The following is a 55,884-nucleotide window of genomic DNA, read 5'->3' on the forward strand; positions in this document are numbered from 1 at the left end:
CCTGGAACACCACTACGACGAGGCGCTGGCGTCGATAGACGCCGTGGCGCAGGAGCAGACGGCATGAGCCTGGGCCCCGACTACCTGCAGTACCCGCGCCGCCGCCACGGCATGGACCACGACCGCTACGCGTGGTCGATGCTGGCCGAGCGCGCGCCGGTGGCCTGGCCGGACGGCAAGCCGCTGGCGCTGTGGCTGAATCTCAGCCTGGAGCACTTCCCGCTGAACCCGGCCGGCGAGGGCTTCAAGGCGCCGGGCAGCATGACCATGCCCTACCCGGACCTGCGCCATTACACCCTGCGCGACTACGGCAACCGGGTCGGCGTGTTCCGCGTGCTGGATGCGCTCAAACAGCACAACCTGACCGCCAGCGTCGCGGTCAATGGCGAGCTGGCCGAGCGCTACCCCGCGCTGCTGCGGCGCGTGCAGGCGACCGGTTTCGAGCTGCTCGGCCACGGCTGGAACATGGACTGCGTGCACTACGGCGGCCTGGACGAGACGCGCGAGCGCGAGTGGATCCAGCGCAGCGTCGCCGCGCTGCAACCCTACGCCGCGCAACCGATCCGCGGCTGGCTGTCGCCGGCACGCTCGCAGTCCCACCGCACGCCGGACCTGCTGCGCGAGGCCGGCATCGGGTGGTGCGCGGACTGGGTCAACGACGAGCTGCCCTACGCCTTCAATACCGACCACGGCCCGCTGTCCATCCTGCCGCTGTCGCTGGAGCTGGAGGACCGCTTCATCGTCGGCGACAACCTGCACAGCGAATCCCAGTACGCCGACCAGGCGATCGACGCGTGCGAGTTCCTGCTCGCCGAGGCCCGCGAGACGGGCCACGGCCGGATGCTCGCGCTCAACATCCACCCCTGGGTGATGGGCCAGCCGCACCGGATCAAGCACTTGGAACGCGTGTTCGCGCACCTGGCCTCGCGCGCGGATTCGATCTGGAACGCGGCGCCGTCGGCGATCCTGGCCGCCGCGGCGCCCAACGCGACCGAGGCGGCGAACGCGAGTCACGCAAGCTAGCGTTTCGCGTCTTCAGCTGCGGCGCGGGATAATGGCTGGCATCCCGCCGCTGCAAAGACGTTCCCAGCCACTCCTGCATGCGCTCCACGGCGCATCAACAGCAATGGAACCGCCATGACCCCGGAAGACCTGAACGCCACCTACGGCCCCCGCGAATCGATGGAGTACGACATCGTCGTGGTCGGCGCCGGCCCGGCCGGACTGGCCACCGCGATCCACCTGCGCCAGCTCGCCGCCAGCAAGGGCAGCGAGGTCTCGGTGTGCGTGCTGGAGAAGGGCTCCGAGCCGGGCGCGCACATCCTCTCCGGCGCGATCATGGACACCCGCGCGCTGGACGAGCTGCTCCCGGACTGGAAGGAGCGCGGCGCGCCCCTGCGCCAGCCGGTGACCCGCGACGAGTTCCTGTTCCTCAGCGAGACCGGTGCCAGGGCGACCCCGGCCGCGTTCCTGCCCGAGTGCTTCGACAACCACGGCAACTACGTGATCAGCCTGGGCGAGTTCACCCGCTGGCTGGCCGGCCAGGCGGAAGAACTCGGGGTGGAGATCTTCCCCGGCTTCGCGGCTGACGAAGTGCTCTATAACGACGCCGGCGCAGTGATCGGCGTGGCCACCGGCGACATGGGCCTGGACAAGAACCGCGAGCCCGGCCCGCAGTTCCAGCGCGGCATGGAACTGCACGCCAAATACACCGTGTTCGCCGAAGGCTCGCGCGGCCACCTGGGTCGCCGCTTGATCGAGCGCTTCCAGCTCGACCGGGACTCCGACCCGCAGAGCTTCGGACTGGGCATCAAGGAATTGTGGGAGGTCGATCCGGCCAAGCACGAACCCGGCCTGGTGGTGCACACCGCCGGCTGGCCCCTGGATTCGGACACCTACGGCGGCTCGTTCGTCTATCACGCCGATGACAACAAGGTCGTTATCGGCTTCGTGGTCGGGCTGGACTACACCAACCCCTGGCTGAGCCCGTTCCAGGAGTTCCAGCGCTTCAAGACCCACCCCTCCATCCGCAAGCACCTGGAAGGCGGCAAGCGCATCTCTTACGGCGCCCGCACCATCACCGCCGGCGGGCTGATGTCGTTGCCGAAAACCGTGTTCCCCGGTGGCGTGTTGGTCGGCTGCGAGGCGGGCTACCTCAACGCGAGCCGGATCAAGGGCAGCCACGCCGCGATCAAGACCGGCATGCAGGCCGCGCAGGCCGCCTTCGATGCCCTGGCCGCCGGCCGCTCCCATGACGAGCTGACCGCCTACCCGGCCGCGTTCGAGGCCAGCTGGCTGCACGACGAGCTCAAGCAGTCCAAGAACTTCAAGCAGTGGTTCAAGAAGGGCCGCACCATCGCGACCCTGATGACCGGCATCGAGCAGTGGCTGCTGCCCAAACTGGGCATCCGCAATCCGCCGTGGACGCTGCGTCACTCCAAGGCCGACCACGAGTGCCTGGATGCAGCCGGCCAGCGCGAGAAGATCGACTACCCCAAGCCCGACGGCGTGCTTACCTTCGACAAGCTCAGCTCGGTGTTCCTCAGCAGCACCCACCACGACGAGAGCCAGCCGGCGCATCTGACGCTGAAGGATCCGGCCGTGCCGGTGACCATCAACCTGGCCGAATACGCCGGCCCCGAGGCGCGCTACTGCCCCGCCGGCGTGTATGAATTCGTCGGCGAGCCGGGCGCGGAGAAGCTGCAGATCAACTTCGCCAACTGCGTGCACTGCAAGACCTGCGACATCAAGGACCCGACCCAGAACATCGTCTGGGTCGCCCCGCTCGGCGGCGACGGTCCCAATTACGCCAAAATGTAAGCGCGCGGCCACGCGCCGCCCCATCCACCGACATCGAGAGCCCCATGACCGCAAGCACCAGCCCCGGCGCCCGTTTCCGCCAAGCCCTCAGCGAAGAGAAGCCGCTGCAGATCGTCGGCACCATCAACGCCAACCACGCGCTGCTGGCCAGGCGCGCGGGCTATCGCGCCATCTATCTGTCCGGCGGCGGTGTCGCAGCTGGCTCCTTGGGCCTGCCCGACCTGGGCATCAACACCCTGGATGACGTGCTGACCGACGTGCGCCGGATCACCGATGTCTGCGATCTGCCGCTGATGGTCGACATCGATACCGGCTTCGGCCCCAGCGCGTTCAACATCGCGCGCACGGTGAAGTCGCTGATCAAGGCCGGCGGCGCCGCCTGCCACATCGAGGACCAGGTCGGCGCCAAGCGCTGCGGCCACCGCCCGGGCAAGGAAATCGTCTCCAAGGGCGAGATGGTCGACCGCATCAAGGCGGCGGTTGATGCCAAAACCGACCCGGACTTTTTCCTGATCGCGCGCACCGACGCGATCGCCTCGCACGGCGTGGATGACGCCATCGAGCGCGCGATCGCGTTCGTGGAGGCCGGCGCGGACGGCATCTTCGCCGAGGCCGCCTACGACCTGCCGACCTACCAGCGCTTCGTGGATGCGGTGAAGGCGCCGGTGCTGGCCAACATCACCGAGTTCGGCCAGACCCCGCTGTTCACCCGCGACGAGCTGGCGTCGGTCGGCGTGGCGATGCAGCTGTTCCCGCTGTCAGCGTTCCGGGCGATGAACAAGGCCGCCGAGGCCGTCTATACCGCCATCCGCAGGGACGGCCACCAGAAGAACGTGGTCGACACCATGCAGACCCGCGAGGAGCTGTACGACCGGATTGGCTACCACGAGTTCGAGCAGAGCCTGGACAAGGTCTTCAGCGACGCCAAGTAGGCAAGCGCGGCCAGCAGCGCTCAGCCAACCACCGGCGCCATCGGCGGGAGCACTGTGCCGGTGGATTCCGGCTCGTAGCCGCGCATTTCCAGCGACGCCAGGAAGCGCCAGACAAACAGCAGGGTCACCAGCAGCAGGCCCGGATAGCCGATGCTGGCCAGCAGGTACGGGAGCGTCGCATTGCCTGCCTGCACCACCGAAAGATTGAAGCTCAGCAGGCCGAAGGTGATGACCGCACCAAACAGCCACATCGCCAGCAGCCACATGCCAGCCTCGAAACCGGTCAGGTAGCGGCCCCAGCCGGCGACCGGCGGAGCACGCCGCCCGGTGCGGTGCAGCTCGGCTACCGGGGCGGCGTGGCGGTGCCCCAGCGTCAGCAGGTCGTAGACCAGCGTGACCGTTCCGATGCTGAAGATCACCCCGAACACCGGCACCAGGATCTTGAACAGGTTCATCGCCGGGAACACATCGCCGCCGAACCAGTCCAGCCCCAGCGTGCGGTACACGAAGACCTGCACGGTGCCCCCGAGCGCAAAGGCGAACGCCATGCCGAGCATGCCCACGAACAGCAGCCAGAACGACAGCTTGCCCCAGCGCTGGTCGTAGTCGGCCAGCCCGCGCATCAACGGCACCGCGTAATACGCCGCGCCGATGCCGAGCATGCCGAAGGTGCCGAACAAGGCCAAGTGCGCGTGCGCCGGGGTCACCCAGGTGCCGTGCGACCAGACGTTGGTGAGGGCAAAGGTCATCGTGAAACCCAAGATGCCGGCACCCACCTGCTCCAGCACCACCGAGCCGAGGATGAAGTAGAACGCCGGCGCGTTCTTCAGCGGCCTGCGGTCGTGATGCGCGTCCAGGTACACGTGCCAGAAGCAGAAGATCAGCGGCAACGGCTCCAGCGCACTGAACAGAGACCCCCAGAACTGCCAGAACTCCGGTGTGCCGACCCAGAAGTAGTGGTGCGCGTTGCCCAGTAGGCCCGACAGCCACACCAGCACGACGCCCCAGAACACCGCGTAGCCAACGCTCTTCACCTTGGCATCGAACATCAACACCAGCAGGAAACCGACCAGGGCGATGTGGATGACCTCCCACACGCCTTCGACCCAGTAATGGACCACGTACCAGCGGAAGTACTCCTGCAGGTCGAGGCGCTCGATGAAGAAGAAGCCGAACAGCCAGACCAGCGTCAGCGCGATCACACCAATGCCGAGCGCCCAGTGGATCTCGTTCCAGTCGCGCCGCGGCGGAAACGTCCTCAGCACCACGTAGCACAGGATGCAGAAGCCGATCAGGATCACGATGTCGGCGATGCGACCGGCCTCCAGGTACTCCAGCCCTTCCTGCAGCATCGGTTGTCCGAGCCACCAGCCTGCCACGCCGGTCTGGGCCAGATACTGGGTGCCCACATTCCACAACGTGACCGCCACCACGGCGTAGAACAGGAACTTGATCAGCCACGGCGCGGCCAGCTCCCTATGCGACAGCAGCGGGCCCACGAACAGGATCGTGCCGATGAACCCGCAGAGGATCCAGATGATCCCCAGGTTGAGATGCTCGGCCCGGATCACGTTGAAGTTGAGGTTGCCGGCCAGCAGCGTCGGATCGATCTGCTGCAGTGCCAGGACCATGCCGAAACCCGCCTGGAACACGAACAGCACCAGCATCAGCATGAAGAACCGCAGGCTCAGGCGTTGGGTCTGGTACTCGATCTTGATCATTGCCCCGGCTCCTGCAAACTGCGGATGTAGGCCGTCATCGCCAGGACCTCGTCGTCGGTCAACATGCTGGCGTAATCGGGCATCGTGCCGGCGGAGTAGCCGGCCACGATCTGGCTGTTGGGGTTGCGGATCGCTTCGCCCAGATAGGCGTCATCGGCCACCACCGTGCTGCCATCGGCGAGGCTCACGTTGGATCCGTACAGGCCGCCCCAGCCCGGACCCACCAGCTTCTGCTGGTCAGGGGAATGGCACGCGGTGCAGGCGTAGTCCTTCACCAGCTGCGCGCCGTGGGTGGCAGGATCCTGCAATGCCTCGACGGTGGCGGTCGCGGCGGCGACCACGCCCGGGACTGCGGTGGTCGACACCACGTTGTAGCCTGGCGATGCGTACTTGAAGGTCAACCCGTCGACCTTCGGTTTGGGCGGCCAGCCCTCGGTGTTCATCGCCGAGGTGTACTTGAGATAGGCGATCAGGTTCGCCACCTCCTCGGCTTTCAGCGGCAGGTCGGGCATCAGCGAGGCATGGCCGCCGCGACGCTGCACGCGCTCGGCGGCACCGGGGTACTTCTTGAGGTAGTCGTCCAGCGAGGCCGACCCACTGTCGGCGGCCAGTGCCGCCCCCTGCAGCTGGATTCTCACGGCGGTGCTGGTCGGCCAAGTGCCGGACGAGGGCAGGAACGCGGCGAGCCAGGCGGCTCCGGTGCGCTCGTAGGTGTTGGTCAGGTCAGGTCCCAGATACGCGCCGTTGCCCACCATGGTGTGGCAACCCATGCAGTTGTAGGCCTGGAACACGCGCTTGCCAGCGACGGCTTCATGCGAGTTGAAACTCACCGTATCCGGCGTCACCTGGCCGCGCGAGTCGATGAAGGAAACCGACGACAGGCCCAGGAAGATCAACAGCATGAAAAACAGCACGCCCAGGGCGGTCCGCCGGTGTAACGCTTCCCGGCACGGTTTGCCCTCCCCGCAGCTCACGACCGGCCCCCGGTATCGCGCTTGGCATCTGCACCGGATTCATTGCGAGCCGCAGCGGCGGCAGTGTCAGTCCGGTCCAGCGCGTCGTGTTCGAACAGGGTGCGCGTGATCCGCAGCAGGACGTAGAAAACGTACACCGCCAGCAGGAAGCCGACGACGAAGTACACCATCCACATCGCGTGCGACTCGGCCCAGTACTCGAAATCGCGGAAGTACGGCCAGGACAGCAGGAAGGACACGATGCTGGCCAGGATCGCGATCGTCAGGTCAATCAGTCGCTGCGCCACGTCAAGCACCTCCCCAAGAGATGTTGCCGGCAATGTGCCTGCGCGGTTTCCCCCAGAATCAACGGCGCAGACACTCTTGACTGAATCATGAACCACTGGTTCAGGTTAGTCATTGACGCGGGTCAAGAGACGTGATTGGAATCGGTGCTATTGTTGTCGATTGACGCTGCGGGCGCGCGCCCGGAGAGCGTCAGTGCGACTTCTCCGCCGCACGCTGCGGAATCACCACGATCAGCAGCACGATGGCCACCAGCAGCAGGCCTGAAGCGGTGTAACGGCTGAACTCGAGTCCGCCGCTCGTGGTGGGCTTGTCGAGATAGTCGCCGACCACCGCGCCCAGCGGTCGGGTCAGCACGAATGCGGCCCAGAACAGGACGGTGTGCGAGATCCTGGAGAAGAAATAGGCAAGGGCGACCACCGCCAGCAGTCCGGAAAAGATCAGCGCCGCGCCGGTATAGCCCAGCCCCGCGCTGTCGGCGGTCCAGTCGCCCAGCGCGGTGCCGAGCGTTTACGAGAACATGATCGTCAGCCAGTAGAACCCCTCGGCCTCGGGCGTGTGCACCGAGCCGACATCGATGGACCCCAGGGATCTGTACCAGGCAAAAAGGGAGGCGACCAGCAACGCGACCAGCATGATCGTGCCGCCCGGATAGCCGATGCCCAGGGAACGATCGACGAAATCCGCCAGCGTCGTGCCGACCGTGGTCGACGCAATGATGGTGACCCAGTACACGAAGGGGTGGAACTTTTTGGCGGAGATCTGCATCAACACCGCCGCCACAAAAATGCCCATGAAGATCGCGGTACTCACCAGGTAGCCGAGGTTCATCGACATCGACACCGCGTCGCCGCCGGTTTCGCCCAGGGTGGTGGCGAGGATCTTGATCAGCCAGAAGCCAAACGTCACCTCAGGCACTTTGCTGAGCGAATCTCTGACGGCAGTGTTCATGATTACCTCATGCTGACTGCGATGATGTTACTGGCAACGCTCACCCGACCGCTCCAAACAGCGAGCCGACCGCGGTGGTCAGGCCCATCGCCAGCGCGCCCCAGAAGGCGACGCGCAACACCGATGGCAGCGCCGGTGCCCCGCCCGCCCGTGCAGCGACCAGGCCCAAACCGGCCAGAAAAACCAGCGAGCAGCCGGCGACACCCCACATCAGCGCGGTCTCCGGTATCAGCAGCGCGGCCAGCAATGGCAACGCCGCGCCGGCGGCAAAGGTCGCCGCGGAGGCGAACGCGGCCTGGACCGGTTTGGCGGTGAGCGTCTCGGAGATGCCCAGCTCGTCGCGGGCGTGTGCGCCCAGCGCGTCGTGCGCCATCAGCTGGGTGGCCACACTGGTCGCCAGCGGCCGGTCCAGTCCGCGCTTGATGTAGATCGAGACCAGCTCCTCATGTTCCTGGTCGATGTTGGCGGCCAGTTCCTTGCTCTCGCGCGCAAGGTCTGCCCGCTCGGTGTCGGCCTGCGAACTGACCGAGACATACTCGCCCGCCGCCATCGACATCGCGCCGGATACCAGTCCGGCGACACCCGCGACGAGGATGGCCTTGGTGCCTGCACCCGCCGCCGCCACGCCCAGCACCAGGCTGGCCGTCGAGACGATGCCGTCGTTGGCCCCCAGTACGGCGGCGCGCAGCCACCCGGTCCGATGCGTTCTGTGGCGTTCACTGTGTCGCATGGATCCCTCTCCTTCTGTCGAAATGCTGTTGAGACACTAGAGATGGTCGTGGCCGGCAACCGCACGCAGGACCGCCTTGCGCGCGATCCTCGAGATGATCACGATCGCAATGACGCCCACCACCAGTCCACCGGCCAGGACCAGATCCTGCCCCTGCCGGAATCGCGAACCGGCCTGGGTCGCCTCCACCAGGTGCTCGCCCGCGTGGCCCAGGTACACCTCCAGACCGACATGCGGCAGCAGTCCGAGGCAAGCGAGCATGAACGCGGAAAAGCGCACGCCGGTGGCGCCCAATACGTAACTGATGGAGGCGGGATTGATCGGGGTCAGCCGCACCAGAAACTGCAGCCACAATTGATCCTTCATCACTGCCCGCTGGATCGACAGGAACGACGGCCGGCGGTCGACGGCGCGCTGGACCCGCTGGCGGAACAACCAACGCGAGAGCGCATACTGAAACGCTGCGGCAACAAGGTTGGCAGCGACCGCGATCACCATGCCCCAGACCAGGCCGAACAGGACGCCTGCCGCGACCCCGAACACCGACTCGGGCATCAGCACCGATGTGCCCAAAATCAGCAACACAGCAAACACGATCACGCCCCACGGACCCAGCCCGCCGATCCATGTCTGGAGCGCACCGATATGGACCTTGATCTGATCGCCAAGAACGACGCCGGCGACGATCAACAGCACGATGGCCACCACGATCGCGATCAGCATGCCGGCATCGGTTCGCTTGAGCAGCCGCATCGCACGGCCGGTGGTGGTCAATTGGCTGGCAGGCCGTTTCATGGCGGGAATGCCTCGTCGGGCCCATCGTCCAACCCGAGTATGCGCCCGTACCTTGCTGCGCCCGCGCTTAGCCGGTCCTACCAGCAGCAGACCCAGATCGAACTGTTGACCCGCCTGGTCGCAGAACGCGGACTGGCTGGACCGGAAATGCCGAACTAGGCCGGGTTCGTCCGCCAGTAATTGTTCGCAGCCGCGACGGTCTGGAAGTTGATCGCAATAACCTGCGACGCAGCGGTAAGCCCGTCTGCCGAGTTCGCGTACTCGGGCCGCAGCTCATTGAGCTTGGCCATGTCCGGTTGGGTGTACTTAACCCCGCGACGGCTGAGCGCGATCGCCAGCTCGAAGCCTTCCTGCGGGGTCGCGGTGATCATTGTCGGCAGCCATGTATCGGTCACGTCGAACTCCTGCGTGGTCAAAGTCGAAGATAGCGGCTTCACCGATGCGCATGGCGTGCCGCTGCGGATGGTTCAGGGGGCGCTGCCGCGGATGATTGCCACGAGCGCAGCGATCAGCAAACCGAGAATGGGGAGCATCGAGAGCGCAAAGCCGATGCCGCGGCTGGCGGGGGCGGCGGTGTAGCTGCGCCAATAGACCAGCCGGCCGACCAGGTAGACCGCGCCGGCCGCCGCGACGTAGGTCTGCGGGAAGTATTTAGCCGCGAGGTACAGCGCCGGCAGAAACGCCACCATCAACTCCAGGGTGTTCATCTGGACCCGGTAGGCACGCTCGAACATCTCGTGCCCCGACGTCGCCGGTGCCTTCACGCTGTACAGGCCACGGGCGCGGCCCACCAGGACGGCAAAGAACACCAGTTGCAGGATCGCCAATACGGCGACCAGATCGAGGTAGTTCATCGGCGGGCCCGGCTGATCACCGCAACAATCGCCACCCCGATGCCGAATCCGATGAAGGCGTACAGCAGGCCCTTGCCTTCACTGGAACCCATCGCAAGCCCAACGCCGAAACCGGCCAACCCGAGGCCGAGCGCCTGCCACCACGGTTTGACCGGTTTGGGCTGGAGTCGCTCGCGCTGGCGCGCCTGCTCAACGATGGCCTCCGACATCACCACCCGGGATGCCACGCTCGCTTGCTTCTTGTCCAAGGCCAATCTCAGCCGCGCCAGTAGTTGTTGGCCGCCGACACCGTCTGGAAATTGATGGCGATGACCTGGGAGGCGGCCGTCAGTCCGTCGGCGGAGTTCGCGTATTCCGGCCGCAGTTCCTGCAGCGTTTCCATGTCGGGCTGGGTGTACTTGACGCCGCGGCGACTCAGCGCGATCGCGAGCTCAAATCCTTCCTGCGGCGTGGCGGTGATCAGGGTCGGCAGCCATGTGTCAGTCATTGTCGAACTCCATTGCGGGAACCGGAAACAGCATATCGGAAGCGCGTTTCCGCGGGCGCATCAGCGCGGGATGACCGAGACGAGCTTGAACCCCAGCCAGACCGCGGCGATGCCAAACACCACACTGCAACCCACATACAACGCGGCCCATGCGAGCTCGCCTCGACGCAGCAGGTGGGACGCCTCCAGACCGAACGCCGAGAACGTGGTGAACCCCCCCAGCAAGCCGGTGAACAGGAACAGTCGGGCCTCGGTTCCGAACACCTGGTAGCGCTCGCCAACCCCGGCGAGCACGCCCACCGCCAGACAACCCAGCATATTTACGGCCAGCGTGCCCAGCGGGAAGCGGTCCTGTCCGCCCATGGGCAGGATCAGCAGGCCGAGCGAATAACGCGCGATCGCGCCGAGGAATCCACCGCATCCAACAAGGAGCAGGCTATGCATGGTCGCCAGCCCTTCTGCCCAGACAGGTCACTGGTGCGCTCGTCGGGGCGTCGCGCTCAACCGCGCGAGCGCCGCTGCACGATCATGATCACGCCGATGGCGATCAGCAGCACCGGCCACCACTCCGAAACGAGCGGGCGGATGTTGGGCAGCCAACCCTGCTTCTGGAGCAGGAAATAGGTGCCCACGGCGATCAATACATAGGCGCCTGTCAGTGAGTTGGATCGCATTACTTAGTCCTGTCGAAGCTTGGGCGCAGTGACAGCGCAGGGTCGATCCTGCTCGTCCTGCGGATGGAATGAATGGTGGCGCCTAGGGTACCCCGACCCGGGATTGCTCCCGCATCCTCGCCAGCAGCTTTGCCGAGACCAGCAGGTTCTTTGCCGGCACGATCAGGCCGGACTCGAACGGCGTCAGGAATACCGTCATCAGGATCATCGGCACCAGGCCGATGCTTCTTGCCATTGGGTCAATGGCGCGGCAGGTCCTGTGGACACGCGCTGCGTAGACAATCACCGGCGGCACGGTGATCAGCGCGAGCCAGATCGATGTCGTCGCAACCGCCCGGGAGGCGTGGAAAATCGCCGTGAGGACCATCGCAAGGAACCAGAGCACGTGGACGACGTAGCTCACCAATAGTCGCCGCCGCTGCTTGCGCAGCCTGGCGACGAGCGGGTGGTCCATGTGCAGACTGCAGTGGGTATCAGAAAGCTCTGGAACCACATCCGATGGAAGTACTTGAGCCATTCGGGAAAGTATGTCGAAGCGCCGACTCCCGTCCAGCTTCGGCCTGCCTCGACAACCGGCGCGGGAGACTTTCAATAACCTCACACAACAAAGCCCGATGCAGTTGCTCACTGCACCGGGCGTGGTTTCAAGCTCGAATCAGGGGTTGGCGGGAAACCACCAGGGATCGTCGACCCCGGAGTTCACGAGTACCGCCTGGGAGCGCAGGAAGCGCCGGATTGAGACACTGCCCATGCGCGAGCCGCCCAGCCCGGACTGCTTGAAGCTTTGCTTCTCCGCGGTGTGGATCATGCCGGTCAGGCAGGCGTCGTTGATGCTGACGCCGCCGGCGTGCAGGCGCGCGCCGACGCGCACGGCGTGCTCGGTATCGCCGCTGAAGACCGCCGCGGACAGGCCGAATATCGAATCGTTGGCGCGCGCGATCGCTTCCTCCTCGTTGGCCACGACCATGACCGGCAGGATCGTGGCGAAACTCTCCTCGCGGGCGATGGGCATGCTTTCATCCACGTCGACGAGCACAGTCGGCGGGCACCAGGTGCCGCCGTGTTCGACCAGTTCGCCACCAGCGAGCGCACGCGCGCCGCGAGCCTTCGCATCGGCCAGTTGCTCACGGACGATGGCGATCTGCGCATCGGAAATGATCGGGCCGATCTGGCCTTCGCGCGGGTCGGGATGGGTCAGTTTCAGCGCTTTTGCCTGCTCGACCAGAGCGGCGATGAAGGGCTCGGCGATCTTGGCGTCGACGTAGACACGCTCGATCGACATGCAGCTCTGGCCGCCGTTGACGAAGCCACCCCACGCAATGGCGCGTGCGCTGCGAACCGGATCGGCGTCGGCCAGCACCAGCGCGGGGTCCTTGCCTCCCAACTCCAGCGAGCAGGGAATGAACCGCGCCGCGCAGGCCTCGCCGACACGGCGACCGGTACGCACGCTGCCGGTAAAGCAGATGGTGTCGACCGCGCCGATCACCGCCTCGCCGGTGCGCCCGTCGCCGGTGACGACGGCGAACACCGGCTGCAGCGCCGGCACCTGCGCCATCACCTCATCGAGCACGCTGGCGAAGCGCGAGGTCACCTCGCTGGGCTTGCACAGCACCGCGCAACCCGCGGCGAGCGCGGGTATGGCATCGATCAGGCTCAGCAGCAGCGGGAAGTTCCACGGACTGATCACGCCGACCAGCGGGTAGGGAACCAGATTTTGCCGGCTGTGCAGGAAGCCGATGCTGCTGGCCACCGGCTCTGGTGCCTGCAGCAACGCCGGGGCATCGGCGGCCCAGCGGCGCAGTGCACCCACGGTGCTGTCGACTTCGATCAGAGACTCCTGCCAACGCCCCGTGTCGCGCAGCAGCGCTTCGACCATCGGCTCGCGATGGCGCTCGAGTGCATCGGCCATGTCGAGCAGGGCCTGGCAGCGCTCGCCGACATCGCGGGCGGCCCAGTCGGTTTGCGCCGCGCGCAGGCGCTGGGCGATCCCGGCGACTTCCTCCTTTGTCACGACCACCAACTGCCCGTCGCACTCGCCGGTGCTGGGGTCGCGCAGCGGTATCGTCTCGACGGCGGACGCGGTAACGCCGGTGGAATCAACCATTGCCAATTACCCCTGCGGTCTTCAGTGACTCAATGGTGGCGCGCTGGCGCTGTCCAAACTCGGCGCGCTCGGGAATGCGCAGCTCGCCGCCGGGCATCAGCGCATTGGGTTGCAGTGGCGCGGGGGCCAGGCCCTGCGCGATCGCGTCCTGCGGCAGGCGCGAGAGGATGTGCGCCATCCCCGGGCGCTCGCGACGACGTCGCAGCGCAGCGATGTCGATTTCGGCAAACGCGACCATCGATTCACCGTCCCCGGCCTCCACCATGACCCGGCCCTGGTCGTCGACGATCTTGGACATGCCGTCGGTGCTCTGCGCCGGGATATCGACATCGACGATGCCGGCGGTGTTGGCCGAGACCACGTAGGCCATGTTCTCGAACGCCCGGGCGCGCTTGGCGATGTCCTTGGGGGTCAGTGCCGGACTGCCCACTTCACTGGTGGAGTGCAGGAATACCTCGGCGCCGCGCAGCGCGAGCGAGCGGGAGATCTCCGGATACAGGATCTCCTCGGAAGCCACGCAAGCCAGTCTGCCCAGCGGGGTCTGCGCGACCGGGAACACGCCGTCGATGCCGTAGATGTCCAGGTACCTGTCCCAGACGTCATATGGGGTGGGCGCGAACAGCGACACCATCCGCCGGTAGCGCAGCACGGTGTTGCCGGCATCGTCGAACAGCACGCTGGCCTGGAAATACAGGCCGGGAAAGTTGGGGTCGGTCTCGTAGGCGTTGCTGGCCAGGTAGACCTTGTTGTCCTGGGCGACCTTGGCCAGCGCGTCGTACTCGGGGCCGTCCATCGCGAAGGCGGCCTTGTCCGCCCAGCCCGGGATGGTGTCGCCCAGCGGGTAGCCGGTGGCGAAGTATTCGGGCAGCACGACCAGACGCAGGTCCTGGCCTATGAACGCCTTGCTGCCGCGCACCTGGCGGTCGATGCGGGCGATGTTCTCGGCGATCTTGCTGCGCGCGGCGGCCACATCGGGGGCGGCGTTGACGGCGCGGCAGGTCGTCTGCAGTGCCAGGGCGCGGTAAACCTCGGTCATGTATTCGGTCCTGTGGATGCGATGGGGCTCACTGGAAATCCGGTTTGCGCTTGGCCAGGAACGCGGCCGCGCCTTCGGCGAAATCGGCGCTGGCGAAGGCGTCGTTGAATGCGGCGGTGGCGGCGGCGTGGCCGGCCTCGGCGTCGCCGCCCAGGTACGCCAGCACCTGCTTGATGCCGGCGCGTGCACTGGCGGAGCCGGCATCAAGTTCCGCCAGCAGGGTGGCCAGCGCGGCATCCACGCCGTCATCGCCGGCGATGCGGTTCAGCAGGCCCCACTCCAGGGCAGTCGCGGCAAACAGCAGGCGTCCGGTCAGCAGCATCTCGCGCGCCCGGGCCAGACCCACGGTGTTGACCAGCCGGCGGCTGTCCTCGGGGCTGTAGACCAGGCCGAGCTTGGCCGGAGAGAGCCCGAACCGGCTGCGGGTGCTGCCGAGGCGGAAATCGCAGGCCAGCGCCAGCCCCAGCCCACCGCCGACGCAGACACCGTCGATCACGGCGATGGTGGTCAACGGCGAGCGCTGCAACGCCAACTGGGTGCGCTGCACCTGGGCGTTGCTGGCTACGAAGCCGGACGGATGAGCGAGCAGTTCGGCCAGCTCATCGATGTCGGCGCCGGCACTGAACGCGCCCGGCACGCCTTCCAGCACGAGCACGCGCGCATCGCTGGCATGGATCTCGGCGAGGCAGCGCTCGATGGCCGCCCAATGTACGCTTGCCAAGGCATTGCGCTTCGCGGGGCGGTCGATCCGCAGGCGGGCTACCTTGTCGTCCAGCTGCCAACCGACCACGTCATTGCTCGCTTGCATACCGTTCCTTTTGCAGCGCACTTATGATCTATAGTTATAGCATTAAGGCAAGGATGGAAGCGCGCGATGGCAGGTCAGGTAGTTCACTCGTTGCAGTCCCCCGATCTCAGACAACTGCTGCGCCCTGACCTGCCGCTGCCGCTGTACCACCAGATCTTCAACATCCTGCGTGAGCGCGTGCTGGCCGGCGACCCGCCCCATGGAGCGCAACTGCCGACCGAATTCGGCCTTGCCGAGACCTTTGGCGTCTCGCGCATCACCGCCAAGCGCGCCCTGGACGAGCTGGCCAACGCCGGACTGGTGGAGCGCCAGCGCGGTCGCGGCACCCACGTCATCCATCGCGCCAGTCCCAAGCCCGTACGCGGGCCGCTGATCGGCCTGCTGGAGAACCTGCATATCCTGGGCGAGGAAACCCAGGCGACGGTGGTCGAGTTCGGCCGTGTCGCGCCGCCGCCGCGGGTGCGCGAGCTGTTCGGGATTGAGCCTGGCGAGCCGTTGGCGCGCGCGGTGCGGGTGCGCAGCCGGGCCGGCACGCCCTTTGGCCACTACACCAGCTGGACCCTCACCGGCCACGGCGAATTCAACGAGCACAACCTGGCGACGACCTCGCGGCTGAAGCTGTTCGAACGCATCGGCATCCAGATCAGGCAGGTGCAGCAGACCCTGTCGGCAGTCAACGCCGACGCGGTGGTCGCGATGCATCTGGGAATGGATCCCGGCAGCGCCCTGCTGGCGCTGGAGCGCCACTCCTTCGACGAGTCCGGCCGTCTGGTCGACCTGCTCAACATCCTCTATCGCCCCGACCAGTTCAGCTACCAGATGACGCTGGACCTGGACGAGCCGTCCGGCGCCAGTTGAACGGCGGCGCGGTACTCCCTCCCCCGTCTTTGAGGACTCCTCAATGCTGTCAGAAGTGAAGCTGGTGACCCTCGGGGTCAGCGACCTCGACAACGCCTGCGCGTTCTACTCCTCGGCGCTGCAGTACCAGGTCAAGGAATCGGGACCGATCTCGCCCGAGCTGGCGGCGCTGTGGCGCTTCGATACCGCCCTGACCGGCCGCTACGCAATCATCGCCGCAGACGACTCGGGCCTGGGCCGCATCCGCCTGCTGTCCTTCGACGCGCCCGGCGAGCGGATCTGGAACAAGGACAACCTGTACAACGGCTCGGGCTTCTACGCGCTCAACTTCCGCAGCCGCGATGCCCTGGACACGATGAACGCGGTCAAGGCCGCCGGTGGCAGCTCGGGCAAGGAGCCGAGCGCCTGGGAGGTCAGCGAGCACGTCTCTGTGCGCGACTCGATCAACGACGATCCCGATGGCATTCGCCTGGACGTGTTTTCCTACGATCGCGGCGGCGAGCTGCGCGGCCCGCTGGAGACCGAAGTCAGCGTGCTGCAGACGGTTGCGATTGCCACCCGCGACGTGGAGCGCTCGGCCGCCTTCTACCGCGCGCTGGGGTACCAGACGCTGTTCGACCAGACTCTGGACTTTCCCGAGCTGCAGGACCTGCTGGGCACCGACAAGCCGGTGCGCATCCACAACATCAACCTGCTCAAGGACGGCACCATCATTCCCGGACGGGTGGAGATGTTCGCCTACCTGGACATGGATCACCTGCCCGACGCACCGCTGCGCGACAAGGCGGTGCCGCCCAACATCGGCATCCTGTCGGCCAGCTTCGAAAGCACGGACGTGGACGCCGACCTGGAGCACCTGCAGACGCTGGGCGCCGACCCGGTAGCGCGTGCACAGCTCGCCCTTCCAGGTTTCGGTGCCTGCGATGTCGCGACCCTTTTCGGCCCCGACGGAGAGCTGCTGGAGATCTACCGGCGCGCCTGAAGCGCGGCAATTGATCCAGATCAAACTGACTTTCCGCTGAAGTTGCTATATAGATAGCTCATTAGGTCTTTTGATGGGCTGCCGATGCAACGACGCCGATTCCTGCAGATGCTGGCTGCCGCCAGTGCCACGCCCCTGCTTCTTCAGGGCTGCGGCTGGGGTGGGACGGGCGCAGGTCCGTCCACTGGCGACGCCGGAACGGCGGAGGCAATCGACGCGGATATCCTCGTCCTCGGCGCCGGCATTGCCGGTCTCCACGCCGCAATGTTGCTGGAAGAACAGAACCCGGGCCGCAGGGTCGTGGTGCTTGAGTCCGCCCAGCGCGTCGGCGGGCGCATGCACACGGTGGAAGCCGGCGGTCAGCGCTTCGACGTCGGCGCCACGGATATCGGCGGCAACTACTGGGTGACCCGTGGCCTGGCGCCACGCGTCGGCGTCAGCATCCTGGATCCCACGCCCGAGGCGATGGCTGCCCGCTTCGGCGGCCCGTCCGCGGTCGGTGTCAGCGGCACGCTGATCAACGCCAGGGACTGGGCTGGCAGCGCGCTCAACCCCTTCAGCGGGCGCGAGCGCGCCATTCCGCCGCCCGCGCTGCTGTCGGCGGCCACCGGCGGTGAAGCCAATCCGGTCACCAACATCAACGAATGGCTGGCGCCCGCGCTGGCCGCCCACGACATCCCGCTGCGCGACTGGCTGGCCGCGCGCGACTGGTCGACCGCTGCAATCGACACCATGGACGTTGGGGCCACGTACAACGGCCTTGACCAGGTCAGCGCGCTGGACGTGCTGCGCCGCAACGCCATGCTGCGTCGCGGACCGCAGTCGGTCGGCTCGATGGCGGACGGGACGCAGGCGCTGCCCGAAGCGGTCGCCGCCCGCCTCAAGCAGCCGGTCGAGTTCGGTGCCCAGGTCAGCGAGATCGTTCAACACGATGACAACGTGGTCGTCGTCGCCGCCGATGGCCGCCGCTGGCGGGCGCCGCGGGTCGTCGTCGCCCTGCCGCCGGGCCCGCTGGGCAAGGTCCGCTTCTCGCCGGAACCGCCGGCGGAGCAGCGCAAGGCGTGGGCCGAACGCGCGCTCACCGCGGTCACCGCCATCCACCTCAAGCCGCTGAAGCCCTTCTGGGAGGCCGACGGTCTGCCGCTGAACATGTGGCTGGACGGCTCCATCGAGCGCGTGTTCGGTGTGCCCGATGCCAACAACCGCATCGAGCGCCTGCTGGTCTGGGTCAATGGCCGCGGCGCGCAAGCCATCGACCAGATGGACGACGGCGAGATCGGCCGCTGGGCCCAGCGCGAACTGGCGGGGTGGCGTCCTGCCGCGGACGGCGCCACCGAGGTGTTGGCCGTTCGCAGTTGGGGCCGCGATCCCTACGCGATGGGCGCGTTCGCCGAGATCGCTCCGGGCCGCTGTGCCGATACCGCGCAGTGGACCGCACAAGCGCTGGGGCGGGTCCATTTCGCCGGCGAGCACACCTCCTTCGACCAGCCCGGCATCGAGGCCGCCCTGGCGTCCGGCCTGCGCGCGGCGGTGGAGATTGCCGCGGCCGAGAAGGACGCCGCCCGCACTGACGCGTCGGCATGACCCCGCTGCGCATGACCCCGCTGCGCCGGCGCCCGCGCCACCTTTTTTCCTGCTTGCGCCTGCGCTGCCTGCGCTCGCGCTGATCCACCGTCACAAGGAGTTCCCATGGCCCGGCCGCACACCGAGTTCCTGCAAAACCAGTCCCTGCCCTGGGAGCCCGAGGAACTGTTGCCGGGCGCCTGGACCCGGACCCTGAGCGTGGATGACGAGACCGGCGCCTGCACGCTGCTGTCAAAGATGGACCCGGGACTGCATTTCGGGCAGGGCAGCCGCATCGCCGCCGACGAGGAGTTCTACGTCCTCTCGGGCAGCTATTACCTCAACGGCTTCGAGTACGCCGAAGGCTGCTACGGCTTCTACCCGGCCGGCCACCCGCGCGCCGGCGCCTACTCGCCCGATGGCGCGGTGGTCCTGCGCTTCTTCGACAGCCGTCCACGCCTGATGTCCAGCGACGAGCCTGCGCCGGAGGACCGCACCCCGCCGGTGTCCTTCGTCGATACCTACCGCATGGTGTGGGACCGCAGCGTGCTGGACTACCGGCTCAACCACCTTGCCTGCGGCCGCAAGATCCTGCGCATCGATCCGGTCACCCAGCAGAAGACCTTCCTGTTCATGACCGCGCCGCAGACCCACCCGACCAACTGGCGCGGGCCGAAGGAACACCACCCCACGCCGGAAGAGGCGTTCCTGATCGCCGGTGACTTGACCGGGGAATACGGGACCATGCGGCCGGGCTCGTACTTCTGGCGGCCGCCGGGCATCCCGCACGGGCCCTACGGCTCGCGCGGCGGCTCGCTGATCCTGATCCGGTTTGTGGGTGGGGCGCACGTCAACCACTGGAGCAGCGACCAGCACCACTTCGACTACAAGCAGGCCTACCAGCCGGTGCTGCCACCGGAACTGGAGGAGATCGCCCAGCCGCCGGCGCCGCTGGAAGCGCCGTACTGAGGTCCGCCCTCCGCCGCACGACCGCAAGACCCGCCATCCAGCCACGCCAGCCATTCCACCCCGGGAGACCGCCGCATGTTCCACACCATCATCCTGCTCAAATGGGCCCATATCCTCGCCATGGTCTATTGGCTGGGCGGCGAATGGGGCGTGTTCCAGTCCAGCTACCAGGTGATCAACCGGTCGCTGCCGCTGGCCGAACGCCGCCGCCACATGGAGACCGCCTACCGCATCGATATCCTGGCGCGTACCGGCATCATCCTGCTGCTGCCGCTGGGCCTGCACATGGGCACGCTGTGGGGCGTGAATCCGCTCAATGGCGGCTGGCTGGTGCTGTTCTGGATCCTCGGCCTGTCCTGGCTGGGCCTGTGCTGGGCGGCGTTCTTCAAGCGCGACACCGACGCGGGCATCCGCCTGACCCGGATCGACGAGGCGGTGCGGTTCGTGCTGATCCCGTTGCTGGCGATCTGCGCGATCTCCTCGCTGATGGGCCATGGCCCCTTCAGCGGTGGCGAGGATGGCCCCAACTGGTACGCGACCAAGGTCCTGATCTATTCGGGCCTGCTGGTGATCGGCCTGAAGCTGCGTTTCATCATGCGCGAGTGGACGGTGATGTTCCGCAAGCTCGATCAGGCGCCCGACGCCGCCATCGAGGCCACGCTGGAGCGCTCGATCAGGATCGGCCGCGGCCTGGCCTACTTCTACTGGATCGGCATCTCCACGGTCTGCCTGATCGGCGCCGCCAAGGCATTCTGAGGACGCTGCATTGATGAATCTCGGTTTGTGGAGCGCCGCGCACATCCTGGTGATCGGCTATTGGCTGGGCACCGACCTGGCCGTGTATTACCTGAGCGGCTTCATCGTCGACCCGAAGACCCCGACACCGGTGCGGATGTTCGCCACCAAGGCCATGCTGATCCTGGACATGGTGCCGCGCACGGCGCTGGTACTGACGGCGGCGATCGGCCTCACCCTCACCACCGGCATCGGTCTGATGCCGTCGCTGGAGCGATGGTTGCCGCTGGCGTGGGTGCTGAGCCTGGCATGGCTGGCGCTGACGTGGACCGTGCATCAGCTGGGCAACAGCGCGTGGGGCCGCCGGCTGGGCCGGATCGACTTCGTGTTCCGGGTTCTGGTCGTGGCCGCCGGCGTCTGGCTCGCGGTCGATGCCACCCGCGCCGGTGGCCTGATCACCCCGGCGCCGTGGCTGGGCATCAAGATCGCGATGATGGCGCTGTCGATCGCGATGGGACTGCTGATCCGCGTCCAGCTCAAGCCGTTCGGTCCGATGCTGGCCAAGGTGGCCGACGGCAGCGCGACGCCCGCTGACGACGTGGCGCTGCAGCGTCTGATGGCGAGGGTGAAGGTTCCCGTGTGGGTGATCTGGATCGCGCTGGTGATCGCGGCCGTGCTGGGCAGTACGAAAGGGGTTTTCTAGCAGCTGGCGGCGGCGAGCGCTCCTGCGCGGTGGTGCCGCCTCCAACCCGACGACCGTTTCGCGCGCCCGACTGACTTTACCGTGGCGGGCGGCGTGCTGTGCCGATCCGGCTCCTGTCCAATGGTTGCGGGACAGCCGTTGCAAATTGTCCGGACATTTATTGACCCGGTAAACCTATTGATATATCGATAGGTTCAATCCAGTGGTTCAACGTCAATGAGTGTGGAGGTGTTGGTGAGCGAACGACTTTATCGGTGCGCGCTGGCAGTGGCAGTCGCCGCGGCCTTGGGCAGCATGCCCGTCCACGCCCAGCAGGCGACGGCGGAAGACGCCAGCAGCCAGGCTGTCCAGCTGGACAGCGTCAGCGTCACGGCCCAGCGCCGCGAGGAGCAGGTCCAGGACACGCCGGTGGTGATCACCGTGCTCAACGCCGAGGAGCTCAAGCGCAAGCAGGTCTCCCGGGTCGATGACCTGAAGTTCCACGTGCCCAACATCACCATCGACCAGAACACCTCGACCAGTTCGGGCGCGAAGATCTTCCTGCGCGGCGTGGGCCAGGACGAGTCGATCTTCACCGCCGACCCGGCGGTGGCGATCTACATCGACGATGTCTACATCCCGCGTCAGAACGGCTCGATGTTCGACCTCTACGACGTGGAGCGCATCGAGGTTCTGCGTGGCCCCCAGGGCACCCTGTACGGCCGCAACGCCACCGGCGGCGCGATCCGTTACATCACCCGCAAGCCCAAGGGCGACGAGCGGCTTGAGGTCGACGCCACGGTCGGCAACTACGGCCGCGCCGACATGCGGGTCATGTACAACACCCGCCTGGGCGAGACCGTCGACTTCTCCGCCGCGGCGCTGACCCGCAACCGTGACGGCTTCATCCGCGAGCAGGTCAGCGGCAAGGACGTCAACGACAGCAAGGTCAACGCCGCGCGCATCGGCTTCTCGATGCCGGTAGCGGAAAACTCCTACGCTTCGCTCAACATCGACCGTCTGCGCGAGCGCTCCACTCCCAGCTACGCGGTGCCGGTAGCCATGGTGGATGGGAAGACCGTGCCGCGCCTGGAGAACCTGTACACCACCCGCAGCGACCTGGTGGGCGGCATCAACGATCTGGACCAGTTCGGCGCCGCGTTCACCTTCGAGACCTATTTCGACAACGTCCTGTGGCGTCATATCGCCCACTACCGCAGCATGGACAACCAGATCTACGTCGACGTGGACGGCACCGACCGCCTGCTCTACCACCTGATGCAGGACCAGGAGCAGAGCCAGCGGGGTTATGAAACCCAACTGGTCTCCACCGGCGATGGGCCGTTGACCTGGGTCGCTGGCGTTTTCGCTTTCCGCGAGAAGAACGACCAGCCGACCCGCAACGACATCTTCGGCATCGGCGGGGTCTACGACATCGCCCAGGACACCACCGCGCTGGCAGCCTACGCCCAGGCGACCTACGCGGTGAACGACCGTTTCAACCTCACCGCCGGTGGCCGCTTCAGCCACGAGAAGAAGGACCTGTCGGTGCTGGGACGCGATCGCGCGGGTAACGAGACCTTCCAGGTCAACCGCCACGGCCGCTGGTCCAAGCCGGACTGGAAGGTGATGGCCGACTACGACCTCACCGACAACGTGATGGGCTTCCTCACCGTGTCGACCGGCTTCAAGAGTGGCGGTTTCAACGGACGCGGCACGACACCGGCAACGATCACACCGTTTGACGAGGAGACCGTGCGCTCCTACGAGGCCGGCATCAAGAGCACGCTGTGGGACAACCGCGTGCGCCTGAACGCGACCTACTACCGCAACGACTACGGCGGCCTGCAGCTGTCGGCGATCGACCCCAACGGCGTGTACGTCACCACCAACGCCACCGGCGCGCTGATCCAGGGCATCGAGCTGGAGGCCCAGGCCCAGCTGACCAAAAACTGGAACCTGAGTGCCAGCATCGGCACGATCGACGCCGAGTACCGCGACTACGCGGAGATCAACAAGGACAAATTCGAGGGCCGCGACCTGAAGCAGGCGCCGGAGATGCAGTGGCAGATCGGCACCACCTACGTGCAGCCACTGGCCGCCGCGCAACTGGTATTCAACGCCCAGGTCGCGCGCACCGACATGTTCTATCAGAACCAGGACCTGTCGGAGCTGATCAAGACCCCTGCCAACACCCAGGCGAGCGCACGGATCGGCTATGAACCCACCGATGCAAACTGGTCGGTCGCCGTGTGGGGTCGCAACCTCACCAACACCCGGGTGTCCGCCGGTGGCTTTGATATTCCCGGGCTGGGCGTTGGCGTGATCTACCCCACCCTGCCGCGCACCTACGGCATCGATTTCAACTACAAGTTCTGGTAGCAGACGCGCGAACCAGACCGGGAGGCCTGCCATTGCAGGCCTTTTTGGTATATAGATATAACATTAGGACTTGAATAGCGGAGTGGACACGCGTGGCAGCAACTTTGGCCGAAAAGATCATCGCCCACGCCTGTCAGCGCGACAGCGTGAGCCCCGGGCAGATCGTCACCGCATCGCTGGACCTGCTGATGATGCATGACTCCGGCGGCCCGCGGCGGGTGGCCTCGCGACTGGAGCAGCTCGGCGCGAAGGTGTGGGATCCCGACAAGGTGGTGGTGGTCAGCGACCACTTCGTTCCCGCCACCGACCTGGAAAGTGCGGAGATCCTGGCGCTCACCCGGCGCTGGGCGCAGCAGGCCGGGGTGCGCCACTACGACATGCTCGGCATCTGCCACGTGGTGCTGCAGGAAGGCGGCCATGTGCAGCCGGGCATGTTCTGCGTCGGCGGCGATTCGCACTCCCCCAGTGGCGGTGCCTACGGGGCATTCATGATGGGCGTCGGCGCGACCGACATCACCGGCGCACTGGTCACCGGCGAGTTGTGGCTGAAGGTGCCGCAGACGGTACGCGTGAACTGGGACGGCGCGCTGGCCGCCGGCGTCAGCGCCAAGGACATCATGCTGTACCTGTGTACCACGCTGGGCATGGGCAACGAGAACCAGGCCTTCGAGTACGACGGCGCGGCGGTACGCGCGATGTCGATGTCCGAGCGCATGGTGTTGTGCAACATGTCGGCCGAACTGGGCGCGGAAACCGGCATGGTCGCCGCAGACGAGAAGACACTGGCCTCGCTGGTCGAAGCCGGCCGGCCGTTCACGGGCGACATCGCGCGCTGGCAAAGCGATCCCGATGCAGCGTGCCTGGCCGAACATAACTACGACGCCGGCACGCTGGCACCGCAGATCGCCGCGCCGCACAGTCCCGCCAACAGCCGCGCGGTGACCGAGTACGAGCCGATCCACATCGACCAGGGCTATATCGGCGCCTGCACCGGCGCCAAGCTGTCCGACCTGCACATGGCCGCCGAGGTGCTCAAGGGCCGCAGGATCGCCAGCAACACCCGGCTGCTGATCGCCCCGGCGTCGGTGGCGATGACCCGCGCGGCTGCCGCCGATGGCACCCTGGAGATCCTGACCGAAGCCGGCGCGATCATGCTGCCGACGGGCTGCGGCGCGTGCGCCGGCATGGGCGCAGGCATGTACTCGGCCGGCGAAGTCGGACTGTCCACCACCGCCCGCAACTTCAAGGGCCGCATGGGCTCGGCGCAGGCGCAGGTCTACCTGGGCTCGCCCTACAGCGTGGCGGCCGGCGCGGTGAAGGGCTACATCTGCGACCCGCGCGAACTGCTGGCGGAACCGGCGTGATGGCCGCAGATGCGAAAACCCCGCCCCACGGAGCACGCCATGACCGCTGACACGACACCCGACGAGCCGATCGATATCCGGACCGCGGACCTCCCTCGCGGCGGCGCCAGCGCCCTGAGCCGGCGTGGCCGCGCGTTCGTGTTCGGCGACAACATCGACACCGACCTGCTGGCCCCGGGCCCGTACATGCGCGAGTCCCCCGAAGTGCTGGCCAGCCACTGCCTGGAAGCGATCGATCCGGAGTTTGCCAGCGAGGTGCAGCGCGGCGACATCGTGGTGGGCGGCAAGTCCTTCGGCATCGGTTCCTCGCGCGAGCAGGCGGTGCAATCGCTGGTGGTGCTGGGCGTCGGCGCGATCGTCGCCACCTCGTTTGCGCGGATCTTCTACCGCAACGCGCTGAATTTCGGCCTGCCCGCCCTCACCTGCCCCGACCTTCAGGCCGAGCGCGGTGACGATGTGGAAGTGCGGCCGCAGGAAGGCCTGGTGATCAACCACACCAGCGGCAAGCAGTACCGGTGCGAGAGCATTCCGCCCGAGCTGATGGAGATCGTCAACGTCGGCGGACTGATGCCGTGGCTGGCCCGCAAGCTTGCGGCGGACGCCGAGACGGCGTCGGGTACCGATGCGTCATCCGGTGATCCTGCGTGAGCGCAGCCGCGTCGCCCGGACCGACATTCCGACGTGAGGGCATCCTCCACGTAACGCTGATTGCGCCGGATCTGGACGCGGTATGCGCCGCCTATCGCGAACAGCTGGGCCTGGCCGTCGCCGCGCGCGACCCGCTGGACAGCGAGCTTGCCCAGGTCCTGGGCCTGGCCGACCTTGCCGGTGCGCCGGTGGCCTGGCTCGCCAACCCGGCCGGCGAAGCCGTCGTGCGAATGGTGGAAGACCCGCAGGCGCGCCAGCTGGAACCGATGTTCCGCCATGGCTGGCTGTCGCTGGAGGTCCTCGTCGCCGACGTCGATGCATTGGTCGCCGATCTGCGCCCGCCCTTCCGCGTGCTGCGCCCGCCGGCCGACCTGGAACTGAGCCCCGCGATCCGCGCCAGCCAGGTGCTCGGTCCCTGCGGGGAAATGCTCTACCTGACCAGCATCAAGGCCGCCGTGCCGCCCTTCGACCTTCCGATGAGCGATGAACGGTTTTCCCACAGCTTCATCGGCGTGATGTCCACGCCCGACCGCGACGCCTCGCAGGCCGCGTGGGCGGCGCTGGCCGGCCACCCCGGCTGGGCGTTCGAGACCAAGATCACCGTGCTCAACGACGCGTTCGGGAAGGATCTCGGCGATCGCTACCCCGTTGCGGTCGTCGCGCTGCCGGGACAGTGCATGGTGGAGATCGACGAGGTGAAACTGCCTGACGATTCCGGTCTGGAGGCGGCGCGTGAAGCGATCGCGGACATCGACGTACTTTCTTTCGATTCAATGGATGCGAAGCGCCGGTTTGCCGGCCAACACAGCATCGCCCTTCGACTGGCCGCACTGCCCGAAGGCCTTGCCTCGGCCGGCTGGAACTTGATCGGCGATGTCCAACTCGGCGTTGCGCGCCATGTAGGACTCGTCGGCCCGGCAGGCGAGCACGTGCAGTTGATTGTGGACTGCTGACGCGCCGCGGCGGATCGCCACACTCCAGCTACACGGGTTAGCCGGGCCTTTTGTTCGCCAGCATCGCGAGAAACGGGGTGGCGATCGCAACGCCGACCCCAACCCCCAGACCGACGCTGTGAAAAACGGCGCCAATCACGACACCGATCCCGCCGCCCAGAGAAAGCGCGAGCGCCAGCGCCTGCGGATGACTCAACTTTGTCTTGTTTTGCATAGCCCACCTCTCCCTGTGGCGTCAGACACGAATATCCACGGCTTGGATGGACGGTGCAAACACGGACGGTGCGCAGCACAAGGAGCGATCAGTCGTTCTCGTCTGAGACCTTCCCGGCCGCCGAAAGACCAACCACACCGGCACTGCCCAGCGCCGCCAACTCGGTAGCATCCAACCCAAGCAGCTCGCCCAGGACGGTGCCGGTGTGCTCGCCCAGTCCGGGAGCGGCGTGGCCGTAGGCGATCGGTGTGGCCGAAAACCGCACCGGATTGGCGACGCCGGGCACGTGGCCGGCGGTCGGGTGCGGAAGCTCGATGCGCAGTCCGCGCGCCTGCACCTGCGGATCGTCGAAGACCTGGTCGATGCGGTTGACCGGCGCGCAGGGGACGGTGGCTGCTTCCAAGCCGGCCAGCCAGTGGGCGCTGGGGCGGGTCGCCAGGCGCTGCTCCAGATACGGCACCAGGCGGTCGCGGTTGGCGACGCGGGCGGCGTTGGTGGCGTAGCGCGGATCGGTCGCCAGTTCCGGATCACCGAGGACCTCGCAGAAGCGGGCGAACTGGCCGTCATTGCCGACGGCGAGCATGAAGTAGCCGTCCGCGGTCGGCATCACCTGGTAGGGGACGATGTTGGGGTGGGCGCTGCCCTGGCGCTGCGGCACCTCGCCGCCGACCAGGTAGTTGGACGCCTGGTTGGCCAGCCACGCGACCTGCGTATCGAGCAGGGCCAGGTCGATGTGCTGGCCTTCGCCGTGGCGCTCGGCGTGGCGCAGCGCGGCCAGGATCGCCGACACCGCGTACATGCCGGTCATCAGGTCGGTCGCGGCGACGCCGACTTTCTGCGGCACGCCGCCGGGCGAACCTTCAGGCTCGCCGGTGATACTCATCAGGCCGCCGATCGCCTGGATCGCGGCGTCGTAGCCGGCGCGCTTGGCATACGGACCGGTCTGGCCGAAACCGGTGATCGAGCAGTACACCAGCCGGGGGTTGATCGCCTTCAAACTGGCGTAGTCGAGGCCGTATTTGGCCAGTCCGCCGACCTTGTAGTTTTCCACCAGGATATCGCAATGCCGGGCCATCTCGCGGATCAGGCGCTGGCCTTCCTGGCCGGTGAAGTCGATCGCCACCGAGCGCTTGCCGCGGTTGGCACACAGGTAATAGGCCGACTCCGCGGTGGGCTGCCCATTGGCGTCGTGAAGCCACGGCGGCCCCCAACCACGGGTGTCGTCGCCGCCTTCGGGGCGCTCGACCTTGATCACGTCGGCGCCGAAATCGGCCAGCACCTGGGTGGCCCACGGCCCGGCGAGGATGCGGGAGAGATCGAGGACGCGCACGCCATCCAGGGGTTTCATCGCGGCCACCAGTCGTTGCAGGCTTGCGGAAGCGAGGGTTGCCAGCCGACCGCCTGCTGGAAGGATTCGGCCAGCGCGATCAGGGACCACTCGTCGCCGATGTCGCCGACCAGCTGCAGGCCCAGCGGCAGTTCGCCTTCGGCTACCGCCAGCGGCACCGACAGCGCGGGATTGCCGGCGAAGTTCGCGTAGGCGGTCAGGTCCGCCTGGTTGGCAGGTGTCGGCGTGTCAAAGGCAAAAGCGCGCTGCGGCGTGGTCGGCATCACCAGCACGTCGCACTGCGCCAGCCACTGCTGCAGCTGCACCTGTGCCTGGTCGAGCACGCGCGCCGCGGCCACCAGTTCACTGGCCGACTTGCGCTCGGCGTAGGCCATCAACTTCTGCAGCAGCGGCGAGAACCGCTCGCGTTGGTGCTCCCAATCGTCGGCGTGCTCGATCAGCATTTCCGCCTCGCACACCAGCAGGCCGGCACGGCGCGAATGGCCGGGCGAGACGTCGGGCGCGGGCAGGTCCACGCGCTGGTGGCCCAGACGGAGCAGCGTCTGCATTCCGTCCTCGAAGGCCTCGGCAATGCCGGGATCCCACTCCACGGTGTCGCCGAAATCCACCACCCCCAGCCGCAGCGGACCGGTGGATGCTGGCGCGAAACGGATCGCCCGCGACTGCGCGCTGGCCGGGTCGAAGCCCGCCAGCACCGGCAGCAGCAACCGCAGGTCGCGTGCCGAGCGGGCCAGTGGGCCGATATGGTCGAGCCGATGGCTGAGCGCCACCGTACCGCGGGTGCTGATCGCGCCCCAGCTGGGTTTGAGACCGACCACGCCGCAATAGCTGGCCGGGATGCGCACCGAGCCCATGCTGTCGGTGCCCAGCGCGGCGCTGCACAAACCCGCCGCCACGGCCGCACCGCTGCCGCCGCTGGAACCGCCCGGGGTGAAGCCGGGACGGTGCGGGTTGTGGCAGGCGCCGAAGTGCGGGTTGTTGTTGTCCGCACCCAGTGCCGCCTCGTGCATGTTGAGCTTGCCGACGATGACCGCGCCGGCGTCGCGCAAGCGCGCTACGGCCGGACTGTCGACGTCGGCCGGGGCGTTGTCGCGACGGGTCGCCATGCCGGCGGTGGTGACGAAGCCGGCCGCATCGATGTTGTCCTTGACCGCCACCGGCACGCCTTCCAGCGCACGCGCGGTGCCGGCCTTGCGGCGGCCATCGGCATCATCGGCTCCACGACGGGCCGCATCGGCGTCCACCGCCAGGTAGCTGTTGAGCACCCGCTGGCTGGCATCGATCGCCGCCAGCTGCTGCTCCAGCAGGTCACGGCAGCTGAGCTCGCCGCGCCCCAGCCGGGCCAGCTGCGATGTCATGTCCTCGCCCAGCAGGGCGGCGTCGATGCGGCTCATGGCGTCGGACTCTTACTCGAAGCGCTTGTCGATCAGGCGGATGGGTTTCTGCCGCGTTTCCATGCCGGTCAGTGGCGCCAGCGAGCCCGGCTCGGCCAGCACGATGCTGACATCCACGCCCAGGCGCATGCGCAGCAGCGCGGCAAACGCGGCGGCCAGCGCTGCGTCCGTCGTATCGCCCTTGACCTCGATGTGCACCGCCAGGTCGTCGCGGCCGGCGGCATCGCGGGTGGTCACGCAGATGAACTCGCCGGCAAACCCGGCGTGTTCCTCCAGGATCGGCGCCATCGCCTGGGGGAACACGTTGATGCCGCGCACCTTGACCATGTTGTCGCTGCGGCCGAGGAAGCCCTCGATGCGGCGCAGGTTGATGCCCAGCGAGGACGGCGTGGTCAGCACGCGAGTCACGTCGTGGGTGTTGAAGCGGATGATCGGGTAGATGTCGTCCTTGTACAGGCAGGTCACGACCATGTCGCCGGTCTCGCCGTCGGCCACCGGCTTGCCATCGTCCACGCCAAGGACCTCGACGTACTGGGCGTCCTCCATCAGGTACAGGCCGTCCTGGTCCGGGCCCTGGCCGGCGATCGCACCGGTGTCGCCCACGCCGTACCAGTCGTACAGCTGCGCCCCGCCCCAGGCCTTGGACAGCGACTCGCGCGACTCGCGGCCCAGGTGGCCGGAGATCATCCGGATCTGGATGTCCCTGCCCGGCTCCAGGCCTTGCTCGCGGGCGACGTCGGCCAGCTTCTTGATGTAGTCGGCAAAGCCGACGATCACGGTCGCGCCCATGTCGCGCATCAGGTTGACCTGTTGCACCGAGCGCATCTCGATGCCGGTACCGGCCGAACAGAACAGCGCCTGGGTGAAGTGGTTCACGGCCTCGCGGATGTAGTGGCCGCCATTGATCATGCCGTGGCCGTAGACCGAATGGACGACGTCGCCGGCCTGCATGCCCTGCCAGCGGTACAGGCGCGCCAGCAGCAGGTTCTGCACCTCGCGGCTGTGCGGGCTGAACAACAGCGGCTGCGGCCGGCCGGTGGTGCCACTGGTGGTGTGGAACACCAGCGGCGTGTCGCCGGCGGCGGTGCCGTCGCGCCAGCCGTGGAAATCGCCCAGCGGCGGCTTGGATTCCACCGAGGCCATGATCTCGTGCTTGCCATAGACCGGCAGTTTGGTGATGTCGGCCAGACCGGTGATGTCGCCCGGCTCCAGACCCGCATCGCCCCACAGGCGCTGGTAGAACGGGATCTGCCAGGCGCGCGCGACGCAGCGCCGGAAGCGCGCGTCCTGCTCGGCGAACAGCTCGTCGCGGCTGATGCTGCTGAAGCGATCGGTGAAGGCTTTGTCCAGCGGGTACTCGGCCAGCAGTTTGTTGACGTCGAAGGATTCGAAATAGGTCGCGTTGGTGGTCATGGGGCCTCAACAATCAGTAGGTCGACCAGGCGACGCACGTCATCGAGCGCCTCCAGCCGGTCGAGAACGGTGAGCAGGTCCGCGCGGCGGGCGGGGTCGAAGGGCCGGGCCGCGTGGTCCAGGCAATGGTGGAATTTCTCGAGCTGCTGGGCACGGTCCAGCGGGCGCTCGGGGGAGCCGAGTGCGGCATCGCGGTGGTTGTGCAGCTCGCGCCCGTCGGTGGTGGTGACCACCAGGCTCTGCGGCACCAGCGCGTTGGGATCGTCGCAGTCGTTGGGCTCGACCTGCAGGCGGCTGGCGAACTCCGCGCGCACCCGATCGGCCAGAGCTTCGGTGGAATAGGCGTCCAGCCCGACCCGGCCGTCGATCAGCATCGTGCCGGTCAGGTAGGGCAGGCACAGGCGGGCGTAACTGGTTTCCATGCCGACCTTGTAGGGCCGCGACACCAGCCGGCGTACCAGCGGCGGCGCGCGCAGGACGATGCGCTCGATGTCACCGATCCGCAGGCCCTCGCGCTCACGCAACTCGCGCAGCATGTCCAGGCAGGCATGCGCGGCGCCCCCGGTGGGAAAGACCTTGTGGCTGACCTGCTCGATCTGCGCATCACCGGCGGCCAGTGCGGCCAGCGCCGGGCGGGTGTCGAACGCGCCCTCGATCAGCGGCAGGTAACCGAACGGCCCCTCCAGCCAGTCGTGCGGGGCGGGGAAGCCGTGGTTTGCGAGGGTCCAGGCAGTGATCGCGGCGCGCGCATTGAAGGCGATCTGCAGCGCCAGCGTGGGCGAGCCCTCGACGTGCGCCTGCATCGTCCCTGACAGGTGACTGTAGGTCAGGCCCAGCGCGCGGTGCAGGGTGGCCTCGTCAGCCTGGTGCAGGTGCGCGATGCCAGCCACCGCGCCCAGTGCGCCGCACATGGCCGGGCGGAAGAAGCGCATCGGCGCCCGGCCGCTGATACCGATCAGGGTCGCCACGTCGACCGCGATCGCGACGGCGGCGATCAGGCGCTTGCCGTCCACACCGCCGCGCTGCTCGGCCGCGGTGACCAGGCTGGATAGCACGACCGCCATCGGATGCACGACCGCGGGCATGTGCACACAGTCGAACTCCTGGTTGTGGATCTGGAAGCCGTTGACCATCGCCGCGCTGGAGGCGTGCAGGCGCTCGCCGGTGACCCAGACGCGGGCGTCGTTGCCGCTGCCGCTGCCCAGGGTCTGGGCGGCATCGCGCACGGTCTGGTTGAGCGGCACCTGAGGGCCGGAGCCGGCGATCCCGACCGATACGCCGTCCATGATGAAGGTCTTGACCGCGGCGACGGCTTTGGGCGAGAGGTCCTCGTAGCGCAGGTCGGCCGCATGGGCGACCAGCGCCTCGGTCAGACGGGGCATGGGTTCGCTCATGCGTCCAGCCCGGCCAACGCGGCCTGCAGCGGTTGCAGCGAGAGCGCGGTGGGCAACTCACGGACGGCATCGAATACGCGGGTCGCCGCCGGCTTGCTCACTCCGCCCCACTCGGCCAAGGCCAGCGCCTTGGACGCGATCGCGGCGTCGGGCATCGGGCATTCCGGGTCGCCCCAGGCATCCACGCGGGCCGCGTGCAGGCGGCGACCGTCGGCCAATGCCACGGTCACGGAGGCGCCGTAGTGGTCGGGGAAGCGGGCGCTGGCCGCCTCGTCCTCGCTCACGATGACACGCTCGCGCATGGCGGCCACGACCGGATCCTCGATGGTCGCAGGCAGGTAGTGCGCCAGCTCGGGCCGACCCAGGCAGGCGATCGCGGCAACCGCGTGCTGCAGGCTGAATTTGGCTTCCAGCTCGGTGGTCGGCTCCGGCCGGTCGCAGAAGCGCAGCGCCTCGGCATAAGTGGCCACGTGGATGCTGACAAAAGCCTCGACTGGCAGGCCACCGGCCTGGCGCAGGGCGTCGCGCATCGCGTCGATCGCCGGATGGGCGTGGCGGCAGGCCGGCCAGGGTTTCAGGCTGGTGGTGTGGATCAGCCAGTCCGGCGCGTCGGCAAGCACCAGATCCGGTTGGGCGTCAGGCGCAGTGGCGGCGAACAGGCCCTGCTCGCCCTCGAGGATCCGGCGCGGGCCGCGCAGGCCGGCAGCCGCCAGTTGCGCCGCAAGCAAGCCGCTGCGGGCGGCTTCGGCGTTGTGGATCGACTTGGTTGAAACGGGCTCGTGGCGCATCTGCCACAGGCCGCCGGTGCGGCTGCCGGCGGTACCGAGCGCATCGGCCAGTGCATCGGCGTCCAGGCCAAGGATGGAAGCGGCGGCGGTCGCGGCGCCAAACGCACCGGCGGTCGAAGTCGGGTGCCAGTAGCGGTAATGCCCGCGCCCCAGCGCGCGGCCGATGCGGATGGTCGCCTCGTAGCCGCGCACCACCGCATCAAGCAATTGTTGCGGCGTAGCGTCGGCGCTTTCCGCCGCTGCCAGTGCGACCGGAATCACCACCGGACCGGCGTGCAGGATCGCTCCGCGGTGAACGTCGTCCATCTCCAGCACGTTGCCCAGCGCCGCGTTGATCAGCAGGGCGGATGCCGGGTCTCGGCGGCCGGCGCCCAACGCCGTCGCCTCACCGCCGGGCAGCGCGGCCACCAGCGCTGCCAGTTGGGCGGCCAGTGGCGAGCGCAAGCCGCCCAGCGCGCAGCCCAACCAGTCCGCCACCAGTGCGGCGGCGCGTTGGCGCGCGGAAGCGTCGACCGGACGCAACAGGTGCGTGCCCAGGGCTTCGGTCAGGCTCGGGGCCTGTGCTGTCATGCCGCGTCTACCAAGTGGCACCTCGCTGGATCGTGGACTTTCCGACTCAGGGTATCGGACTTTGTCCGGACATATCATATGATCAGCATTCCGCAGATCGCAAACCCGCTCCCAGCCGGGTCTGCCACCGCTGTTTCCCCGGACCGGAGTCCCCGTGCCTGCCCAGCTCGACGCCAGTTCCTTCCTCGATCATCTCCGTCACGGTACGGAGGTCTATGCACCCGGTTGCGCTGGCCATTCGCTGCTGTTCGAGTCGTGGCTGCAGCAGGCGCCGGAGCGCTGTGACGGCGTCCGCTTCACCGGCGTGCACATCCCCACGGTCAACCTGTTCGACTTTGCCAGCCTGCACCCGGGCGCGCGGCAACGCACCATCTTTCTCAGCGCCGAGCTGCGCGAGTCGTGGCTGGCCGGTCGGGTCGACTACCTGCCGATGAGCTACTCGGCCACCTGGCAGTGGCTGAGCCAGGAGGCGCAGTTCGACGTTGCCCTGGTGCAGGTCGCACCGCCCGATGACAACGGCCAGTGCTCGCTGGGCGTGGCTGCCGACTTCACCCCTGCGGCCTGGCCGCGGGCGGCGAAGGTGCTGGCCCACGTCAATCCGCGCATGCCGCGTACCCACGGGCCGTCGATCCCCTGGTCGCGCATCCACGCCGCCATCGAGCACGACGGACCGCTGCTGGAAGCACCGGACCCCGCACCTGACCCGGCCATGGAAGCGGTGGCGGCGCAGGTCGCCACGCTGGTGCCGGACCGTGCCACCCTGCAACTGGGCCTGGGGCGCCTGCAGTCGGCGGTGCTGCGCGCGCTGCGCGGACGGCGCGACCTGCGCATCCACTCGGGCATGGTGTCGGACGGACTGCTGGGCCTGATCGAGGATGGCGCACTGGCACCGGCGCCGGATGCCGTCGTCGCCGGCGTCGCCCTGGGCAGCCAGGCGCTGTATGAAGCTGTCGCCGCGCGGGTGCAGTTCCGCGAGGTCGGCTACACCCATGACCACGGCGTTTTGCGCGCCATTGCGCGCCTGACCGCGATCAACAGCGCGCTGTCGGTGGACCTGCTGGGCCAGGTCAACGGCGATTGCCTGGGCGGTCGGCAGCTCAGTGGCATCGGGGGCTTGCCGGACTTCCTGCGCGGCGCGCGACAGGCACCCGAGGGCCGCGCCATCATCGCCCTGCCCGCCGCCACAGCGAAAGGGCAGACCCGAATTGTGCCAATGTTGCCGGCTGGTCCGGTCAGCGTGGCACGGATCGACGCCGATTGCGTGGTCACCGAGCATGGCGTTGCCCAGCTGCGACACCTGGACGTGCACGAGCGTGCGCGCGCGCTCATCGCGATCGCCGACCCGGCCCATCGAGAATCGCTGGAGCGGGACTGGCATGAAATCACCCAAAGGCTTTGACATGGCACATTTGAAAGGACTCCCGGCATGACCGCCAAGCAGCGCAGCAAACCCCGTTACGCCGAGCTGGGCGACCTGCTCCAGGCCGGCATCGAACGTGGCGACTACCCGGTGGGCAGCCTGCTGCCGACCGAGCTGGAACTGTGCGAGCGCCACCAGGTCAGCCGGCACACCGCGCGCGCCGCCCTTGCCCAGTTGATCACCGCCGGACTGGTCCAGCGCCGTCCCGGATCGGGCACGCGGGTCATCGCCCAGCGCGAGGCGATGCGCTACGAGCACGGCATCGACAGCCTCGACCTGCTGATGCAATACGGCAACACCACCCGCCTGCAGGTGCTCGAAACCCGCTCGGAGAAAGCCAGCGGCGAGATGGCCCGGGAGCTTGAGGTGGCCGCCGGCAAGGAGTACCTGGTCCTCAACGGCGTGCGGATGGAGGAACCCAACCGCGAACCCATTGCGGTGACCGAGATGTTCGTACCGGTGCGCGCGGGCACACCGAGCGCCGAGCTGCTCGAGCTGTCCAGCTCGGCGCGCACGGTCGCCGGCTTCCTGGATGCCGCACGGCTGTCGCGGGTGGAGCAGGTGTTCGATGCCGCCTCGCTGACGCCGGCCGAGGCCAGCTTGCTGGGGGTGGAGAGCACCGAACCGGCCATGCGCGTGCGCCGGCACTACCGTGACGCCGCCGGTCGGCTGCTGATGCTGGCCATCAGCAAGCATCCGCCCGGTCGCTTCGCCTACTCCATGGTGCTTTCGCGCAAGCGGCGCTGAGGGCGCCGGCGCGCGCAGCCGGCCCGGATGCGCGCGAGGTTCGCTCAGCGCTTGAACAGCAGTTTCAGCACCGATGGCCGCAGCGCCATGCGCATCATCTGGCGGAACTCCGCCGGGGTCAGGCTGGTGGTGCACGGGAGCACGCCGGCGACGCCCTTCATCACCAGCAGACCGTCCTCGCTGACCACGTCGTTGATGCGCACGTCCAGCTTCATTGCGGGGGTGACGACCTTCATGCCGGGACCTCCCGGGCGCTGATCTCGTTCGCGTGGGTTCCGCCGGCATCCACCCAGTCTTCCAGCGCCACCAGGCCCTTGCCGGCGGCGCGTCCGGAAATCATCGCCTCGGTCAGGTAGGAACCGTTCTGGTAGAGGTCGGAGAACATCGAGCCCAGTTCGCCGGCCTCAAACAGGCGCGGGATCGGCTTGAGGTCGTGATCGAGCACCTCCGAATGGATGTTGCGCCGCGCGCCACCGCCGGTGCAGACGATCACCGGATCGACCTTGATCGCGTAGAACGGGCCCTGCTCGATCGGGTACAGCGTGTCGGGGTTGCGCTCGAAGTCTGCGTCGCTCTTGCCCGCGCAGGCCGCGTTGTAGCGGTCCACCGTCGCCCGCAGCTTGGCCGGGTCGCGGCCGATCTTCGCCGCCAACTCCTCGATAGTGTCGGCCTGCTCGATCCAGCCCTTGGCGATCTCGGCGCTGTTGTCGTCGCTCCACCGGTAGCCGGTCACCACCGGCGCCCAGGTCATCACCTCGACCACGAGCTTGTTGTACTGGCAGGTGACGGCATCAAAGATCATGTGCACCGGCCCGGCACGATGGTGCGGGGTGTCCACCCAATGGCCGTGCTTCTTTTCCTTGTAATGGGTCAGCTGCAGCTCGGCGGTCTCGTTGTAGAAGCGCTCGCTGAGCGCATCGACCTCGATCCAGCTGAAGCTCTGCCAGAAGAAGGTGCGCAGGAACGCAGTCTCGAAACCCGGCGGGCGGAAGCCCGGCCAGATCCCGCCGGACTGCCCCTGGTTGCGCAGGTGCCACAGGTCGGCGCCGGCCTTCTGCAGGATCTTGATGCCGTCGCCGGTGTTGTGTGGCGTGCCCAACGGGTGCGCCTCCGACAGGCCGAAGTAATTGCGCTGCATGTCCATGTTGGCCTCGAAGCCGCCCACGGCCATCACCACGCCGCGGTTGGCGCGGATCGCCTGCGGCTGGCCGTTGACCTCGGCGATCACGCCGAAGACCTCCAGCGTGTCCGGATCCTGGATCAGGTCCCTGAGCGGGGTCTCGTAGGCGATCTGGATGCCCGGGCGCTGACGCACGTTCTCGCGGAAGGCCAGGTACACGCCGCTGGGGATCGGCAGGATGGTCGCGGTGCAGTAGACCGCCTCGCGCGCACCGAACTCGGGGAACTCCAGCACCGTGTCGCGCTCGCTGAAACCGGTGCCGTGGATGTACTGGGCGCCAGCCTGCTCGGCGCGCGCCTGGATCCACGGCTCCAGCGCCACCATCGCCTCCGACCACGGCACCAGCATGTCCTCGGGGATCGGGTTGGCCGCGCTCATCTTGCGCTGGTACTCGGCCAGCACCTCGGCATTCTTCGAAATCAGCAGGGACTGCCCGGCCACCCGGCTGTTGCCGCCGGTCTCGGCCTCGGGCGCCTTCTCGATGATCAGGATGCGCAGCTCGGGGTTGAGGTCATAGGCCTCGATCGCGGCGCACATGCCCGCCAGGCCGGCGCCGGCGATGACGATGTCGTGGGTCTGGTCCCAGCGGGACACGGAAGAGAGACTGGCCATGGAGAACCTCCTTGCAGGGTTGGCGCCATCGTGGGCACCGCGGCCGGTGAATGCCAACCAATTCGAGGTCCGTCAACAACCGCAGGTTGTATTGGCCTACCCTGCCGGCATGGATATCCGTCAACTGCGCTACTTCCTGGCCGTCGTCGAGCATGGCAGTTTCACCCGCGCGGCCGCGATGACCGGCCGCACCCAGCAGGCGCTGAGCAAGGGCATCGCCGCACTGGAGCAGCAACTGGGTGCGCGCCTGTTCGAGCGCGGCTCGCGCGGGGCGCGACCGACCGCCGTCGGACGATTGCTGCTGGACCACGCGCGTACCGCCGACGACACCCTGCGCACCTTCGAGCAGCGCCTGCAGGAGTTGCAGACCGGCACCGAAGGCGAGATGCGCATCGGCACCGGCCCGACCGCTGCCGGCTCGGTCGTGGCACCGGCGGTGCTGGCCTTGCGCGCGGCGTGGCCGCGGCTGGGCGTGCGCGTCACCGGCGGCGTCCTGCCGGAACTGCTGCCCGCGCTGCTGGCCCGGGAGCTGGATGTGGTGATCGCCCTGGACACGATGCTGCAGACCGATCCGCGCCTGCATCGCGACCTGCTGGTGAATGACGAGTACCGGATCATGGCGAGCGCGTCGCATCCTCTCGCCGGGGGCGCCGGACTGACCGCGGCCGATCTGCTGGACCATCCGTGGGTCATGGGGCGTCGTCTGGGCGAGGTCCAGACCCAGTTCCGCCAGCGCTTCACCGATGCCGGACTGAGCCCCCCGGCGCAATCGCTGGAATCCTCATCGCTGGACTTCGTTCGTACCCTGGTGCGTGACGGCGCTTACCTCACCCTGCTGCCAACACGTCTGGTCCACGTCGAGCTGGCGTCGCGGCAATGGACGCGGCTGGCGGTGCCGGGCTTTTCCTGGGAGCGTCCGCTGGTCGTTTACACCCGCCTGGGCGAGCCGCAGTCGGATCCTCAGGCCCGGCTCCTGCAAGCGCTGCGCAATGCGGCGGAACAGGCGGGCTAGCGGTCCAGCGGGCTGACCACACCCGAGCCGCCGCGATTGAGCACATGCGTGTAGATCATCGTCGTGGAAACGTCGGAGTGGCCAAGCAGCTCCTGGATCGTGCGGATGTCCGACCCGGACTCGAGCAGATGCGTGGCGAAGCTGTGGCGCAGCGTGTGGCAGGTGGCGTGTTTCGCGATTCCCGCCGCCTGCGCGGCGATCCGCACCGCCCGCTGCAAATTCTTCTCGTCAACGTGATGCCGGCGCTCTACACCCGACCGCGGGTCAATGCTGCGCAACCGCGAGGGGAAGACGTACTGCCAGATCCATTCGCGATCCGCGGCGGGGTACTTCCGTGCCAGCGCCCCCGGGAGCCAGACCGCGCCGTGGCCCACCGCAAGGTCCCGCTCATGCAACACCCTGGTTTGCGTCAGGTGCAATTGGAGTGCCGGGACCGTTCTGGCGGGCAGCATCGTCCGCCGGTCTTTGCCGCCCTTGCCCCGTCGCACCAGAATTTCGCTGCGCACGAAGTCGATGTCCTGCACACGCAGGCGCACACACTCCATCAGCCGGATGCCTGAGCCGTAGAGGAGACTGGCCATCAGGTGATGGACGCCACTCATCTGAACAAGCAGGCGCGACACCTCCTCAACCGTGAGCACCACCGGCAGTCGCTCGGGCCGTTTGGCACGCCGGATGTTTTCCATCCAGGGCAGATCCTGACCCAGCACCTCCCGATACAGAAACAGCAGCGCGGAGAGCGCCTGGTTCTGCGTTGACGCCGCAACCTTTCCCTGCACGGCCAGCCGGGTAAGAAACCACTCGACCTCCCGCTCGCCCATCTCGTCGGGGTGTCGCTTCCCATTCGCAAGAATGAAGCGGCGAATCCAACTCACGTAGGCGTCCTCGGTCCGAATAGCCAGTCCGCGTCGGCGAATCCGCGCCCGAACCGTAAGCTTCCCCGTCAAGTAGACACTTCAAAAGTAGAGTTTCCAGCTTGGCGTTGGCGGTACTCCGCCGGCGTCAAATCGCCGAGGGAATCGTGGGGGCGTTCTTCGTTGTACTCGAGCATCCACCAGTACGCCGCCTCGCGAACATCGTCGAGGCGGGCGAAGAGGTGCTGGTCCAGAACCTCTTCGCGGAGGGTCCGGTTGAAGCGTTCGATGTAGGCATTCTGGTTGGGCTTGCCGGGCTGGATATACCGGATGGCCATGCCGTTGGCCTTTGCCCACTGGATGAACGTCTCGCCCAGGAACTCGGGGCCGTTGTCGGTGCGCAGCACCTGCGGCAGGCCGTGGTCGCGCTTGAGCTGCTCGAAGATGCGCACCAGGCGGGCGGAGTTGATCGATGTGTCGACTTCAATGTGCAGCGCCTCGCGGTTGAAATCGTCGACCACGTTGAAGGTGCGGAATCGCCGACCGCACGCCAGTGCGTCAGACATGAAGTCCGCCGACCAGACCATATCTGGCAGCCGTGGCACGTACAGCGGCACCCGCTGGCGTTTGGGCAGGCGGCGCTTCACGGGCCGTCGCAGGTTGAGTTTCATGGCCTTGTACACCCGATAGATTCGCTTGTGGTTCCACTCCGGCCGGCGACGGTGCAGCAGCTTGCGGCACTTCCAGAAACCGCGGGCCGGGCGCTCCTCGACCAGTTCCGCCAGCGCGGCGATCACTTCGGCATCGCGCACCGTCCAGTCCAGCGGCGGGCGGTACCAAGCCGCACGCGACAGGCCCACGCATGCACAGGACCGGCGCAGTGGCCGCGCGTGCACCTCGACCAGGTACCGCACCGCCTCGCGCTTCTGCTCCGGCCCTACAGTTTTTTTGCAATCAGATCCTTCATCGCCGCGTTGTCCAGCGCCAGCTCCGCATACATGCGTTTGAGCCTGCTGTTCTCGGCCTCCAGATCCTTTACCCGCCGCAGCTCCGACGCCTCAAGGCCGCCGTACTTCGACTTCCAGTTGTAGTACGTCGGCGTGCTGATGCCGGCCTGCCGGCAGATGTCCTTGACGGGCAAGCCGGCATCGGCCTGCTTGAGGATCGAGACGATCTGGGACTCGGTGAAACGGGACTTCTTCATGGAACCTCCTGGCTGAGGGGAAGATGCCAGAAAGCTCTACTTATGGGTTGTCTACTGAATGGGGAAGCTTACGGCTCCTGCAGGCACCGCCCAGTGCCTACAAGTTGTTGTAGTGTTCGGCTCAGGGGTTGGGTTGTCCGGCACGGGTGCCACGCATCAGCGGCCTAACGAGTCGTTCAAGCCGAAGCCGCTTCGTTACGCGGTCCAGGCGGCAGGTAAAGCTTGCCACCTGGCCCGCTCCACTACGCGTCTCAGCTTAACTCTGGTGTTAGGCCTGCATGGAGATCCACGAGTGCTCGGTTGGGAAGTCATCGTGTACCGCCCGGTCACGCCGGACATCTTCATTGCTCGCTGGAAGACCGGCGTGTTCGGCTTAAAGTGGCTTGACCAACTGGCCAATGGCAACAAAGCAATTGACCTTGGTGGATACGGCTATCCAAACAAGTACGTGGTTACGGCCGGGGTTCTCCTGCCAATAATCAAGGCCGGACTGCCCGCAAACGACAGTCCGCTGGTCATCGGCGACGACTACGTGCTTCCGGAAGGTTGGAGCAGTGAGGTCAATTGGAATCAGCAAGAGGTTCTGGCCTGCCATGGCAGTGACCAGTTAATAGTTGAGGCCTGGGATCAAAGTTGACGGTCTGCAGGCCTAACAATTCATTCAAGCCGAAGCCGCTTCGCGGCTCGGCTTAATTCAGGCGTTATGCGCCAAGGGAGTTGTAATGGATTTCGTAGTGATAGACGTCGAGACAGCCAATCCCAACTTAGCGAGCATCTGCCAAGTGGGAATTGCTGTCTTTTCGGGCGGCTGTTTGGAAGAATCCTGGAGTTCCTTGGTAAACCCAGACGACTACTTTGATTCTTACAATGTCGCCGTTCACGGCATTGAAGAGAGCCAAGTGGTTAACGCACCGCGCTGGGCCGAAGTCCACGACCGTCTGAGTAAAAGCTATTCCAACCAGATCCTAGCTAGTCACACGCCGTTTGACCGCACGGCAGTTCAAAGAGCGTGCCAAAAGGCCGGTACAACGCCATTTGAGTGCCGGTGGTTGGATACTGCACGTGTAGTCCGGCGCACGTGGCCGGAATTCTCTAAGTCAGGCTACGGACTGGCTAATGTTGCATCGCACCTCGGGATCAACTTCAAGCATCACGATGCAGAAGAAGATGCCCGTGCCGCGGGAGAAATCCTCCTAAGAGCAATTCAAGAAAGCGGTTCAACTGTGGACGAGTGGTGCAGCTTGTCCCTCAAGTCCAACTCACTTACGGCTTCCACGGAAGCCCGTGATGGAAACCCGGATGGACCGCTTTTTGGAAACATTGTAGTGTTCACTGGCGCACTATCTGTACCGCGCAGGGAAGCTGCAAATGCCGCGGCCGCCGCCGGCTGTGAAGTGGGAACCGGGGTTACAAAGCACACGACAATCCTCGTTGTAGGGGACCAAGACATTCGCAAGCTCGCTGGTTCAGACAAGAGTTCCAAACACAAAAAGGCCGAGACGCTTATGGCTAAGGGTCAGTTGATTCGCGTCGTAGGCGAAAGTGACTTTGGGCAACTCATCAATTCATAGCACCAGCTCACAGGCTGGCGCACAACAAGTCATTCAAGCCGAACCCGCGAAGTCCCATTTGCAGGCAGACTCGTAGTTCGACTTCCATCAGCACCCCGGCCACGCGTTGCGGGTCGGCTTAATTCCGGTGTTAGGCCGCTGGGGAGTTCATGGCCAGTCCAACCAACAAGCTTCTGGTACTTGGCGCCGCCCTTAGCGGGCTCGCCGCGCTGATGCATCTTGCGTGTCTGGCAGTAGGTGCTCCGCTCTTTCGGCTCTTGGGCGCCGGAGAGCAGATGGCGCAGCTGTACTTGGCCGGCCACTGGTATCCCACCGTCGTTACCCTGGTCATTGCCGGCGTTCTTGCTGCTTGGAGCGCTTACGCCTTGTCCGGAGCCGGCGTGATTCGCAAGCTGCCGTTGCGCCGTACCGCCCTCTGCGCAATCACCGCCATCTACATTGTCCGGGGCGTCGCGTACGCGCCGGTCATGGCGTACTTCCCGGGAAACAGCATGACGTTCTGGGTCGTAAGCTCTTCAATCTGCCTGCTGATCGGCATCGTCCACCTTGTGGGGCTTCGGCAGTCTTGGGGCAGGCTGTCGGGCGGCGCGGCCTAACAGTGCGTTCAAGCCGAAGCCGCTTCGTTCCGCAAAGCACATGGCAGGTACAGCTTGCCATGTGCTTCGCTCCACTACGCGTCTCGGCTTAACTTAGGTGTTAGACGTGCTTTGAGCCCTTCACTACTCACAATCATTAGAAAATCTGATCCCGTGCTGTGGGGTCTCGGACTGCTTATTGTTGCGTTGTCCGTTCATAAGCACGGAGCCGCGCAAGGGCTCCAGATCTCCGCGTCCATTGCCTACTTGATTGCCTTGCTGCGCCTTTGCGTTTCAATTTCCATGGCGTTCCTGTTGCGGCGGCCCATCATCGGCAAATCGGAGCGGCTGTTGCTAGCACTTGTCGCAGCTTACGCAGTCGCCTCTTTAGCCTTCAGCTGGTCCTCTCTGCTTTTCTTAAGCATCATTGGTGGTGTGGGCGGTTTTTTTGTCGGCACTGTTTGTGCAATTGCCTCGCCGTACCACCGGTGGCGTTAGCTCCCACGGCGGCACGTCTAACAATTCGTTCAAGCCGAACTTGCTTCGCTACACCAACAACATGGCAGGAAAAGCTTGCCATGTTGTCGCCTCCGCTACGCAAGTCGGCTTAACTCAGGTGTTAGGTCGCAGCAAAAGCATCATCGGCGTCCGCGCGGTGTCGTAGCGACTGCTTGAATCGCTTCACCGTAATTTCTGGTCCCGCAACACCTGATTGGAGCGCTCCGCCGGGGTCAGCGGATACATCCGCAGGCCTGCGCCGTTGGGTTCTCGCTCGGGCACAACGCGGCGACCGTGCACATCCGCGCAGTCCAGTTCAACGGGAGCAGTCACGGTCTCTGGCGCTGCGCCCAGCAGGGTCTTTCACCGCTGACTTTTCTCGGCTACCTTTGCAACCTAACTGGCAGTTCAAGCCGAACGCCCGAAGTCCCATTTCCAGGCAGACGCGTTACTCAATTTCAGTCAACCTCCGGTGTACGCGTCGGGCGTCGGCTTAACTACGGTGTTAGGCCGCTCTCACGGCATCGCGTTATCCGGGGGCGTGGCAGGCCCGCTGCATTCCGCTCGTCCGGAGCAACCATCGGGCACCTCGCGCGCGCGGTGAGCGGCATCGGCAAGTAGGCCTGTCGCACCTCGGCTTCGGCCAGGCGCGACCCCCGCAAGAGTCGACCTGACGGCTCGGCTTCGGACGCTGCGCCGTGAGAGTTCTCGGCCGCGCGGGCCGTGCCCCGGGCTTCGCTCATGCCGGGCACCGCCAGCGTCCGCAAGTTGTTGTAGTGTTCGGCTCAGGGGTTGGTCGCAGAGCGGGCGCCATGCCAGGTCTCGGCGGCCTAACGATTCATTCAAGCCGACGCTGCTTCGCAGCGCGGCTTAATTCTGGTGTTAGGGCCCATGATGACCATCTTTCGTACGTCCATAGTTCTTCTATTGGCGCTGTGCTCTGGGCAGGCATTTGCATGTATGCCAGCATTTCCCAGCGATGAATTGGCTCGCGAAGGGCGCAATATCCTCATCGGTACGGTCGAGAGCTATAGTCTTGTGAAGCGCCCGGAAGGGGCAACAGTTCCAGCCCTCTCTAGCACCAACAGCCGATCGCTCGCCGCCCCCGAACTCTTGGTGAAGGTCAAGAAGATCGAGACTCTCCAGGGTACGGCTCCGGCCACTGTTACCGCAGTCTCTCCCTGCCATCTTCCTTTGCGGGCTGGTGACAGGGTCGTCGTTGCTACCTATGCGGGGCGCAGGGTCGCCTTCCCTGCTGAAATGTACGAGGATTCGTATCGGGGTGTGTGGGGCTCTGGGCCCTAACAATGCGTTCAAGCCGACACCGCATCGGGTCGCAAACCACATGGCAAGAAGAGCTTGCCATGTGCTTCACGCCCCGCTGCGGCGCGGCTTAACTTAAGTGTTAGGCCTTGTTTCCCGCAGTGTCGTAGCCGGGTTCTAGGTGCCTTGCAGCATCTCGCTCATCTGCGGCATTTGCACTTCGCACGCGCGGGAGCTGCATCGGCAGTCACCCGTGGTGCGCCTCGGCTTCGGACAGGCGCGACTTTGGCGCAAGTACGATCATCCTGATTCGGCTTCGTGAGGGTTAGCGGTGCGAGTTCTCGGCCGCGCGCCAGGGCAATCCGGCTCCGTCCGCAGCAAGCTCAAGCCCGAGCTGCCGGGCCAGACTTGTTGTACTGTTTGGCCAGGGGTTGGGTCGCGGTGCTGGGCATCGGCGGCCTAACAAGTCATTCAAGCCGATGCCGCTTCGCGGCACGGCTTAATTCCGGCGTTAGGCGTGAAGCCCTGCGCCGAGTAGATGGAGAGCACCATGAACAATCGATTCTTTGGGCTTTCCAACATCTATCTGAAAGTCGGCTTCTTGCTAGTAGTCGCCGCCTTGGTGCTGTTGGGCGCAGTCGTAGCCATCCCATCGTTCGGAGGACTCGCGATCAACCAAGCGTTCGGCTTCCTGCTTTTCTCGGGTGCAATCTTGTACGTTATCGGCCGGGTAGTTCAGGTCCGACGCTCACGTGCGCGGGCCTAACGAGTCATTCAAGCCGATGCCGCTTCGCGGCACGGCTTAATTCCGGTGTTAGGCGCCACTGCAGATGACTCTAGCAATCCGACAAATGCATGACGCAACCTTGGTGGCCATTCGGTTTGACTGGGCCACCCGGACTTGCACTCTTGAGTTCGCTGGCGCTCCCGACCTGCTTGAACCATTTGCTGTCGTATTCTCAGATGTGACTGAACTTGTGGTGCCTGCTCATCAGGCCTGGGGATCTTCGGTCTCCGTGTTGGAAGTTGTAGAGCAAGGGCCGGGGCGCTACGACTTCGCCATGCAATCCGGTGACACCATCACGGTGGTGGCGTCTAACAATTCATTCAAGCCGACGCCGCTTCGCGGCACGGCTTAATTCTAGTGTTAGGCATAAGAGGGGGCAACTTGGGAGCTATTGGAAAGGCATTGCTTCTTGCCGCTTGGTGATGGTCGCTAGCTGCGCCTCGGTGTCGCCCCGAGAGCCCACCGCAGGTCAGCTTCCTGCAGAGATATCCGCAGTGCGTGGAGACGAATTCGTCTGGAGAGGCCGCAACTACTCGGTAGATCGTATGGGAGACGCCATCCGGGCGGCCAAGCATTCGGAGGGCATCACTTCAGTAGTGCTGCTCTACGATCAGGAAGCGACAGTCCAAAACATTATTGACGTAGCGCAGATTGCACGTGCAGCAAGTCTCCCGGCGTTCTACCAACAGGATGACAGACTCAATCACATAAAGATTACCCGGTGATGGGTGAAATCACGCTACAAGCGAGAGACGCGGGTGAATTCACACTACAAGTGCGACACGTGCCTAACAGGTCGTTCAAGCCGAACCCCCGAAGTCCCATTTTCGGGCAGAGTCATCGCTCTGTTTCCGCCAACGTCCGGCGTACGTGTCGGGGGTCGGCTTAACTACGGTGTTAGATGCCCAGGGGGCAACATGCACAGAGTCTTCGCGTTTTGGCTATTACTTCTTGGGGTTCCACCGTGCTTCGCTGGAGACATCAAAGAGGTGGATACTTATGTGACCGGCGTAACCCCTGACGCGTATATTGGGGAGGAGTTTCGCGTCGACGTAACGCGTGCGATTTTGGCTGCGCAACGCGGAAACGACCGAGCTGCTTGGGAGGCGTTGTCTTCCGTTCTAGCGTTCTGCGACGAGCAACGAGGGAGTGATGAAAAGCCAGTCTTCAGTGTCACCAACGACGCGGAAGCGAAGGAATACTTGGCTGAGGCCAGACCGCAAGCGAGGCCGAGGTTCATAGATCATGCTTGCCCTGCGGCGTACAAGACCGCTGCATTCCTCTCGGTTAGGGCTAAGGAGTCGAACGCGGCATTTGATTACCTCGACCGAGCGCAGAAGCTTGCCCCCCACTGGGCGGAGCCTCTGGCTGAACGTGCGTATCTTATCGGTAGTCTTGGGGATCGCGCGGCTTCGCTTGAGATGTATCAGAGATCCCTCACTCTCGTCGAAAAGTATCCGAGCTCCACCTATCTAAAGCCGCTAGTACTACGTGGAATCGGCTTCGCGCTAATTGAACTTGACCGTCTTGACGAGGCCCAGCTTGCGTTTGAAGCGTCATTGGAGGTGGAGCCACGCAATGAGCTCGCCAAAAATGAACTGATTTACATTGAACAGATTAGGGAGCGAAAGGCAGCATCTAACTAGTCGTTCAAGCCGAACCCCTCAAGTCCCATTTACAGGCAGAGTCACGGTTCCATTTCCGCTAACGTCCGGCGTACGCGTCGGGGGTCGGCTTAACTACGGTGTTAGCTATCTATGAATATCTTCATCCACCTAATTTTAATAACCATGCTCTCACTGTCAGCTAAAGCATGGGCACATGAAAGCGAGAAAAAAGGCGATGACGATTCAGTAACGAAGCTCCTCTCACCGGAGAATGCTAACGAGCTTGTCGGGCTGCTAGTAATCGGTCGCGACATCGAATGGCTCCAAAAAGGGAACCAACCACCCGAGACCACCGCTGAATTCAGCAAGCCACCGGAGGCTGTTAACGGCGACCGGCTATACGTACTAGCATTTTTGACCAACCCGGGTGTCGATACCAATGGAATTACTAACGTAATATGTGACATGACTATGACTCGGCCCGACGGCTCACGCGCAGTGAATCAAGTCGGGGTGCCCTGCCTCCACGTTCCACTCGAGAGTGATCCCACGCACCTATATCAAGTTAGCGGAGGACTAGGGTTTCTCGCCGAGCCTTCAGATCTTCGTGGGGAATGGAGGGCAGAGGTTACTCTGCACGATAGGGCGCGGGGTACTCGCCACCCCCTGATGGGATCTTTCATCGTAAAGTAGCGCCGCGCTAGCTAACTGGTCATTCAAGCCGAACCCGCGAAGTCCCATTTCCAGACAGAGTTGTGGTTCGACTTTCATCAGCGTCCGGCTCACGCGTTGCGGGTCGGCTTAATTCCGGTGTTAGGTGCTGAACTGACAGATCATGGAATCTTGGGGACCAGCAATAAGCGGCGTAATCGGAGGCACACTCGCTACTTGGCTATGCGCTGCATGGTCAAGGTGGGTTCCAACCGTATGCAACCGCAAGCAATCCAAGACGCTACTTCGCCAGAATCGCGCAGCTATTTGGATGTCAAACATTGTCTTTTTCACTGGGATCATCGCAGGGATATTGGCGTACACAGAGGGTTATTTCCAAGACAACGATTGGCGTGGCTTCGGACTTGGGGCGGGGTTCGGCTTCACTGCTCCACTTCTCATTCTTCCACTTTTCGCTATAGCCGGTGGTCGAGATCCCCGGGAGGCATTTGTCGCATTCGCAATCTCGCAGAGAAGTCCAATGTTTGCCCTCTACGGACTTCTCATCGCGGGCACTGGAATCTTCTGCTGGGCCTTGGTCAGCACCCTCAGCACCTAACTATTCGTTCAAGCCGACACCGCTTCGTAGCTTCACCTTTGCGCCTGCGCTACGCTAGCGCAAAGCTTTCGCCACTGCGCGGCGCGGCTTAACTCAGGTGTTAGCACTCAACAGCCACAGCATCGAGGCCGTATGAACTCAAAAAGCATGTGTCTTGTAGCTGCGATAGCCGCGGCCACGCTCGTTGGCTGTAGCGGTTCAGAACCGGACCATCGGGGCGCGGAAACGGCATTGCCGGCACGAAAGGTCACGCCCTCGCCGGCAAGCTCATATGTGGTACCGCCTGCCGGCACGAAAACGCTTATCAAACAGATCGGGGCTCGGCGAGACGAGACTGGCGGCATCGTTATTGAAGGCGTAGCGCTGCTTCCACCAGGAACGAAAATCGGCATCGACCGATACAGCCAGACCGGAAGAATCGAAGCTCAAGCGAAAGCCACGGTAGGGCCTGACGGCGGCTTCACCAGCGAGCCTTTCTCGAATCTAGGACAGCCGATCGCCGCCGGCAGCAACCGCATTGGCATTAGCTCCTACTTCAACCGGGCTTGGCAGTCGGAGGCGGTTATCGCCGTCGTGGGAGACGGAGGCAAAAACCTGCCATCGGAGGCGCTGTCACCTGATGATTCGGAATTTCCCGATGCAAGTCGGCACCTTCAGGAAGAGCGTCAGGTTGATTTTCCGCCCGCTCCAGAAGATGTCGTCGCTATCAGTAAGGTCAAGGGCGCAAAGCTTCTCGTCCAAGGCCAAGGAAAGTCCGCTGAGCCTATTGGAGAAGTTGTTCAAATATTCAGCAAGTCACCTGGCTTCACCCCACTGAGATGGTCTGCGGCGAAATCGGGTTCCAAATGGATCGTTACACTGGATGCGCAGGAGCCGGCCGGCCGTAGACAGGCCCAGTGGGAGTACGACCCCGCCAGCGGCAAGGTCAGATATCTGGATCCGCTCGCAAAGATCCTCAGCTGGGTGCCTGCGGACTAGTACGGTTGAATGCTAACAATTCGTTCAAGCCGAACGCCCGAAGTCCCATTTCCCGGCAGACGCGTTGCTCAATTTCAGCCAATCTCCGGTCTACGCGCCGGGCGTCGGCTTAACTACGGTGTTAGGGCGCATTTGGAGATCGTCGTGAGCAAAGTCACAGGTGACGCAGGTGAGTGGTACACCCTGAGCCAATTTGCTTTCGCGGGCGTGGCAGCGGCAAAGATGCCCGATAACTGGAAGGAGTACGACCTCATTCTAGATTTCGAGGGACGCCTATCCCGGGTTAGCGTGAAAACCCGCCGTCGTACGGAGAAGTGGAGCTCCGCGCCTTGGTTTAACTTCGATGATAGGCAAAACAACGTCGATATCATCGTTTTCGTTCTAAAGGCAGACACGTCCCTTGAGTCGTGGGTTGTTCCGTTCGAGCTCGCACTTGAACACGCCAGGCTTCCTTCCCCAACCGCTAGGGATCGTTGGTCGCGGGATATGCACCTAGCAACGCTCCAGTCGGAGCTGAGCTGTTTCAAAGATCGCTGGGATTTGCCGACCCGTTTTGACAAGTTTGTAGAAAGACCCGTGACGCCTGACATCCCGTCGCACGCAGAACAACTTGCGCAGCTCAAGGCTGGCAAGCGGTGATGCGCCCTAACAAAGTGTTCAAGCCGAAACCGCTTCGTTCCATCAAGCACATGGCAGGTAGAGCTTGCCATGTGCTTGGCTCCACTACGCGGCTCGGCTTAACTTAGGTGTTAGGCCGCTCATGAATAATCTTCGAAGTCTTGCGATCACCATCTATGCTCTGATGGCTCTTTGTGCGCCAAGCCCATCTCATGGGCAGGCTACCGGGCCTATCATGGGTGCATTCAATCTCCACTTCACAGACGACCTTGTTGGCAAGTGTGCTGCGAGCTATCCAGCAAGCGCAGCAAACATTACCGAAGCGTTTGAGAGCATGAAGATCAGAAATAGATCTTACCTGTCATTTAGCGACTGGAATGACATCAGGCGCAAGAATAAGGAAATTGCCTTAGCTCAGCCGGAGCGCAACGAATACATAAATGAGATTGTCAACGATCGGAGTTGCGCGCTCGTGCTCGGTCAACTTTCAGTCAGTGGCGAACTTGATCAACACATTGCCAAGCACTTTCCAAAGATCTATGGGCCCTAAGGCGCGGCCTAACGATTCGTTCAAGCCGATGCCGCTTCGCGGCACGGCTTAACTCTGGTGTTAGGCCTGCTATGAAATGGCGTGAGCCCTGGAGACAATCAGTGACCCGACAGGGTGTGCCGCCGAATGCGTGGCGCCGGATACTTCGTGGCTTCCTGACGTGGTACGGCATTCTTGCCGTGCTGATGATCATCTACGCTCTAGTAGGAAGGATCTCTTTCCAAGACCTTCCGGGTCGCCTTCTCGAGACCTCGGCATTTGCAGCCGCACTCTCTATTGTTCTCTACCTGGTCTGGTACCTCAGTCCGCGGAAGATTGATTCCGGTCCGCGAGGGATTGTCGTGACCAAGTCGGACGAGATTCTGCTCATTCCATGGCAGGCAATTGCATCGTTCCGGGTTTCACGAGCAATCTTGCCGGGGGTCTTGTCTCTACGATTGCACTCCGGGGAGGAGCACACCCTTGCTTTGGCCTCAAGCGTTCGAGCTGACGAAATCACTAGAGAACTCGCGGAGATGACCGGTGCGCAGGCCTAACAAATCATTCAAGCCGATGCCGCTTCGCGGCACGGCTTAATTCTGGTGTTAGGCCCGCTTTGATGACTCTTCGCATCTCACACAGGCAAACCACTTTCTGGGACTTCTCGAGTTCCGGTGAGGTGGCGCGCATCCACTTTGTAGAGAAGCAGGAACAGTCGTATGTTTCGCCAGACTGCGATGGACCTCATGTGGTGTCAGATCATCCTGTCCTGCTTGATTACAAAGACCCATGGCGCTCTGTGTACGTTTCTTCGGCCGCTAGCCAACCTGAGGCTGCGCTCGAGTACTTGGCGGCCGAGATTGCTTCAATCGTTGCGCCTTGGCGGTCTTCCTCCAACTACTTCAATGATCTCGTAGACCCACTAGAACTGTTGCGCGGCGGGTCCGGCCTCCTGGCCTATGCGCCCCAGACAGTGGCGGATCGTCTCTGTGCTGCGCTGGATGCCTTGGGCATTAGCTTCAGTGCCATTCCTTTTAGGCAGCCTCGCTGGCCTATGCAAGCTCTCATCGCTGGGCAGAACTTTGTCGTAGCCCGAGAGTTCCGCATGGCGAGCGGGCCTAACAATTCATTCAAGCCGATGCCGCTTCGCGGCACGGCTTAATTCAGGCGTTAGGTCGCAGCAAAAGCATCATGGGCGTCAGTGCGATGTCGCAACGATTGTTTGAGTCGCTTCAGGGCAATTTCTGGTGTCGCAACAGATGACTGGTCCGCGCTGCCGGAGTCAGCGGAGACATTTGCAGGCCTGCGCCGCAGGTTTCTCGCTCGGGCACAACGCGGCGACCGGGCAAGTCCCCGCAGTGCAGCTCATCGGGCGCAGGCACCGTCTCTCGCGTTACTGCCAGCAGGGTCTTTCACCGCTGACTTTTCTCCGCTACCGTTGCAACCTAACTGGCAGTTCAAGCCGAGCCCCCGAAGTCCCATTTCCAGGCAAAGTCATAGTTCCATTTCCATCAGCATCCGGCCAACGCGTTGGGGGCCGGCTTAACTACGGTGTTAGGTCGCTGCAAAAGCATCATGCGCGGCAGTGCACTGTCGTAACCGCCGCTTGACTCGCTTCACCATCATTTCTGGTTTCGCAACACCTGCTCTCCTCCACCCCACTGAAGTCAGCGGAGACGTCCGAAGGCCTGCGCCGCTGGGTTCTCACTCGGGCACGTCGCTGCAACCGTGCAGTCTCGCGCAGTCCAGTTCATCGGGCGCAGCTACGGGTTCCAGCGCTGCTCCCACCAGGGTCTTTCGCAACTGACTTCTCTCGGCTACGGTTGCAACCTAACTGGTGGTTCAAGCCGAACGCCCGAAGTCCCATTTCCAGGCAGACGCGTTGTTCAATTTCAGTCGACTTCGGGGCTACGCGCCGGGCGTCGGCTTAACTACGGTGTTAGGCCCGCTAGATGCAGACTCGCAAGATTGGACAACCGTTAAACAGTGCAGCGCTCGCAGCGCTTGCCGCGGCGGTCGCGCTGTCGGTTCCGGTTGCTGAGCGTCTCGTCGCCGCTGCGTGGCAGTGGTACAAATTCGCGGGCTACTCCAACGACGGCCACATCAGCCTTAGCCTCAGCACTAGTCTGCTTTTCTCCAGTCTGCTCGCAACTACGTTCGGCTTTGCTTTGTGCGTCAATCGCGTTGCTGCGCGACGTTCCGCACCTCGCGCAGTAGCTTGGTCGCTGTGGGCAATGTACGTTACAGCTGCCGCTGCGGCGGCATACTGGCTCCTAGGCTTCAGCAGCCTCAATGCCTGGCGGGCCTAACAATTCGTTCAAGCCGAAACTACTTCATTACACCAACAACATGGCAGGTAAAGCTTGCCATGTTGCCGGCTCCACTACGTAGTTCGGCTTAACTCTGGTGTTAGATCAATTATCTCGCGGCGAGGCGGCACATGTGGGTGCACACTCAAGGAGACATCCATGTTTAGGATTGCCCGCTTCTTCGTTGTTCTACTCATGATCTTGAGCTCGCCGGGGGTCTTCGCCACTCTTGTCAAGGCACAACTCGCGGCTGGACTGGTCCGGGTGGAGCTTCCGCGCTATCACCAAGGCATTGTTCTTGATAACGCGACTATTTCGGTTCGTTATCTGCACTCCGATGCTGGCCCACCTCCATTTCCTTATGAGTTAATTGTAGTAAACGGTGAATTTCGGTCTGGCGGAAACCTGAATATCTTGATGCACGGCGGAGAAGCTTGTGAGGACTCTACAGAATCGCTCAGGAAGGATGCGGTCTGGGAGGGACGCAGATGTCTCGACTGGAGCGAAGATCTCTACCTTATAGTCGACTTCACGGCTGTCTTCGAAGGTGTAGAGCCTGATCGAGGGCGCGAATTCCTAGCTCAGAGCTATATTACCTTGTACGGTCAGCCAAATATAACGACCTCCCTTGTAGAGGGCGAAATCAGGTGACCAAAGGACATCTAACTGGTCATTCAAGCCGAACCCACGTCGAACCATTTCCAGGCAGACTCGCAGTTCGGCTCCCATCAGCATCCGGCTCACGCGTTGCGGGTCGGCTTAATTCCGGTGTTAGCTGCCAAATGGACTTTCCATGAGATTCGTAGGAAGAATTTCCGACTGGAACGAAGTCAAAGGCTACGGCTTTGTTACACCACATGACGGTGGAGACCGCGCCTTTGTTCATATCAAGGCGTTCCAGTTCGGGTCTCGCAGGCCAGTTGACGGCGACCTCATCTCATACGCGGCAGCAAAAGATGCCCGCGGCCGAACAACCGCAACAGACGCACGGCACGCCGGTCAGAAGATCCAGCAACGTAAGCCATATAGGCCGTTGCCGCGGCTGGCTCTTGGTGTCATTTTCTTGGTCGCGGTCACACTAGGCTTGCTCTTTGGCCGCGTCCCGGCGGTGATCACAGTCGGCTACATGCTGCTTAGCTGCGTGTCCTACATCATGTATTCGCTGGACAAGGCTGCTGCTGGCAAAGACATGCAGCGGACTCCGGAAAGCACGTTGCACCTAGCGGACTTGCTGGGTGGCTGGCCTGGTGCGCTCATTGCGCAGCAACAGTTCCACCATAAGACTGTAAAGGCGTCGTTTCAGCAGGCCTTTTGGGTTACGGTACTCGTCAACATTGCAGTTGTCGTTTGGCATGTGCATAGCGGCCTTGCACACGCAATCACAGCTACGCTGCTTGGCACCTAACTCGTCGTTCAAGCCGAACCCCCGAAGTCCCACTTTCAGGCAGAGTCATTGCTCTATTTCCGCCAACGTCCGGCCCACGCGTTGGGGGTCGGCTTAATTCCGGTGTTAGGCAGCAAGAACAATGAGGATCGCTGCGATGGAAATTCAGCAATTTCAAAATCGAGTTAGTGAATACATCAAGTCCCATCCACATGAAGTGGGATTCTTATGTTTCTTTGCGGCATTCGCACTCGTTTGGGTGCAGGCAGATAACATTGGGGCATTCATCCGTGGCTTCTTTGATGGCGTTTATGATGCAGGTCATCGGTAAGAGCTAGTTCTTGCTGCCTCACCATTCATTCAAGCCGGCGCCACTTCGTGGCGCGGCTTAACTCAAGTGTTAGGCCGCTAAGACAAGGAATCGAGTCATATGGAAGAATCTCGCGCTGACGCAATCGCTCGAGCCATCCTGCAGCCAGACCTCAAGGCCCGAGAAGAACTCCGGCGCAAGAGGGCTAAAGAGGCGTCGTGGCTCGTTGAGAAGCGCAAGGTTGCTTGGCTGGCGCTCATTGGCTTCGCAGTCGGTGCCGCTGCTGCCATCTACGGTGGGGAACGCTTCACCAATGGCGCACTGTGGGGATCCTTGAGCGGTGGAGCTATTGGTTGGCTGTGGATCGGGTGGCGTAGCTGGCGGGGCGCGGCCTAACAAGTCGTTCAAGTGGAACCCCGAAGTCCCATCTTCAGACAGAACTGTTCTTCCATTTCCGCCAATCTTTGGACTACTCGTCGGGGGTCGGCTTAAATACGGCGTCAGGTGCGCTACTGCACCGCAAGGAGGCATGGAGTGAAACTGACAGACTCGGAGATTCGCCACTTCAAGAATGTACTGTGGGGCACCCGCTTCTGGGCGTGGTTCCGCTGGGTTCTGTTGGGTGTTCTGGGCTACACCGCCGTCGCACACTACAGCGGCTGGAAGCCAATGAGCCGTCCTGACTGGCTGGTTGCCGGAGCGCTTTACATGCTTGTCGCTTGGCCAGGCCTGTGCCGCACCTACGTATTTCACACGCTTCGCCGCGTTGTGGCCGAGGACCCGGAGGCGCGGGCACAGCTTGCTGCGGCTGGCGTTAAGGAGTTCGCGCCTGGCACACCGGCGGGGCGCGCCTGACAATCCGTTCAAACCGATGTGCGGCAGTTCCTGCCAAAGCGGGGTTGGGGCGTCGCAGGAAGTCCAACCTGTGTTATTAGGCCCTATCTCATCAACAAGGAGCCGTTATGAAGAACCTGATTACCGTTGCTTTGCTCTGCATGTCGTCGGTTGTTGTCGCCAACCCCAGCGCCCCGGCTCAGGCTGACCTGTGGACCAACGCTCGCCCCGACGTGCAGGTTTCAGTTGTCCGCGGCAAGGCGATGGACACCTATGAGCTCTCCGCATCTATTTCTGATTTGCGTACGGGACAGGTGCTGTCGGAGCCAAAGCTCATCGCGACGCCAGGGAAACCAGCACAGGTCCAGGTTGGTGCGACCGGCGCCGATGGCATGATCAGCGTGGAGTTCACCGTGACCGTAGCCGACTCGGGAGACATGGCGACGTACTCTTCTCAGGTCAAAGACAACGGCGTCGCAATCAGTTCGCAAAGCTTCACGCTTGCGGTAGCGCGTTGATTTCACTGTCAGGACAGGAGTCTTCAAACGCGCTGGCCAAGAAAGTGGTGCATGGCCGAGTCAATGACCGCCGTCACTCTGGATCGGTTCGACCGGCTGGGATCGCTGGCTGTAGCTGAAAGCCGATGCGCGAGTTAGACCTCGCATACGTGCACCAGGGATGCCGGCCGTTCCCATTGTTTTCGAATCGAGCGAGTCGGAACAACCGGCCGCTGCTCTGGACCTGCGTCTCCCCGAACACCCGCTCCCTGCCGGACGAGGCCCGATGGAGCGCCGCAGTGCGCTCGCGGATCCCCATTTGAACCGCCTGAATCTGAGTTTCCAGGACCGCTCGGTCGGCGGAACGATGCAACGCATGGTCAAGGCCGGAATCTGT

General features: G+C 64.5%; 62 protein-coding genes (2 of these 62 cut by a window edge). 35 read left to right on the plus strand and 27 right to left on the minus strand.

Going from position 1 to position 55,884, the window contains the following annotated elements; all coding sequences use genetic code 11:
- The 4 genes from INQ43_RS12375 to prpB form a co-directional block, all read left to right on the plus strand.
- Positions 1–67: the 3' portion of a polysaccharide deacetylase family protein gene (locus INQ43_RS12375; protein WP_194036640.1), read on the plus strand. Its footprint begins 878 nt before the window's first position; 67 of the gene's 945 nt are visible here — the last part of the coding sequence; the start codon falls outside the window, past its left edge; it ends in the stop codon at positions 65–67.
- A complete protein-coding gene (locus tag INQ43_RS12380) occupies positions 64–1,023 on the plus strand; it encodes a polysaccharide deacetylase family protein (RefSeq protein ID WP_194034535.1) in 960 nt (319 codons plus the stop codon). The genes INQ43_RS12375 and INQ43_RS12380 overlap by 4 nt, the downstream gene beginning before the upstream one ends.
- A gap of 114 nt (positions 1,024–1,137) precedes the next feature.
- On the plus strand, positions 1,138–2,820 hold the full coding sequence (locus tag INQ43_RS12385; RefSeq protein WP_194036641.1) for an electron transfer flavoprotein-ubiquinone oxidoreductase: 1,683 nt from the start codon (positions 1,138–1,140) through the stop codon (positions 2,818–2,820).
- Positions 2,821–2,864: 44 nt separating this feature from the next.
- Positions 2,865–3,752, plus strand: a complete 888-nt coding sequence (prpB, locus tag INQ43_RS12390) for a methylisocitrate lyase (protein ID WP_194034537.1) — start codon at positions 2,865–2,867, stop codon at positions 3,750–3,752.
- 20 nt (positions 3,753–3,772) lie between these two features.
- On the opposite strand, the gene INQ43_RS12395 is transcribed toward prpB, so the two are convergent.
- The 17 genes from INQ43_RS12395 to INQ43_RS12470 form a co-directional block, all read right to left on the minus strand.
- Positions 3,773–5,473 (minus strand): cbb3-type cytochrome c oxidase subunit I, encoded by a 1,701-nt coding sequence (locus tag INQ43_RS12395; protein WP_228062533.1) that lies wholly within the window; start codon positions 5,471–5,473, stop codon positions 3,773–3,775.
- Positions 5,470–6,375, minus strand: a complete 906-nt coding sequence (locus tag INQ43_RS12400; protein ID WP_228062534.1) for a c-type cytochrome — start codon at positions 6,373–6,375, stop codon at positions 5,470–5,472. Before INQ43_RS12400 ends, INQ43_RS12395 begins: the two co-directional genes overlap by 4 nt.
- A 68-nt stretch (positions 6,376–6,443) precedes the next feature.
- The gene (locus tag INQ43_RS12405; protein ID WP_194036642.1) at positions 6,444–6,734 is read right to left on the minus strand and encodes a hypothetical protein; all 291 of its coding nucleotides are present in this window, start codon (positions 6,732–6,734) and stop codon (positions 6,444–6,446) included.
- A gap of 190 nt (positions 6,735–6,924) precedes the next feature.
- A complete protein-coding gene (locus INQ43_RS12955; RefSeq protein ID WP_255518467.1) occupies positions 6,925–7,152 on the minus strand; it encodes a hypothetical protein in 228 nt (75 codons plus the stop codon).
- Positions 7,153–7,242: 90 nt separating this feature from the next.
- Positions 7,243–7,683 carry a hypothetical protein gene (locus INQ43_RS12960; protein WP_228062535.1) on the minus strand — a complete coding sequence of 147 codons (441 nt, stop codon included), beginning with the start codon at positions 7,681–7,683 and terminating at the stop codon, positions 7,243–7,245.
- Positions 7,684–7,723: 40 nt separating this feature from the next.
- Positions 7,724–8,413: a VIT family protein gene (locus INQ43_RS12415; RefSeq protein WP_194036643.1), complete on the minus strand. Its 690-nt coding sequence runs from the start codon at positions 8,411–8,413 to the stop codon at positions 7,724–7,726.
- Between the two features lie 36 nt (positions 8,414–8,449).
- Positions 8,450–9,208: a VTT domain-containing protein gene (locus INQ43_RS13025; protein WP_194036644.1), complete on the minus strand. Its 759-nt coding sequence runs from the start codon at positions 9,206–9,208 to the stop codon at positions 8,450–8,452.
- A gap of 155 nt (positions 9,209–9,363) precedes the next feature.
- Positions 9,364–9,603 (minus strand): hexameric tyrosine-coordinated heme protein, encoded by a 240-nt coding sequence (locus tag INQ43_RS12425; protein ID WP_194034543.1) that lies wholly within the window; start codon positions 9,601–9,603, stop codon positions 9,364–9,366.
- 72 nt (positions 9,604–9,675) lie between these two features.
- On the minus strand, positions 9,676–10,062 hold the full coding sequence (locus tag INQ43_RS12430; RefSeq protein WP_194036645.1) for an MAPEG family protein: 387 nt from the start codon (positions 10,060–10,062) through the stop codon (positions 9,676–9,678).
- A complete protein-coding gene (locus INQ43_RS12435) occupies positions 10,059–10,310 on the minus strand; it encodes a hypothetical protein (protein WP_194034545.1) in 252 nt (83 codons plus the stop codon). The genes INQ43_RS12430 and INQ43_RS12435 overlap by 4 nt, the downstream gene beginning before the upstream one ends.
- Positions 10,311–10,318: 8 nt before the next feature.
- Positions 10,319–10,549 carry a hexameric tyrosine-coordinated heme protein gene (locus tag INQ43_RS12440; protein ID WP_194036646.1) on the minus strand — a complete coding sequence of 77 codons (231 nt, stop codon included), beginning with the start codon at positions 10,547–10,549 and terminating at the stop codon, positions 10,319–10,321.
- A gap of 60 nt (positions 10,550–10,609) precedes the next feature.
- The gene (gene crcB / locus INQ43_RS12445; protein ID WP_194036647.1) at positions 10,610–10,993 is read right to left on the minus strand and encodes a fluoride efflux transporter CrcB; all 384 of its coding nucleotides are present in this window, start codon (positions 10,991–10,993) and stop codon (positions 10,610–10,612) included.
- Positions 10,994–11,049: 56 nt separating this feature from the next.
- Positions 11,050–11,223, minus strand: coding sequence for a DUF5668 domain-containing protein (locus INQ43_RS12450; protein ID WP_194036648.1), 174 nt, complete (start codon positions 11,221–11,223; stop codon positions 11,050–11,052).
- Between the two features lie 82 nt (positions 11,224–11,305).
- Complete coding sequence (locus tag INQ43_RS12455) at positions 11,306–11,677, minus strand: hypothetical protein (RefSeq protein ID WP_194036649.1); 372 nt, start codon at positions 11,675–11,677, stop codon at positions 11,306–11,308.
- Positions 11,678–11,878: 201 nt separating this feature from the next.
- Complete coding sequence (locus INQ43_RS12460; RefSeq protein WP_194036650.1) at positions 11,879–13,327, minus strand: aldehyde dehydrogenase family protein; 1,449 nt, start codon at positions 13,325–13,327, stop codon at positions 11,879–11,881.
- Positions 13,320–14,363 carry a nitrilase-related carbon-nitrogen hydrolase gene (locus INQ43_RS12465; RefSeq protein WP_194036651.1) on the minus strand — a complete coding sequence of 348 codons (1,044 nt, stop codon included), beginning with the start codon at positions 14,361–14,363 and terminating at the stop codon, positions 13,320–13,322. The genes INQ43_RS12460 and INQ43_RS12465 overlap by 8 nt, the downstream gene beginning before the upstream one ends.
- 28 nt (positions 14,364–14,391) lie before the next feature.
- Positions 14,392–15,171, minus strand: a complete 780-nt coding sequence (locus tag INQ43_RS12470; protein ID WP_194036652.1) for an enoyl-CoA hydratase/isomerase family protein — start codon at positions 15,169–15,171, stop codon at positions 14,392–14,394.
- A 66-nt stretch (positions 15,172–15,237) separates the two neighbouring features.
- Here INQ43_RS12470 and INQ43_RS12475 point away from each other — a divergent pair, with 66 nt between their 5' ends.
- The 10 genes from INQ43_RS12475 (at position 15,238) to INQ43_RS12520 (ending at position 26,307) form a co-directional block, all read left to right on the plus strand.
- Complete coding sequence (locus INQ43_RS12475) at positions 15,238–16,029, plus strand: GntR family transcriptional regulator (protein ID WP_194034553.1); 792 nt, start codon at positions 15,238–15,240, stop codon at positions 16,027–16,029.
- Between the two features lie 43 nt (positions 16,030–16,072).
- On the plus strand, positions 16,073–17,011 hold the full coding sequence (locus INQ43_RS12480) for a VOC family protein (RefSeq protein ID WP_194036653.1): 939 nt from the start codon (positions 16,073–16,075) through the stop codon (positions 17,009–17,011).
- 84 nt (positions 17,012–17,095) lie between these two features.
- Positions 17,096–18,595 (plus strand): NAD(P)/FAD-dependent oxidoreductase, encoded by a 1,500-nt coding sequence (locus tag INQ43_RS12485; RefSeq protein WP_194036654.1) that lies wholly within the window; start codon positions 17,096–17,098, stop codon positions 18,593–18,595.
- Positions 18,596–18,700: 105 nt separating this feature from the next.
- The gene (locus tag INQ43_RS12490; RefSeq protein WP_194036655.1) at positions 18,701–19,543 is read left to right on the plus strand and encodes a DUF4437 domain-containing protein; all 843 of its coding nucleotides are present in this window, start codon (positions 18,701–18,703) and stop codon (positions 19,541–19,543) included.
- Positions 19,544–19,618: 75 nt separating this feature from the next.
- Positions 19,619–20,299, plus strand: a complete 681-nt coding sequence (locus INQ43_RS12495; protein WP_194036656.1) for a hypothetical protein — start codon at positions 19,619–19,621, stop codon at positions 20,297–20,299.
- 13 nt (positions 20,300–20,312) lie between these two features.
- The gene (locus INQ43_RS12500) at positions 20,313–20,981 is read left to right on the plus strand and encodes a hypothetical protein (RefSeq protein WP_194036657.1); all 669 of its coding nucleotides are present in this window, start codon (positions 20,313–20,315) and stop codon (positions 20,979–20,981) included.
- 234 nt (positions 20,982–21,215) lie between these two features.
- The gene (locus tag INQ43_RS12505) at positions 21,216–23,342 is read left to right on the plus strand and encodes a TonB-dependent receptor (protein ID WP_194036658.1); all 2,127 of its coding nucleotides are present in this window, start codon (positions 21,216–21,218) and stop codon (positions 23,340–23,342) included.
- Positions 23,343–23,434: 92 nt separating this feature from the next.
- Positions 23,435–24,706 carry a 3-isopropylmalate dehydratase large subunit gene (locus tag INQ43_RS12510; RefSeq protein ID WP_228062536.1) on the plus strand — a complete coding sequence of 424 codons (1,272 nt, stop codon included), beginning with the start codon at positions 23,435–23,437 and terminating at the stop codon, positions 24,704–24,706.
- A gap of 39 nt (positions 24,707–24,745) precedes the next feature.
- Complete coding sequence (locus INQ43_RS12515) at positions 24,746–25,354, plus strand: 3-isopropylmalate dehydratase (protein ID WP_194036659.1); 609 nt, start codon at positions 24,746–24,748, stop codon at positions 25,352–25,354.
- Entirely contained in the window at positions 25,351–26,307 is a 957-nt protein-coding gene (locus INQ43_RS12520) for a VOC family protein (RefSeq protein WP_194036660.1), read from the plus strand. The genes INQ43_RS12515 and INQ43_RS12520 overlap by 4 nt, the downstream gene beginning before the upstream one ends.
- Positions 26,308–26,344: 37 nt before the next feature.
- Here the strand turns inward: INQ43_RS12520 and INQ43_RS12525 are convergent, their stop codons facing one another.
- From INQ43_RS12525 to INQ43_RS12550, 6 genes are all read right to left on the minus strand, one after another.
- The gene (locus tag INQ43_RS12525) at positions 26,345–26,521 is read right to left on the minus strand and encodes a hypothetical protein (protein ID WP_194036661.1); all 177 of its coding nucleotides are present in this window, start codon (positions 26,519–26,521) and stop codon (positions 26,345–26,347) included.
- An 88-nt stretch (positions 26,522–26,609) separates the two neighbouring features.
- Positions 26,610–27,869 (minus strand): CaiB/BaiF CoA-transferase family protein, encoded by a 1,260-nt coding sequence (locus INQ43_RS12530; protein ID WP_194036662.1) that lies wholly within the window; start codon positions 27,867–27,869, stop codon positions 26,610–26,612.
- Positions 27,866–29,263 (minus strand): amidase, encoded by a 1,398-nt coding sequence (locus INQ43_RS12535; RefSeq protein ID WP_194036663.1) that lies wholly within the window; start codon positions 29,261–29,263, stop codon positions 27,866–27,868. Before INQ43_RS12535 ends, INQ43_RS12530 begins: the two co-directional genes overlap by 4 nt.
- Positions 29,264–29,275: 12 nt before the next feature.
- Positions 29,276–30,676, minus strand: a complete 1,401-nt coding sequence (locus tag INQ43_RS12540; RefSeq protein ID WP_194036664.1) for a phenylacetate--CoA ligase family protein — start codon at positions 30,674–30,676, stop codon at positions 29,276–29,278.
- Positions 30,673–32,058, minus strand: a complete 1,386-nt coding sequence (locus INQ43_RS12545) for an MmgE/PrpD family protein (protein ID WP_194036665.1) — start codon at positions 32,056–32,058, stop codon at positions 30,673–30,675. Before INQ43_RS12545 ends, INQ43_RS12540 begins: the two co-directional genes overlap by 4 nt.
- Positions 32,059–32,066: 8 nt before the next feature.
- The gene (locus INQ43_RS12550) at positions 32,067–33,428 is read right to left on the minus strand and encodes an MmgE/PrpD family protein (protein ID WP_194036666.1); all 1,362 of its coding nucleotides are present in this window, start codon (positions 33,426–33,428) and stop codon (positions 32,067–32,069) included.
- Positions 33,429–33,582: 154 nt separating this feature from the next.
- On the opposite strand from INQ43_RS12550, the gene INQ43_RS12555 reads away from it, so the two are divergent.
- Positions 33,583–34,827 carry an acetyl-CoA hydrolase/transferase family protein gene (locus INQ43_RS12555; protein WP_194036667.1) on the plus strand — a complete coding sequence of 415 codons (1,245 nt, stop codon included), beginning with the start codon at positions 33,583–33,585 and terminating at the stop codon, positions 34,825–34,827.
- Between the two features lie 27 nt (positions 34,828–34,854).
- Complete coding sequence (locus INQ43_RS12560; RefSeq protein ID WP_194034569.1) at positions 34,855–35,595, plus strand: GntR family transcriptional regulator; 741 nt, start codon at positions 34,855–34,857, stop codon at positions 35,593–35,595.
- A gap of 44 nt (positions 35,596–35,639) precedes the next feature.
- On the opposite strand, the gene INQ43_RS12565 is transcribed toward INQ43_RS12560, so the two are convergent.
- Both INQ43_RS12565 and INQ43_RS12570 read right to left on the minus strand, forming a co-directional pair.
- The gene (locus tag INQ43_RS12565; protein WP_043959441.1) at positions 35,640–35,831 is read right to left on the minus strand and encodes a hypothetical protein; all 192 of its coding nucleotides are present in this window, start codon (positions 35,829–35,831) and stop codon (positions 35,640–35,642) included.
- Positions 35,828–37,387, minus strand: a complete 1,560-nt coding sequence (locus INQ43_RS12570; protein WP_194036668.1) for an FAD-dependent oxidoreductase — start codon at positions 37,385–37,387, stop codon at positions 35,828–35,830. Before INQ43_RS12570 ends, INQ43_RS12565 begins: the two co-directional genes overlap by 4 nt.
- Before the next feature lie 91 nt (positions 37,388–37,478).
- On the opposite strand from INQ43_RS12570, the gene INQ43_RS12575 reads away from it, so the two are divergent.
- Positions 37,479–38,399, plus strand: coding sequence for a LysR family transcriptional regulator (locus tag INQ43_RS12575; RefSeq protein ID WP_228062537.1), 921 nt, complete (start codon positions 37,479–37,481; stop codon positions 38,397–38,399).
- Here the strand turns inward: INQ43_RS12575 and INQ43_RS12580 are convergent.
- Complete coding sequence (locus INQ43_RS12580; protein ID WP_194036670.1) at positions 38,396–39,346, minus strand: integron integrase; 951 nt, start codon at positions 39,344–39,346, stop codon at positions 38,396–38,398. The two genes, INQ43_RS12575 and INQ43_RS12580, sit on opposite strands and share 4 nt — an antisense overlap.
- A protein-coding gene (locus tag INQ43_RS12585; RefSeq protein ID WP_194036671.1) for an IS3 family transposase occupies positions 39,343–40,457 on the minus strand; the annotation gives its coding sequence in 2 pieces (ribosomal slippage) (positions 39,343–40,205 and positions 40,205–40,457; 1,116 coding nt in all). Before INQ43_RS12585 ends, INQ43_RS12580 begins: the two co-directional genes overlap by 4 nt.
- 133 nt (positions 40,458–40,590) lie before the next feature.
- Between INQ43_RS12585 and INQ43_RS12590 the strand changes: the two genes are divergently transcribed.
- From INQ43_RS12590 to INQ43_RS12675, 18 genes are all read left to right on the plus strand, one after another.
- Entirely contained in the window at positions 40,591–41,094 is a 504-nt protein-coding gene (locus tag INQ43_RS12590; protein ID WP_194036672.1) for a hypothetical protein, read from the plus strand.
- A gap of 85 nt (positions 41,095–41,179) precedes the next feature.
- A complete protein-coding gene (locus INQ43_RS12595; RefSeq protein ID WP_194036673.1) occupies positions 41,180–42,028 on the plus strand; it encodes an exonuclease domain-containing protein in 849 nt (282 codons plus the stop codon).
- A gap of 149 nt (positions 42,029–42,177) precedes the next feature.
- Complete coding sequence (locus tag INQ43_RS12600) at positions 42,178–42,624, plus strand: hypothetical protein (protein ID WP_194036674.1); 447 nt, start codon at positions 42,178–42,180, stop codon at positions 42,622–42,624.
- Between the two features lie 153 nt (positions 42,625–42,777).
- Positions 42,778–43,101 carry a hypothetical protein gene (locus INQ43_RS12605; RefSeq protein WP_194036675.1) on the plus strand — a complete coding sequence of 108 codons (324 nt, stop codon included), beginning with the start codon at positions 42,778–42,780 and terminating at the stop codon, positions 43,099–43,101.
- Positions 43,102–44,914: 1,813 nt separating this feature from the next.
- Positions 44,915–45,130 (plus strand): hypothetical protein, encoded by a 216-nt coding sequence (locus INQ43_RS12610; RefSeq protein ID WP_194036676.1) that lies wholly within the window; start codon positions 44,915–44,917, stop codon positions 45,128–45,130.
- A gap of 85 nt (positions 45,131–45,215) precedes the next feature.
- Positions 45,216–45,503, plus strand: coding sequence for a hypothetical protein (locus INQ43_RS12615; RefSeq protein WP_194036677.1), 288 nt, complete (start codon positions 45,216–45,218; stop codon positions 45,501–45,503).
- A gap of 565 nt (positions 45,504–46,068) precedes the next feature.
- Entirely contained in the window at positions 46,069–46,797 is a 729-nt protein-coding gene (locus tag INQ43_RS12620) for a hypothetical protein (protein WP_194036678.1), read from the plus strand.
- 1,462 nt (positions 46,798–48,259) lie between these two features.
- Positions 48,260–49,006 (plus strand): hypothetical protein, encoded by a 747-nt coding sequence (locus INQ43_RS12625; protein ID WP_228062538.1) that lies wholly within the window; start codon positions 48,260–48,262, stop codon positions 49,004–49,006.
- Positions 49,007–49,150: 144 nt separating this feature from the next.
- Positions 49,151–49,645, plus strand: a complete 495-nt coding sequence (locus INQ43_RS12630) for a hypothetical protein (RefSeq protein WP_194036680.1) — start codon at positions 49,151–49,153, stop codon at positions 49,643–49,645.
- A gap of 121 nt (positions 49,646–49,766) precedes the next feature.
- Positions 49,767–50,174 carry a hypothetical protein gene (locus INQ43_RS12635; protein ID WP_194034721.1) on the plus strand — a complete coding sequence of 136 codons (408 nt, stop codon included), beginning with the start codon at positions 49,767–49,769 and terminating at the stop codon, positions 50,172–50,174.
- A gap of 101 nt (positions 50,175–50,275) precedes the next feature.
- Positions 50,276–50,710, plus strand: coding sequence for a hypothetical protein (locus INQ43_RS12640; protein WP_194036681.1), 435 nt, complete (start codon positions 50,276–50,278; stop codon positions 50,708–50,710).
- A 1,911-nt stretch (positions 50,711–52,621) separates the two neighbouring features.
- On the plus strand, positions 52,622–53,113 hold the full coding sequence (locus tag INQ43_RS12645) for a hypothetical protein (protein ID WP_194036682.1): 492 nt from the start codon (positions 52,622–52,624) through the stop codon (positions 53,111–53,113).
- Positions 53,114–53,255: 142 nt separating this feature from the next.
- Entirely contained in the window at positions 53,256–53,867 is a 612-nt protein-coding gene (locus INQ43_RS12650; protein ID WP_194036683.1) for a cold shock and DUF1294 domain-containing protein, read from the plus strand.
- A gap of 136 nt (positions 53,868–54,003) precedes the next feature.
- Complete coding sequence (locus tag INQ43_RS12655; RefSeq protein WP_194036684.1) at positions 54,004–54,177, plus strand: hypothetical protein; 174 nt, start codon at positions 54,004–54,006, stop codon at positions 54,175–54,177.
- 99 nt (positions 54,178–54,276) lie between these two features.
- The gene (locus INQ43_RS12660) at positions 54,277–54,552 is read left to right on the plus strand and encodes a hypothetical protein (protein WP_194036685.1); all 276 of its coding nucleotides are present in this window, start codon (positions 54,277–54,279) and stop codon (positions 54,550–54,552) included.
- A gap of 138 nt (positions 54,553–54,690) precedes the next feature.
- Complete coding sequence (locus INQ43_RS12665) at positions 54,691–55,011, plus strand: hypothetical protein (RefSeq protein ID WP_194036686.1); 321 nt, start codon at positions 54,691–54,693, stop codon at positions 55,009–55,011.
- Between the two features lie 107 nt (positions 55,012–55,118).
- Positions 55,119–55,508, plus strand: coding sequence for a hypothetical protein (locus INQ43_RS12670; protein ID WP_194036687.1), 390 nt, complete (start codon positions 55,119–55,121; stop codon positions 55,506–55,508).
- Positions 55,509–55,668: 160 nt separating this feature from the next.
- Positions 55,669–55,884, plus strand: the 5' portion of a protein-coding gene (locus INQ43_RS12675) for a hypothetical protein (protein WP_228062539.1). Its footprint extends 87 nt past the window's final position; 216 of the gene's 303 nt are visible here — the first part of the coding sequence; it begins with the start codon at positions 55,669–55,671; its stop codon lies beyond the right edge, outside the window.

Origin of the sequence: Lysobacter sp. H23M47, assembly GCF_015209765.1 — a bacterium.
Lineage (GTDB): Bacteria > Pseudomonadota > Gammaproteobacteria > Xanthomonadales > Xanthomonadaceae > Novilysobacter > Novilysobacter avium.

Bases quoted from the DNA above. Each gene is read 5' to 3' on its own strand.
- INQ43_RS12380 (WP_194034535.1), top strand. From the start codon at position 64: ATGAGCCTGGGCCCCGACTACCTGCAGTACCCGCGCCGCCGCCACGGC.
- INQ43_RS12385 (WP_194036641.1), top strand. From the start codon at position 1,138: ATGACCCCGGAAGACCTGAACGCCACCTACGGCCCCCGCGAATCGATG.
- prpB (WP_194034537.1), top strand. From the start codon at position 2,865: ATGACCGCAAGCACCAGCCCCGGCGCCCGTTTCCGCCAAGCCCTCAGC.
- INQ43_RS12395 (WP_228062533.1), bottom strand. From the start codon at position 5,473: ATGATCAAGATCGAGTACCAGACCCAACGCCTGAGCCTGCGGTTCTTC.
- INQ43_RS12400 (WP_228062534.1), bottom strand. From the start codon at position 6,375: ATGCTGTTGATCTTCCTGGGCCTGTCGTCGGTTTCCTTCATCGACTCG.
- INQ43_RS12960 (WP_228062535.1), bottom strand. From the start codon at position 7,683: ATGAACACTGCCGTCAGAGATTCGCTCAGCAAAGTGCCTGAGGTGACG.
- INQ43_RS12415 (WP_194036643.1), bottom strand. From the start codon at position 8,413: ATGCGACACAGTGAACGCCACAGAACGCATCGGACCGGGTGGCTGCGC.
- INQ43_RS13025 (WP_194036644.1), bottom strand. From the start codon at position 9,208: ATGAAACGGCCTGCCAGCCAATTGACCACCACCGGCCGTGCGATGCGG.
- INQ43_RS12430 (WP_194036645.1), bottom strand. From the start codon at position 10,062: ATGAACTACCTCGATCTGGTCGCCGTATTGGCGATCCTGCAACTGGTG.
- INQ43_RS12440 (WP_194036646.1), bottom strand. From the start codon at position 10,549: ATGACTGACACATGGCTGCCGACCCTGATCACCGCCACGCCGCAGGAA.
- crcB (WP_194036647.1), bottom strand. From the start codon at position 10,993: ATGCATAGCCTGCTCCTTGTTGGATGCGGTGGATTCCTCGGCGCGATC.
- INQ43_RS12450 (WP_194036648.1), bottom strand. From the start codon at position 11,223: ATGCGATCCAACTCACTGACAGGCGCCTATGTATTGATCGCCGTGGGC.
- INQ43_RS12455 (WP_194036649.1), bottom strand. From the start codon at position 11,677: ATGGACCACCCGCTCGTCGCCAGGCTGCGCAAGCAGCGGCGGCGACTA.
- INQ43_RS12460 (WP_194036650.1), bottom strand. From the start codon at position 13,327: ATGGTTGATTCCACCGGCGTTACCGCGTCCGCCGTCGAGACGATACCG.
- INQ43_RS12465 (WP_194036651.1), bottom strand. From the start codon at position 14,363: ATGACCGAGGTTTACCGCGCCCTGGCACTGCAGACGACCTGCCGCGCC.
- INQ43_RS12470 (WP_194036652.1), bottom strand. From the start codon at position 15,171: ATGCAAGCGAGCAATGACGTGGTCGGTTGGCAGCTGGACGACAAGGTA.
- INQ43_RS12475 (WP_194034553.1), top strand. From the start codon at position 15,238: ATGGCAGGTCAGGTAGTTCACTCGTTGCAGTCCCCCGATCTCAGACAA.
- INQ43_RS12480 (WP_194036653.1), top strand. From the start codon at position 16,073: ATGCTGTCAGAAGTGAAGCTGGTGACCCTCGGGGTCAGCGACCTCGAC.
- INQ43_RS12485 (WP_194036654.1), top strand. From the start codon at position 17,096: ATGCAACGACGCCGATTCCTGCAGATGCTGGCTGCCGCCAGTGCCACG.
- INQ43_RS12490 (WP_194036655.1), top strand. From the start codon at position 18,701: ATGGCCCGGCCGCACACCGAGTTCCTGCAAAACCAGTCCCTGCCCTGG.
- INQ43_RS12495 (WP_194036656.1), top strand. From the start codon at position 19,619: ATGTTCCACACCATCATCCTGCTCAAATGGGCCCATATCCTCGCCATG.
- INQ43_RS12500 (WP_194036657.1), top strand. From the start codon at position 20,313: ATGAATCTCGGTTTGTGGAGCGCCGCGCACATCCTGGTGATCGGCTAT.
- INQ43_RS12515 (WP_194036659.1), top strand. From the start codon at position 24,746: ATGACCGCTGACACGACACCCGACGAGCCGATCGATATCCGGACCGCG.
- INQ43_RS12525 (WP_194036661.1), bottom strand. From the start codon at position 26,521: ATGCAAAACAAGACAAAGTTGAGTCATCCGCAGGCGCTGGCGCTCGCG.
- INQ43_RS12530 (WP_194036662.1), bottom strand. From the start codon at position 27,869: ATGAAACCCCTGGATGGCGTGCGCGTCCTCGATCTCTCCCGCATCCTC.
- INQ43_RS12535 (WP_194036663.1), bottom strand. From the start codon at position 29,263: ATGAGCCGCATCGACGCCGCCCTGCTGGGCGAGGACATGACATCGCAG.
- INQ43_RS12540 (WP_194036664.1), bottom strand. From the start codon at position 30,676: ATGACCACCAACGCGACCTATTTCGAATCCTTCGACGTCAACAAACTG.
- INQ43_RS12545 (WP_194036665.1), bottom strand. From the start codon at position 32,058: ATGCCCCGTCTGACCGAGGCGCTGGTCGCCCATGCGGCCGACCTGCGC.
- INQ43_RS12550 (WP_194036666.1), bottom strand. From the start codon at position 33,428: ATGACAGCACAGGCCCCGAGCCTGACCGAAGCCCTGGGCACGCACCTG.
- INQ43_RS12560 (WP_194034569.1), top strand. From the start codon at position 34,855: ATGACCGCCAAGCAGCGCAGCAAACCCCGTTACGCCGAGCTGGGCGAC.
- INQ43_RS12565 (WP_043959441.1), bottom strand. From the start codon at position 35,831: ATGAAGGTCGTCACCCCCGCAATGAAGCTGGACGTGCGCATCAACGAC.
- INQ43_RS12570 (WP_194036668.1), bottom strand. From the start codon at position 37,387: ATGGCCAGTCTCTCTTCCGTGTCCCGCTGGGACCAGACCCACGACATC.
- INQ43_RS12595 (WP_194036673.1), top strand. From the start codon at position 41,180: ATGGATTTCGTAGTGATAGACGTCGAGACAGCCAATCCCAACTTAGCG.
- INQ43_RS12600 (WP_194036674.1), top strand. From the start codon at position 42,178: ATGGCCAGTCCAACCAACAAGCTTCTGGTACTTGGCGCCGCCCTTAGC.
- INQ43_RS12610 (WP_194036676.1), top strand. From the start codon at position 44,915: ATGAACAATCGATTCTTTGGGCTTTCCAACATCTATCTGAAAGTCGGC.
- INQ43_RS12615 (WP_194036677.1), top strand. From the start codon at position 45,216: ATGCATGACGCAACCTTGGTGGCCATTCGGTTTGACTGGGCCACCCGG.
- INQ43_RS12620 (WP_194036678.1), top strand. From the start codon at position 46,069: ATGCACAGAGTCTTCGCGTTTTGGCTATTACTTCTTGGGGTTCCACCG.
- INQ43_RS12635 (WP_194034721.1), top strand. From the start codon at position 49,767: ATGAATAATCTTCGAAGTCTTGCGATCACCATCTATGCTCTGATGGCT.
- INQ43_RS12645 (WP_194036682.1), top strand. From the start codon at position 52,622: ATGTTTAGGATTGCCCGCTTCTTCGTTGTTCTACTCATGATCTTGAGC.
- INQ43_RS12650 (WP_194036683.1), top strand. From the start codon at position 53,256: ATGAGATTCGTAGGAAGAATTTCCGACTGGAACGAAGTCAAAGGCTAC.
- INQ43_RS12655 (WP_194036684.1), top strand. From the start codon at position 54,004: ATGGAAATTCAGCAATTTCAAAATCGAGTTAGTGAATACATCAAGTCC.
- INQ43_RS12660 (WP_194036685.1), top strand. From the start codon at position 54,277: ATGGAAGAATCTCGCGCTGACGCAATCGCTCGAGCCATCCTGCAGCCA.
- INQ43_RS12670 (WP_194036687.1), top strand. From the start codon at position 55,119: ATGAAGAACCTGATTACCGTTGCTTTGCTCTGCATGTCGTCGGTTGTT.